The sequence below is a fragment of the Enterobacter sp. KB-221C9 genome (assembly GCF_041320715.1).
In the GTDB taxonomy this organism is placed as follows: Bacteria; Pseudomonadota; Gammaproteobacteria; order Enterobacterales; family Enterobacteriaceae; genus Enterobacter; species Enterobacter asburiae_D.
The window spans coordinates 115,343-172,040 of record NZ_JBGIWG010000010.1 but is presented as its reverse complement, the minus strand read 5'-3'; the positions used below and the strand labels follow the sequence as shown (position 1 = coordinate 172,040).

The window sequence follows — 56,698 nt, the reverse complement described above, 5'->3', positions numbered from 1 at the left end:
ATGAGCCGTGGTCGATACGATCGCCACTCATATTGGCATCGTGCCAGGCACCCTGGCCCATGGCGCTCACGCCGGGCATGATGCGCGGCGTCACTTTCGCTTCAATTCTCACCTCGCCGCGATGATTAAAGACGCGCACCGTATCGCCGCTCTTAATGCCGCGTTTTTCGGCATCGACAGGATTAAGCCAGACCTCCTGACGGCAGGCCGCTTTCAGCACGTCGACGTTACCGTAGCTCGAGTGGGTACGGGCTTTGAAGTGGAAACCGAACAGCTGCAGCGGGAACTGTGCGCGCTCGGGCGCATCCCATCCGTCAAAGGTTGATGCATAGACGGGCAGAGGGCTGATGGTCTCATCTTTTTCCAGATCCCAGGTGGACGCAATTTCCGCCAGCTTGCTGGAGTATATTTCAATCTTGCCCGATGGCGTTTTGAGCGGATTAGCTTCCGGGTTCTCGCGGAATTTTTTATAGGCTACAAAGTGTCCGTTCGGATCCTTGCGCTTATAAATGCCCATTTTTTTCAGCTCGTCATAGGACGGAAGCTTGGGGTCTTTTTCGAGCATTTTGGCATACAGGAACTGCAGCCACTCTTCCTGCGTGCGTCCTTCTGTGAATTTCTGATGGATATCCGGCCCGAGGCGTTTTGCCACTTCGCTCATGATCCAGTAGATAGGCTTACGCTCGAACTTCGGCGCGGTCACGGGCTGGAGGAAAATCAGGTAGCCCATATTGCCCGCATAATCGTTCGGAATGATGTCTTCCTGCTCGACGGTCATCAGGTCCGGCAGCACGATATCGGCGTACTTCGCTGACGAGGTCATGAAGTTATCGATGACGACAATCATTTCGCACTTGCTTTCATCCTGCAGGATATCGTGGGTTTTATTGATATCGGAGTGCTGGTTGATGATGGTATTACCCGCGTAGTTCCAGATGAACTTAATCGGCACGTCCAGCTTATCCTTGCCGCGCACGCCGTCGCGCAGGGCGGTCATCTCCGGCCCGCGGGCGATGGCGTCCGTCCAGCTGAAGCAGGAGATTTGCGTTTTGACCGGGTTATCCGGCAGAGGCATACGTTCAATGGTGATGGTGTAGGTTGACTCACGCGCACCGCTGTTACCGCCGTTAATCCCCACGTTTCCAGTCAGAATAGGCAGCATGGCGATGGCGCGGGACGTCAGCTCGCCGTTCGCCTGACGCTGTGGTCCCCAGCCCTGGCAGATGTAGGCCGGTTTTGCGGAGCCGATTTCGCGGGCAAGTTTGACGATACGATCCGCTGGAATGCCGGTAATGCGTGAGGCCCACTCCGGCGTTTTTGCCGTGTGGTCATCGCCCTGGCCGAGAATGTACGCTTTGTAGTGTGCGTTAGCGTGCGCGCCTTCCGGCAGCGTTTTTTCGTCGTAGCCAACGCAGTATTTATCGAGAAACGGCTGGTCGACCAGGTTTTCGTTGATTAATACCCAGGCAATACCCGCCACCAGTGCGGCATCGGTACCCGGACGGATCGGGATCCATTCATCTTCGCGTCCGGCTGCCGTATCGGTATAGCGCGGGTCGATAACGATCATGCGTGCGTTGGACCGCTCGCGAGCCTGCTCCAGATAATACGTAATCCCGCCGCCGCTCATGCGCGTTTCCGCCGGGTTATTGCCGAACATCACCACCAGCCTGGTGTTTTCAATATCCGAGGTGCTGTTCCCGTCGTTGCTGCCGTAGGTGTAGGGCATGGCGCAGGCGATTTGCGCCGTGCTGTAGGTGCCGTAGTGGCTCAGGAAACCGCCGTAGCAGTTCATCAGGCGCGCCACCAGCGAAGCGTAAGGGGAGGAGCGGGTGATATTGCCGCCGACAATGCCGGAGGAGTAGTTAATATATACTGCTTCGTTGCCGTATTTGGCCACCACGTCTTTCAGGCTGGCGGTGAGGGTGTTTAGCGCCTCATCCCATGTGATGCGTTCAAACTTGCCCTCACCGCGTTTGCCCACGCGTTTCATCGGGTAGTTCAGGCGATCAGGGTGGTTGATACGACGGCGAATTGAACGTCCGCGCAGGCAGGCGCGCACCTGATGGTTACTGTAAATATCCTCGCCGGTGTTATCCGTTTCGACCCAGTACACTTCATCGTCACGGACGTGCAGACGCAGCGCGCAGCGGCTGCCGCAGTTGACCGAGCAGGCGCCCCACACCACTTTATCTTCAGAGGGCTGGACGGCGTTCTTCACCGCGGCGGCGGCGCTTTTTAAACCAAAAGGAAGCGAGATCCCGCCAGCGGCAAGCGCCAGAGAACCTATAGCCGTAGATTTCACGAGAGTTCGACGGCTAATTCCGCCGTGATGTTCAGTATCGGACATGGCTCACCCCATCATTATAATTGCGTATTATTTTTCCCGAAATGATAACCGGGCTAATGATGGGGTGAGTGTTACTTATTTGGGGGTATTAGATCTTAATCCTCATCAAATCAAAGGGGATTGAGGGTAAATTACTGAGCTTCAGCAGCCCCGTTGCCCGTTCGGGTGTACAAAATTTTAAAGGTGTCGTTGGCGCAGTGGCCCACCACCTGCGTGCCCGCCTGATCGGCCTGGTCGTTTGGCACAATGCTCAGCGTAAAACCTGATTCAGGCACGCCGTTGTTGATAATCTTCTGCTGAATGTCGCTTTTCACGCGCTCGCAGGAATCCGGTGCCGCCAGCGCGGCCGTTGAGGCACTCATTAACAGCAGGGCGGTAATCCAGGGTAACCGTTTCATCTGTAGCTCCTTTTCTCTGTGTAGAGATTAATTTTAGCAGGCTTCGTGTAAACAACTGTATTTGCTAATATGATTGGGAATAATCTCCCTTTACGGTAATAAATGTGAAGAAATACGCAGCGATAACGCTACTGGCAGCAACACTGGTGGGGTGCGACAACAGCTCCGCGCCGCTGTCGTTTACGCCAGAGATGGCGAGTTTTTCCAACGAATTTGATTTTGACCCTCTGCGCGGCCCGGTCAAAGACTTTACCCAGACGCTGTTCAACGATAAGGGCGAAGTGTCCAAGCGGGTCACCGGCACCGTGTCGACGGAAGGGTGTTTTGATACGCTGGAGCTGCACGACCTGGAGGCCAACACCGGCGTGGCGCTGGTGCTGGATGCCAATTACTACCTTGATGCGGAAACCCAGCAGCGAAAAGTGAAGCTGCAGGGGAAATGCCAGCTGGCCGAACTGCCGTCAGCCGGGGTGACGTGGGATACCGACGACAACGGTTTTGTGGTGGCGGCGCACGGCAAAGAGATGGAGGTGAAGTATCGCTACGATGCGGATGGCTACCCGCTGGGCAAAACCACCGTCTCAGGGGATCAGCATCTGTCCGTCCAGTCGACGCCGTCTAAAGATGTTCGCAAAAGAATGGATTACTCGGCGGTGAGCATGCTGAATGACAAGCCGATGGGCAACGTCAGGCAGAGCTGCGACTACGACCGACACAACAACCCGGTGAGCTGCGATCTGACGATCACCGACGACAGCGTCAAACCTGCCGTTGAGCACAAGTACACCATCAAAAACACGATTGAATATTACTGAGAATAAAGTGCATTTTGTGAGTTTCGCCCGGCGGCGCTACGCTTGCACAGGCCTACAGGGAAACGTGCAAGGCATTGATACTCTTGCATAATGTAGGCCGGGTAAGCACAGCGCCACCCGGCCAGAAAGACAGCTCAATGGTTTATGACAAGGTTTATCATCAATCTCACTGCGCGGTAGGTTTCAGCAGGCTGGCGCCTGACGGCTTGTGCCCGGCCAAGTGCTGATGCTGGAAGATGCACATGCGAATGGTGTTGCGGTATTCACCGTTGATAAAGAACTCGTGAATCAGCTCGCCTTCCACCATAAAGCCCAGCTTGCGGTAGATATGGATCGCTTTCTCGTTCTCTTTGTCCACAATCAGATAGAGCTTGTAGAGATTCAGAACGTTGAATCCGTAATCCATTGCCAGCTTCGCTGCCCGTGAGGCAAGGCCTTTTCCCTGATGCTCAGGGGAAATAATGATCTGAAACTCCGCCCGACGGTGAACATGGTTGATTTCAACCAGCTCCACAAGTCCGGCTTTTTCGCCTTCACACTCCACCACAAAACGACGTTCACTCTGATCGTGAATGTGTTTATCGTAGAGATCGGACAGCTCAACAAAGGCCTCGTAGGGCTCTTCGAACCAGTAGCGCATCACGCTGGCGTTATTGTCGAGCTGGTGGACGAAGCGCAGGTCTTCACGCTCCAGCGGACGGAGCTTTATATCGCAGGGCGCCGACATTACGGGGCTACCGTGCGGCCAGTGCGGCGATCCAGGCAGCGCAGGGTGTTTGGCTCCCAGTAGGCATTGACGTTCGCACTTTGCTGACACTTATCGCGCGCGTCAAAAGCGACATCTTCTTTGTCCCACTCTTTTTCAGCACGTTTGTTGACCTTCTGACGAAGGCTGCGGGTGTCATTCCATTGTTCTTTGTCCATGGCGGCGTTCTGGCGGCTTTGCGCGCTGTCACCAGACTCAATAACGAGCTTGCTGGTTTCCGCTGTCGCAGAGGCGGCAAAGGCGAACGATGACAGCGCCAGCAGGGCTGTCAGACAAAGGCGTTTGCTTAATGTGGTCATAGCGTTTCCTTTTAAATGGGTGCAGATAATCAAGTTACCCCGTACAGATTCTACACCAAAGAGAAATGACGGCATACCCGCGGGGCAAGTATGGAAAAGTAAAGGGCATTATCAGGTATGATGTCTAAATAGATCCTCACCTGACGTTAACTATGCTCAAAACGACGCTGCTTTTTTTTGCTACCGCGCTCTGCGAAATCATCGGCTGCTTCCTGCCCTGGCTCTGGCTGAAGAAGGGGGGATCCGTATTGCTGCTCATCCCGGCAAGCGTCGCGCTGGCCCTGTTTGTCTGGCTGTTAACGCTGCATCCGGCTGCCAGCGGCCGCGTCTACGCTGCTTACGGAGGTGTCTATGTCTGTACCGCGCTGCTGTGGTTACGCGTAGTGGACGGCGTCAAACTCAGCGCGTACGACTGGGCCGGCGCGCTGGTTGCCCTGTGCGGTATGCTGATCATTGTGGCGGGATGGGGGCGCGCCTGAGCCCCCGGGTTTTGTGATCGCTAGCTGATTTTGTGATCATTATACTTGTATGGTAGTAGGGTTGATGGGTAAATTTCCAGCATCACAACGAACGATGTAAGGAAAGGAACTATGAAGATTGTCGCGGCTGACGTGTTTGTTACCTGCCCGGGGCGCAACTTTGTCACCCTTAAAATCACCACCGATGAGGGGATTGTCGGCCTCGGTGACGCTACGCTGAACGGACGCGAGCTCTCCGTGGCCTCGTACCTCAAGGATCACCTTTGCCCCCAGCTGATTGGCCGCGATGCGCACCGCATCGAAGACATCTGGCAGTTCTTCTATAAGGGCGCCTACTGGCGTCGCGGCCCGGTCACCATGTCGGCCATCTCCGCCGTGGACATGGCGCTGTGGGACATCAAAGCCAAAGCGGCCAACATGCCGCTCTACCAGCTGCTGGGCGGTGCATCCCGTGAAGGGGTGATGGTCTATTGCCACACCACCGGCCACACGATTGACGACGTGCTGGAAGACTACGCCCGTCATAAAGAGATGGGCTTTAAAGCGATCCGCGTGCAGTGCGGCGTGCCGGGCATGAAAACCACCTACGGCATGGCCAAAGGGAAGGGGCTGGCCTACGAGCCTGCGACCAAAGGCGACTGGCCGGAAGAGCAGCTGTGGTCCACCGAAAAATACCTCGACTTCACACCGAAGCTGTTCGACGCGGTGCGCAGTAAATTCGGCTTTAATGAACATCTCCTGCACGACATGCACCACCGCCTGACGCCTATCGAAGCGGCGCGCTTCGGCAAGAGCATTGAGGAATTCCGCATGTTCTGGATGGAAGACCCAACGCCTGCGGAAAACCAGGCTTGCTTCCGCCTGATCCGCCAGCATACCGTCACGCCAATTGCGGTGGGGGAAGTGTTTAACAGCATCTGGGACTGCAAGCAGCTCATCGAAGAGCAGCTCATCGACTATATTCGCACCACCATTACCCACGCGGGCGGGATCACCGGGATGCGTCGCATCGCGGACTTCGCCTCGCTCTACCAGGTGCGCACCGGCTCGCACGGCCCGTCGGATCTCTCGCCTGTCTGCCACGCCGCCGCGCTGCATTTCGACCTGTGGGTGCCGAACTTCGGTGTGCAGGAGTACATGGGTTATTCCGAACAGATGCTGGAAGTCTTCCCGCACAGCTGGCGCTTTGATAACGGCTATATGCATCCGGGCGACAAGCCGGGGCTGGGCATCGAGTTTGATGAAAAACTGGCGGCGAAATACCCCTACGATCCGGCCTATCTGCCGGTGGCCCGTCTTGAAGACGGCACGCTGTGGAACTGGTAAACGAGGAGCGAACGATGAAAAGCGTAGTGATTCAACAGCCGAACGAACTGGTGATTGAAGAGCGGCCACGCCCGGAGCCAGGCGCAGGCGAAGTCCGCGTCAAAATCACGCTGGCGGGGATCTGCGGTTCGGACAGCCACATCTATCGCGGCCATAATCCGTTTGCGAAGTACCCACGCACGATCGGCCACGAGTTCTTTGGCGCGATCGACGCCGTAGGCGAGGGCGTAGACAGTGCCCGTCTGGGCCAGCGCGTCTCGGTTGACCCGGTGATCAGCTGCGGACGCTGCTACCCGTGTTCCGTCGGAAAACCGAACGTCTGCACCTCGCTGGTGGTGCTGGGCGTACACCGCGACGGGGGCTTTAGCGAATATGCGACAGTGCCCGCTAAAAATGCCTGGCCTATCCCGGATGACATTCCTGATAAACACGCCGTCATGGTTGAGCCCTTCACCATCGCCGCCAACGTGACGGGGCAGGCCAACCCTACCGAGCAGGACGTTGCGCTGATTTACGGCGCGGGCCCGATGGGGCTGGTCACCGTGCAGGCGCTGAAAGGCGTCTATAAGGTGAAGCAGGTTATCGTGGTTGACCGCATCGATGAACGCCTGAAAATGGCCCAGCGCAGCGGCGCGGACTGGGTGTTGAATAACGGCGAGCAGTCGCTGCAGGCCGCGCTGGACGAAAAGGGCATCAAACCGACGTTAATCATTGATGCCGCCTGTCATCCGACGATTTTGCAGGAAGCGATAACTCTGGCCTCACCGGCGGCGCGCATCGTGCTGATGGGCTTCTCCAGCGAGCCGAGCCAGATTGTCCAGCAGGGCATCACCGGCAAAGAGCTGGCGATCTTCTCCTCGCGCCTCAATGCCAATAAATTCCCGGTCGTCATCGACTGGCTGAAGAAGGGGCTGATCGACCCGGAAAAACTGATCACCCATACCTTTGACTATCACCATGTAACAGACGCCATTGAACTGTTTGAGAAAGACCAGCGGCAGTGCTGCAAAGTCTTGCTCACGTTCGGCCAATAATCATTTACGCGGTTAAGAGCCTGCGCAGACAGGCTCTATGTGGTACGCATCTTACCTTTCAGAGATAGCCATTATGACGCAAGCACAACCTCAAAGAACCACCTCCGATCTGGTGAAAGCCGCCGTTTCCGGCTGGCTGGGCACCGCCCTGGAGTTTATGGACTTTCAGCTTTACTCGCTGGGAGCCGCCCTGGTCTTTCATGAGATCTTCTTCCCGGAACAGTCAGCCGCGATGGCGCTGATCCTTGCGATGGGGACCTACGGCGCAGGCTACATAGCACGTATTGTCGGCGCCTTTATCTTTGGTCGAATGGGCGACAGCATTGGTCGTAAGAAGGTGCTGTTTATCACCATCACCATGATGGGGATCTGCACCACGCTGATTGGCGTCCTGCCAACCTATGCGCAGATCGGGATTTTTGCCCCGGTTCTGCTGGTGACGCTGCGCATTATTCAGGGGCTCGGGGCAGGGGCGGAGATTTCTGGTGCCGGGACCATGCTGGCGGAGTACGCGCCGAAAGGGAAACGCGGCATCATCTCCTCGCTGGTAGCGATGGGCACTAACTGCGGAACGCTGAGCGCCACGGCGATCTGGGCGGTGATGTTCTTTGCCCTCGATCGTGAAGAGCTGATTGCCTGGGGCTGGCGCGTGCCGTTCCTCGCCAGCGTCGTGGTGATGATCTTCGCCATCTGGCTGCGTATGAACCTGAAAGAGAGCCCGGTCTTTGAGAAAGTGAACGATGCACAAACCGTGCAGCCGGACACGTCGCTCGGTTCAATGGTGAAAAGTAAATCCTTCTGGCTGGCGACCGGGCTGCGCTTTGGTCAGGCGGGCAACTCGGGCCTGATCCAGACGTTCCTTGCGGGATATCTGGTCCAGACGCTGCTGTTCGATAAAGCCATCCCTACCGATGCGCTGATGATAAGCTCCATTCTCGGGTTTATCTCCATTCCGCTGCTGGGCTGGCTTTCGGATAAAGTGGGACGCCGTCTGCCGTACATTATCCTCAATATCTCCGCCATTCTTCTCGCGTACCCGATGCTGTCGATTATCGTTGATAAGAGCTATGCGCCGGGGACAATCATGCTCTCTATCATCGTTATCCATAACTTCGCCGTGCTGGGGCTGTTTGCGCTGGAAAATATCACCATGGCGGAGATGTTTGGCTCGCGAAATCGCTTTACCCGTATGGCTATCTCGAAAGAGGCGGGCGGTCTGGTGGCGGTGGGCTTTGGTCCGGTACTGGCGGGGATTTTCTGCAATATGACCGGCTCCTGGTGGCCGATTGTCGCCATGCTGGTGGTCTATTCCGCGATTGGGCTGGTCTCGGCGATCCTGATGCCGGAAGTGCGCGACCGTGATTTGAGCGCGGCGCAAGACGCAGCGGAATCCGCGCCAGAAGAGAGTGTGGGTTACGGCGCGATCTCTTCGCGACGCTAATGGTTTATAGCTTTCGTGACTTATCACACAACTTTATGTTTATGTCACACCACATGAGCAAAAGTTAATATAAATCAAAATCTCTAACGGCAGTATCAGTATGGTTGATGGCAGTTATTTTTTTACCCCAACTGCCATTCTAGTTGGTGTAGTCAGCAGGCGCTGCCGCTTCAGAAGGCGCGGCAGCGATCCACAGCTTTCTAATTAACGAGTCTTAATCATGGAAAACACCTTATTACAGGCCAACGCGACGCTGCCTCAGTACGATCGCGACAGCCTTAAAGCACGCATTGTACATTTAGGCTTCGGCGCATTTCACCGCGCGCATCAGGCGGTGTATGCCGATATTCTCGCCGCTGAGCACGGCAGCGACTGGGGCTACTGTGAGGTTAACCTGATTGGCGGCGAGCAGCAGATTGCCGATCTGAACGCGCAGGATAATCTTTATACCGTGGCGGAGATGTCTGCCGATGCATGGACATCTCGCGTGGTTGGCGTGGTCAAAAAGGCCCTCCACGCGCAGGTTGACGGGCTGGAGACCGTTCTGGCAGCGATGTGTGAACCGCAGGTGGCGATCGTTTCGCTGACCATCACCGAGAAAGGCTACTGCCACTCGCCGGCGACGGGGCAGCTGATGCTCGATCACCCGTTTATCGTCGCCGACCTGCAAAATCCGCACCAGCCGAAATCTGCGCCGGGCGTGGTGGTGGAAGCGCTCGCGCGTCGCAAAGCGGCGGGTCTGCCTGCGTTTAGCGTGATGTCCTGCGACAACATGCCGGAGAACGGCCACGTGATGCGCAATGTGACCTGCGCTTACGCCCGTGCGGTAGACGGCGAGCTGGCGGACTGGATAGAAGCTAACGTTACGTTCCCGTCAACCATGGTGGACCGCATCGTGCCCGCGGTCACTCCCGATACGCTGGATAAAATCGAACAGCTGACCGGCGTGCGTGACCCGGCGGCAGTAGCCTGTGAACCGTTCCGCCAGTGGGTAATCGAAGACAACTTTGTGGCAGGACGTCCCGAGTGGGAAAAAGCCGGCGCCGAGCTGGTGTCAGACGTGATCCCGTTTGAAGAGATGAAGCTGCGCATGCTCAACGGCAGCCACTCGTTCCTGGCGTACCTGGGCTATCTGGCCGGATACCAGCATATCAACGACTGTATGGAAGATGAGCACTACCGCTTCGCCGCGCACGCGCTGATGCTTAACGAGCAGGCCCCCACGCTGAAAGTGAAGGGCGTTGATTTAGGCCGTTACGCCGATCTCCTGATTGCCCGCTACAGCAACCCGGCCCTGCGCCATCGGACATGGCAAATCGCGATGGACGGCAGCCAGAAGCTCCCGCAGCGTATGCTGGACTCCGTGCGCTGGCACCTGGTGCACCAGAAACCTTTCCCTCTGCTGGCGCTGGGTGTGGCAGGGTGGATGCGCTATGTCGGCGGCGTGGATGAGCAGGGTAACGCCATTGACGTGAGCGATCCTCAGCTGGCGGTGATTCAGGCGGCGGTGAAGGGAAGTGCGGAAGGGGAAAGTCGGGTTAACGCGCTGCTCGGCATTGAGGCCATCTTTGGTAAAGAGTTACCGCAGGAGCCGCGCTTTGTTGCTGCGGTGATGACCGCGTACCGGTCGCTGCTGCAACAGGGCGCGAAAGCAACCGTGGCGCAGTACGCATCCCAACGGTAATTCAGCACATGCCGCCGCGTGCGGCGGCATGTCTATGCACAGCTTAGTGCATTCCCAGGCGAATCAGCTCAATCGGCTCGAACTTACCTTCGCATCCTTCCACTTCAACCGTTTTGCTGCGGCGCACCTGTGCGGCGTCCAGCCCGTCGCTGTGGATCGCTTTAATCACGCCAGTTTTGCCTGTGCCGCTAATCATGACGCGGCTGCCGGTGGTGATTGCATTGCGGTTACGGTCGTATGTCATCATGGTATTTTCTCCTCTCTAACCTGTTCGTTACGGCGCTATTTCAGGTTTGCCGTTCACGGGGCATATAAATACGCCTGTACGCACTTCATGTTTTTGTTTTTGATCAAACTCACACTTTTTTCTTTATTTCGTCGGGCGCTGACGGTTCACGACGGTAATTTACAAAGCAGACCGTTATTTTCATTAACTGATAGTTTCGCCAGGGAAGCGTTGAGGGTTGGTTTATATTTCTGATGTCATTCTGGGTGCAGGAAATAACCCTTCATCGGAATAAGGAGTCAGGCTTATGTATAAGAGCATTTTGATGCCTGTAGACGTGTTTGAAATGGATTTGAGCGACAAAGCGGTTCGCCACGCGGCAAACCTGGCGAAGGCTGAGGGCGCGTCGATTACCCTGGTCAACATTCTGCCAGCCAGCAGCCGGTCTCTGCTGCGCGGGTTCAACGCCGATATTAAAAAGTTTGAAGAGTATATGACCGCAGAATCCGGCAAGAAAATGAACGAGTTAAAAAGACTGTTCGATATCGCCCCGGAGAATATTCACAGCATGGTGCGTTTTGGCAACGTCCGCGATGAAATTATCAAGCTGAGCAAGGAGGGGGAATATGATGCGATAGTCATCGGGTCGAAAAATCCGAGCATCTCCACTCATCTGCTGGGTTCAAACGCGGAATCTATTCTGCGCTACGCCACGATCCCGGTGTTAGTCGTTCGCTAATCACGCCGCCGCACCCCAAAGGGAGCGGCGAATATTACTCTTCGCTAAACCACTCGCTATTTTCCTGACGAATAAGCTGCACGGATTCGCTGATCTCCTGCAGATGCAGCGTCATCGCTTTTTCTACGCCGTCGGCATCGCGTTTTTCAAGCGCGCTGAAAATATCATGATGCTGTCGAAGCAGCATTTCCGGCGGGGAGACGTGATCGAGGCTCATGTAGCGCACGCGGTCAATGGTGGCCTTGATGTTCTCGATGGTGTCCCAGGCCAGCTGACAATCGGCAATCTGCGCCAGTTTCTGGTGGAATTCATCATCAAGCTGGAAGAAATCATTAAGCTGCTTGCGGTCAATGGCAATGCGCTGCTGGTGCAGGTTCTGCTCCAGCAGGTAACACTGGTTATCGTTGATAAGCGTTGCGGCACGGCGCGCCACTGCGCATTCAATGGCCTGACGAACGAAACAGCCGTTGCGTACCTGAGAGAGTGAAATTTTGTTCACGTAGCTGCCGCGCTGCGGGCGGATCTGTATCAGTCCGTTCTCGGCAAGCTTAATGAACGCTTCACGCACCGGCTGACGGGAAACGTCAAAACGCACGGAAACCTCTTTTTCTGAAAGCGGCGTTCCCGGTGGGATCAGGCAATGGACAATATCACGTCGCAAAATGCGATAGATTTGCTGGTTTACGGGCTGGGTGGGATTGAGTTGCGATTCAGCGGCCATGAGTTGTCATTTCTCAGAGTGTTAGCCTGAACATACTACCATTCTTTTAGGGCCCGAAACAGACCCGGCCCGCAGGCCGGGAAGGGCAGGTTTAGCCACGATGGACGCTAAGTCCGGCAAAACTCTGGCTGACTGGCATCATTTCAACGGTATTGATGTTGACGTGCTTTGGCAGCGTCGCCACCCACCAGACCGTTTCGGTTACATCTTCCGGCGTCAGCGCGTTAGCATTTTCGTAGGTTTTGCCCGCTTTCGCGTCATCGCCCTTGAAACGCACGTTGGAAAACTCGGTGCCGCCCACCAGGCCCGGCTCGATATCGGTGACGCGAATGGCGGTGCCGTGCAGATCGGTACGCAGGTTAAGGCTGAACTGGCGCACAAACGCTTTCGTCGCGCCATAGACGTTGCCGCCCGCGTAAGGCCAGCTGCCGGCGGTGGAACCGATATTGATAATGTGGCCGCGGTTGCGCTCGACCATGCCAGGCAGCACCGCGCGGGTCATATAGACCAGCCCTTTGTTGTTGGTGTCGATCATGTTTTCCCAGTCTTCTACGCTGGCTTTGTGCGCGGGCTCCATGCCCAGCGCCAGACCGGCATTGTTGACCAGCACGTCAATGGCGCGCCAGTCGGCGGGCAGGTTGGCAATCATCTCTTCAATGGCCGCGCGGTTACGCACGTCCAGCTGCGCGGTCAGGATGCTGTCGCCTAATTCGTCTTTCAGCTCCTGTAAACGCTCCTGGCGGCGACCGGTCGCAATAACCTTGTGCCCGTTGGCGACGAAGCGACGCGTGATGCTTTCACCAAAACCTGCCGTTGCCCCGGTAACTAAAATAATCATCTCACTGTTCCTCAACGCTTTTTGTGTTGTACTAACATAGCACGGCCGCAGAGGGTGCGTTAAGGCAACATTTGTATGACGGCGTTGCAGGGGATGGCGGCCTGGCCTACTCTGGGAGGATACCCGTACTCAGGAGCGAAAGATGACGGCCACGAATCCCTTTTTTGACATCAGCCTGTTGCCCTATCAGGCCCCCCATTTTGATGAAATCAACGACGGCCACTATCGCCCGGCCTTCGATGAAGCGCTTCGCCAGAAGCGGGCGGACATTGACGCCATTGTGTCTCAGGCCGCAGCGCCTGACTTCACTAACACCGTGCTGGCGCTGGAGAAAAGCGGCGCAATGCTCTCGCGCGTCAGCAGCGTCTTCTTCGCCATGACCTCCGCACACACCAATGCGTACCTGCAGGAGCTTGAGGAGCAGTTCTCCACCGAGCTTGCCGCGCTGGCGAACGATATCTGGCTGAATGACACGCTGTTCGCCCGCGTGGAGAGCGTCTGGCAGAACCGTGCCGCGCTGGACGCCGAATCCCGTCGGCTGGTCGAGGAGACTTACCAGCGGTTTATCCTGGCTGGGGCACGTCTCAATGAAACAGAAAAAGCCGAGCTGAAGGCGCTGAATACCGAGGCAGCTACCCTGACCAGCCAGTTTAACCAGCGTCTGCTGGCTGCCGATAAGACGGGCGGGCTGGTGGTGGATTACGCGCACCAGCTTGACGGGCTCAGCGCCAGCGAGATCGCCGACGCGGCGCAGGCTGCCGCAGAGCGAGGGCTAAACGATCGCTGGCTAATCCCGCTTCTGAACACGACCCAGCAGCCCGCGCTTTCCGCGCTGCGCAATCGCCAGACCCGCGAAAACCTGTTCAACGCAGGCTGGACGCGCACCCAGAAAGGGGATGAAAACGACACTCGCGAGCTGATCCTCCGCCTTACGGCGCTACGTGCGCGGCAGGCCCGCCTGCTGGGCTTTGAGGATTATGCCAGCTGGAGCACCGCCGACCAGATGGCGAAAAACCCGGACGCCGCGCTGGCTTTTATGCGCGGTATCGTGCCTGCCGCACGTGCCCGTGCAGAGCGCGAGCAGGCCGATATTCAGAAAGTCATCGACGACGAGCAGGGCGGTTTCACCGTGCAGGCCTGGGACTGGGCTTATTACGCCGAGCGCGTGCGTCAGGCGAAATATGCCCTCGATGAATCGCAAATCAAACCCTATTTTGCGCTCAATACCGTATTGCAGGATGGCGTCTTCTGGGCAGCCAGCCAGCTGTTTGGCATCCGCTTTGTGGAGCGCTTCGATATCCCGGTGTATCACCCGGACGTCAGGGTCTGGGAAATTTTCGACCACACCGGTGAGGGCATGGCGCTGTTTTACGGCGACTTCTTTGCCCGCGATTCCAAGCAGGGCGGAGCCTGGATGGGCAATTTCGTCGAGCAATCCTTCGAGTTTGCTGCCCGTCCGGTGATCTACAACGTCTGTAACTACCAAAAACCGGCGAACGGCGGCGTCGCGCTTCTCTCCTGGGATGATGTGATAACCCTGTTCCACGAGTTCGGCCATACGCTACACGGCCTGTTTGCCAGCCAGCGTTTCGCCACGCTCTCCGGCACCAACACGCCGCGTGATTTTGTTGAGTTCCCGTCACAAATTAACGAGCACTGGGCCAGCCACCCACAGGTGTTTACCCACTACGCCCGCCATTACGAAACCGGTGAACCGATGCCGGACGCGCTGCGGGAAAGCATGCTCAACGCGACCCATTTCAACAAGGGTTATGACATGACGGAACTGCTGGCTGCCGCGCTGCTGGACATGAACTGGCACGGCATCGGTGAGGCCGTTTCGAGCGTAGAGGATTTTGAAGCGGCAGCGCTGAAAAAAGAGGGGCTGGATCTGCCCGCCGTACCGCCGCGCTATCGCAGCAGCTATTTTGCCCATATTTTTGGCGGCGGCTACGCGGCGGGATATTACGCCTACCTGTGGACGCAAATGCTTGCTGACGATGGCTATCAGTGGTTTGTCGAACAGGGCGGCCTGACGCGTGAAAACGGGCAAAAATTCCGCGAGGCGATTTTGTCCCGTGGTAACAGCACGGATTTAGCAGAACTGTATCGCAGCTGGCGCGGGCACGATCCGAAGATTGAACCGATGCTGGAGAATCGCGGGTTGAGCGCATAAAGTGAGTTTCGCTGAAAGTTGAACCGGGCAACGCGCCCGGTTTTTTTATCTTCCCCGGGGCTATAGGAAGAGATGATTTGGATCAATGCGCGTTAAAGCTCCCTCTTTCACCTAACCCGAACCAGTACAAGTTATTCAAAAAGGAAGTGCAAAAAACTCAGATAAAAACATCAAAAAAAACACCATAAGAACATAAATGAAACACAACATTAACAATGTTGTAGGGCAAATACTTATTTTTTGACAAATTGTGCTGTTATTTTTTAATCAACTCCCATCATTAATTGATGAATAATCCTAATGGCCTGTGGATTATTCCTAATAAAATCACCCATCCTAACTGCCGGGCCTTAAGAATATTCTTAGCTAAAAGAGTCATTTACATATCTAAATGTTCTTCACATGCATTAGGAATTTACACGAATTCAATCGCAGACACATCTTGAAATTAAACGTTGTCACATCTTCGGGCTAGCCATAATATGACCATATCGCTGAGCAATGAGGTAAAAACAATATAGGGAAATCAAACAATATATGGCATTGCAAAAATATGAGAAAGTACAGTGCATGAGTTGTCATTTTCAATGTGAACTATATCCGCAAGCTACAATAAAAATGATGGGTTGCACAGAATCCAAATATTGCTTATGGCCCGACAAGAACATGTACTTGAAGTGTGGAACGCAGCTATTGCTAATGAATGCGCGTTACAAACTTCTGCATAATGGCCTTATTTTTGTTGATTTTTCTCGTTATAACATACGGTTGTTTACCAATAATAAGTGGATTGAGTATTTGGCCAAAACGGGTTTGCGTCTGGTTTTGATCGCTGACAGGCTCACGCAACCACTGGCGCTGTACTGGAAAAAGCGCAGCAAGCATATCGCGTCAGTTATTTACGCTAGCGATACTGAAAATGAAATTGAAAAGAAAATACAGCTGCATTTTTTAGGGCAAAGGGACAGACGGGTTTATCTGCCAACACTAAGCGAAAATGAAGTCCGGGTTTTTGAGTTGTTGGTTGAGGAAAAGTCAGTAAGGCAAATCGCTGATGAATTGTCTTTTCCGGAAAAGAAAGTCTACGCAACAAAACTCAGCTTGCAAAATAAGATGGGGGGAAGGGGGAAGTTAAATATTATTTTATCTTGATAGAAATAATTATTCGTCATTTAAGCAATAAATCCATAAATGGAACTAATTTAATTATTTACAGGAAATTAAAAATGAAAAAAATCGTATTAGCTGGTATTGCGGCGGCCGCTCTTGTATCTACCAGCGCGATGGCTGATATCACTGCTTCTGCCACTGCGAGTTGGGATGCCAGCGCAACCAAAGATACGGCCAGCGTTCTGGTTGTTACCCCGCTGAAGTCACTGACGTTCCAGTACGCGGAAGGGATCAAAGCCTTTAACAATCAAAAAGGCGCTTTTGATATCACCATCGAAGGCCAGTCTGGTGCGACTGACTTTACCCTGACTTCACAAATTGTCAGCAATACGCTGAGCAGAACAACAGATGCGTCCACGCTGGACGTGGGTGTGAACTGGAACGGCACGGCCCTGAGTAAAACAACGCCAGTAACGATGATCGATACCGCTAATAACATCTCAGCCGGTCTTGATGCGCTGGCGGTTAGCACTGCCTATGCCGGTAGCGACCGTGTGAGCACTCAGGGTCTTTTTGACTTCTCGATTGATTCCGCCACCTCTGATGGCAGCACCGCTGCTGAGTTCAGTGCGTTAACTGATGGTTACTGGAGCGGCGATGTTCGCGTTCAGTTTACCGCAGTCTGGACCGTTTAATTTACGTCTGGCCAATACCTATCAGGAATGACAAGGAGGCTTAGGCCTCCTTCTAAGGATGCACCATGAAGCTGAAACCACTATTAATCTCTCTCCTTTTACTGAGCGTTACGTCGCCATCTCAGGCGATTAATGTCGGAGAGGTAACCTCAATAATGGGTCCTGAAGCATCCAGTCTTGCAAAGGAAATTATTAACACCACCAATACCGCACGTTACGTCAGCGTCAATGTAGAGCGTCTGTCTTCTCCAATGGCTGGCGGCGTTATTATTCCTATGGAAGCCCGACCTGAATTATTGTCAACACCTGCGAGCCTTATTCTGCCCGGCAATTCGAAAGAGAATTTTCGTTTCTTTTATAACGGACCTCGGGATGATAAAGAACGTTATTATCGGCTGTCATGGACCGATGAGCCGGTGACGGAATTTGATGCCAGTAAAAAGAAGAAACAGGGAGAGGCTACCACCTCTGCTATTATTGGCACCATACTGGTGGTTGCACCCCGTGAAGAAAAATTCGACTACCATCGTAGTAATGACACCGTTACAAATACCGGGAATGCATCTTTCCGCGTCATTTCCTATGGGCCCTGCCGGGATAAAGCCAAAGACACAGGGCAAGGCTGTCGTGAACGTTATTATGTCATGCCCGGTGTGAGCGTCAAAATAAAGTACACCGACCTCACCAGTAAAAAAACACGAATTGGTATTTGGCATGGTGAGCAATATATAAATGTAGGCTGAGTGACATTATGGATAATATCGGTTACGTCAAGGGAACGTTATTTGCTGGATTATTGTTAACAATTAACCAGGGTTGGACAGCCAATACATCGACGCCAGTCAGAGTTAGCCACTATGTTATTTCTTCAGTGTTCGCTAATGCGTTATATCAGGGCATGGCTGTCCCTGTGTTTATTCGTTATGAGGGTGACGATAGTATGCAGCGCAGCCAGCAAAAGATAGCCGATGCAATCCTTACCATTAAGGATGATGAGTTCCGCTTAAACCAGATAACGCTGAACGATCTGCCAAAGCGTACAGAACTGTCACCACAAATAAAAACGCTGCTTGCGGGTTTACAGGACAAAAGCATAGGCGATGGTCAGCGCGTGATGATCAATAAAGATGCCTCCCTCTCGCTTGACACTCGCTCATTCTATCTTGAGCTAACGGTTAACCGTTCGGCTCTGCAGGCTGCCGTTTTGCCACGCACTAATATCCTCGGCGATTCCTCCGCGCAGGATCTGTCCAGCGTGCTGAATTACTCTATCGGGAGCTATTACAATAAGTACGAGAATACCGATAGTGCCAGTAGCTACCTTACGCTCGATAATACCTGGGCCCTGCGGGAGCATCACCTGAATGTAAACGGTTCTCTCTATGGCATTGGTACCGCAAACCAGCAGGCAGAACTGTATCGCACCATGTATGAACGAGATTATCAGGGACGCCGCCTGGCAATGGGGATGGTCGACACATGGAACCTGCAATCCATCGCCAGCATGAGCGCCCTGAATTCAAGCCGTATTTATGGCATGAGCTATGGCAACAAAAGCAGCACGCAAATTGAGGACAACACGCTGTCCCTGGTGCCTGTCACGGTATTCCTGCCCTCCGCAGGTGAGGTTCACGTTTACCGTGACGGTAAATTGCTCAGCATCCAAAATTTCTCGATGGGAAGCTACGAGCTGGACACGTCGCGCCTGCCGTTTGGCATCTATAACGTCGATATTAAGGTCATCGTTAACGGACGCATAGTCAGCAGCCGTACGGCTAATATCAACAAAACGTTCTCCCGTAAGTCCAGTATTACCGGCGATCTTTCATGGCAGATGTTCGGGGGCAGCCTCGAATATAACAAGATGGATTACCGTAATCACAATAACCTCAATTACGGACAGCAGAATACATGGATTGCCGGCATTGCCGCCGCAACCAACCAACCCTGGCTATCGGGTGTGAACCTTAAAACCACGCTGTACGGTTTTGACCAAAATGGCGTCAATGAGACGGAAGCTAATATTATTTTCAATAACGCATTTAGCTTCAACCAGCAGGCCCTGATTGGCACTGATAGCACCTGGCAAAGTATTTCCACGTTTAGTCTGAGCTTGCCGGAAGGGTATGGCAACGTGTGGGGATCGCGTCAGTATAGCGCTATCGGAAACGCGTTACCGCTTCAGAAGAATGACTACATTACCGTAGGGGCAACCGCTAACCTGCGGAAAATAGTCCCGTTTCTCGGCACGCTAACCGTTAGCCGGACCAACAACAAGTATACCCGTAACACGTATACCAATATCGATTACGACCAGTCATTGTTAGCAAACAGATATGCGACGGTGTCCCTGCGCGCCGGTATTCAAAATTATCAGTACGACAACGGTGAAAACCTGCGCGATAAGTACATTAATATTGACGTTTCTGTTCCCTTTGCCACCTGGTTCAGCACGGGCGTTTCGAGCCAGAACGGTAACATGCTGGCCAACGCCACGCTTCGAAAACGCTTTGACAATAGTGCCATTACTCAGGTCGGTGCCTCTGTATCAAAGCAGTTAAAGCAAAAAAACGATAACGCCAGCAGCTATCGTACCGATGACTATGCCACTAACGGTTTCGTCAGCTATGACACGAAATATAACGCTGGTACCGTCTCAGTCAGTCGCTCAGCGCAGCACAGTTCCAATTACAGTCTTAGCTCGCAAGGCAGCGTGGCCTGGACGCAAAATAAACTCTATGCCGGTAAAGGCAACCAGACTGCGGGTCTGGTTGTTAATACCGGTTTCAGTGAACAGGGAAGGGTGATGGCTAAGATCAATGGACAAAATTATCCGCTGACCGGGAAAAGTAATTTCATCAGTCTTCCACCTTACGCGGAATATAAGGTTGAGCTGATGAATGATAAAAATTCGGAAGACAGTGTTGATATTGTGAGCGGCCGTCGCAGCAATGTCGTGCTCTACCCTGGCAACGTTAGCGTGCTCAATCCGGAAATAAAGCAGCTCGTCACCGTCTTTGGTCGGGTGAAGGATAAACGTGGCGGTTATTACGCTAACGCCGATATTCACAATCACATTGGTAAAACGAGAACGGATGAACTCGGCGAGTTCGCCATGGACGTCGATAAACGGTATCCGGTGATCACACTCATGGATAAATTCGGGGGTATCTGCGAAGTAGATCTTGATCTGAAAGGAGCAAAAGGCGCCGTGTGGGTGGGGGAAATCCCTTGCGAAATCCAGCAACAGACAGCATCACTGACTGGAGAGGTTAAGCATGTTTATTAAAACTCGTCGCGTCATGCTGCTGATGTGCTGGCTGCTCGCATCGCCTGCACAGGCACTGACGGCAAGCAGTAGCGGCAGCGGCAGTAACACTTATATGTTTATTAACAATACAGTCGATCACGAATATTTCATCACGACAGGTTCATTATCCCCGCGATTCAGCGGCGCCAATGTCTGGACGAAATATAAGACTAATCAGCGCAGTTTAGGATATATGGGCAATTCAGGCTGGAGTTATCTCAACCGTTATTATGACCTGTGGATCGACAGCTCTCCGATTAACCAACCTTTTGTGGGACTCCGCTGTATGAGTACGGGGGCGAATTGTCCCGCCTCAGGATATATCTCTCCCGACGTCATTGATAAAGATGGTTTTTATCATGTCATGTCCGGCAGCAGCGTTGAGAATGGCAGCTATGGTGCGGGGACGCTAAGCCCGGCCGCCTATGAATATTTCCGCAACCAGCCCGTGGGGGCAACAGATACGTTTCAGCTGAATCTCTGCTACTTAAATTCCAATACTGACTACGATTTTGCCTCCGGTACGCGCTGTAAAGACCTCGCGAGCGGAGGCACGTGGCGCTATTACACGATGAGTTTCGAAAAGGTCGCTCATTTGACATTGAACAGTACGGGTTCAATGGCAGAAGTGTGGGTAGCAAGCGATGGTACCCCGAGTATTAACATGGGTTCAGATCTGTGCCAGATAGGCGTGGTATCAAACGTAACCGGGGTCATATGTAAGATGGTTTCTTACAACCTTCAGCAGACGAAAACGCTGACCACCTCGCTTGATTTTCGCATGGTCATTGATACTGCATTGTTGGGATTTTCGCCCGGAACATCAGACGTGAAATACAGTGGAGATGGTGCCAGCTGGACCAACTTCGGCACGGCCAGTACCTACACAAAAACGTTTACCACCTCTGGAGAGTACGTGTACGTCTTTCTGTCTAATGCCTTCTTTAAAAAGGTCCTGACAGCTGGCACGGATCTGACCAACAAGGATTCGCTTTTCACGTTCTATTTTGATAATTCAGTGACTCCGCAATCGGGTTATTATCAATTTACGCCTTCGACGCTGGTTAACATCGTCCCTCGTGAATATGGCATCAGCATTATGTCCAGCGACGGGAACTCAGATCCGCAAGCATCGGGTATGATCGGCAGCGAAGAGCCGATCTCCTTTGAGTATAAAGTCATGACGTCTGCTGCACGGCAGGCCGACAGCATTACTGCACAGGTGATTGGTGATTCCACAACCTTAAACGGCGTGCCTTACTGCCTGTTTACCTCAACAGATAATGACTTAAGAGTTCCTGTTCCGGCTTATCTTGAATGGACTTCTTCTGCCGGGGCAGTTGAGCGGGCCCGTAACAGCTGTAACGAGAATGCCGTCGATATGACAAACGCCGCGTGGACCCAGACTGCATGGAACGCCAATAACGATGATGGCTATTTTTTCTCCACGACATTACGACTTCTGTTTCCGATGGACGACTCACGCTCAAACCTTACGTTAGACGGTCGCGACTGGATGGGAACCGTTAGCGCAAGCGGTGAGCTAAAGGTGACGGCTAAATGGATCGGCGTAGATCGGTAGGTACGAAGATGAAAAATATTCTCTTAATCGCTTTAAGCATGCTTGGTTCTCCGGCCGCTTACGCCGTGTATTTTAATTCAATAATATATGATATGGACGACAGTAAAGATTTTATTGCTCGCTCTGTTATCAATGATACTAAGAAAACGAATTTATATACGCTATCGGCTTATAAAATCTCTCGCCCGGGTAACGGCCTGGAGCCTCCTGTAAATAATATAGCCAGGGATTTGGTCTGGTCCCCGTTAAAGTTCACCGTACAGCCAAACGGTCGCGAGTATTTTAAGCTCTATTATCGTGGGCCTAAAGATGATGTCGAGAGATACTACCGGGTGATCTTTAGGGAAACGCCGGTTACACTTTTTCCGTGGCGTGCTGAACAAAAGAAAATGGATTTCATACCGGTCGTTTCAATGAGTACTATTCTCATTGTCCGCCCTCGCAAAACTCATCTACGCTATGAGATAGATGAACAAAACGGCACAATAAAAAATACGGGCAACACATTTTTTAGAGTCATCCTACAGAAAGGGTGCAATGGTGATGATGAAAGTTCAACTCAGTTTTATATGCTGCCGGGCGAAATCTGGAAGGGTACTGAGGCAAAAAGTGGAAATAAGAAATTTATTGTCGCATTGGGTAAATACCATCACTTAGGTAGCGGCTGTTTTTCCAGTCAGCCTGGTTAGCCTTCTCAGCCAGTCGCATAGATAGCATGCATTAGACGCAGATCCCGCAGTCGATTCAGTCCTCCAAACTTCTTGCAGAGAGAAGACTGGAAGCGGTAAACGCTGCGGGCATCACACGACATGATGCGTGCAATATCCTGACTGGACTTCCCCCGGGCGAGCAGACGCAGTGTACCCATCTCTTGATCTGTCAGCGTTGGTGTGCGCCGGCAGTGAAGTCTCCGTCCCTGCATGACACGCTTAATTTTATTGATTACACTGGGCAAGCAGTTTTCGACCTCAACCACCGACCATGAAAACCCTGAATGGGCCATCCAGAAATTTGCCATGGGTAGCATACTTTTTTCGGATAATAAGATAATCTTTAGTCCAGAAGCTTGAAGTTTCTTTGCCCATTCCTCATCAATAAAAAACAAAATATTATCTAGTGAGAAATCAACCACGATGACGCCTTGAGGTAAATAGCAGGTTAATTCCGTAAAAACCAGCTCATGAATAGTGCGTTTAAAATACTGGTTTAAATCAGGCCAGATTGCAAACTGCCTCTTTGCACAAAAAATTTCCTGCGCTTTATTTTCTGAGTCGAGAGGGCAGTTAAAACTACACCCCATACAGTTAACGGCACTGATTTTTTTTAGCATTTTCTTTTATCCTTCTGTCCTGAAAATTTACACAGGAAGATAGTATATGTTTTTTAAACATACCGTAAACGTTACAGCGTCAAACGATTGTTTACTTTTGGTGTGAAAGAAATACATTTTTTTAATCTGTTGTGTATAAGTACACGTTGATTGACAAAACAGTCGCTCAGTGAATGTTATGCGATAAAGTGAACTACAATGACAAGGGTGATATGATATTATCGGCAGGCCTAGGTCTTATAGAAACCGATGCCGGGTGTAATGCCCGGCATCGATTTTATACTGCGTGACAGCTGAATGAAGAAAAAATCTTATTTCCGCCCATATTATCCATAATAAGATCGAGCAATTTTCGATATTCCTCACGGGTAATCACTTCAGCCCGAATTTCGGTTGTTCCTTCCGCCTGCGTCGTGGTGGAATAAATGCCTTTCACGCTAATCCTCAACTCTTTCGCCATGCTTACCACGCTCTGCCGCACCGCATCTTCATGCTCGTCATTGCAGGTAATTTTCAGGACATAGCATTTTTCGCCTTCATGGAGTGCGGGCAGTTGATTAATTCGCTGCGCGGCTTCGCGTAGCAATATGTTGGCACAGAGAATAATTAGGCTGGCCATGGCGGCATTCCAGAACTGACCTAATCCGCACAGCACGCCAATTCCGGCCGAGCACCACAGCGTTGCTGCGGTATTCAGGCCACGGATATTCATTCCTTCACGCATAATGACGCCAGCGCCAAGGAAACCTATTCCGGAGACGATCTGCGCTGCGATACGCCCCGGACTATCAGGAGATGTGGATACCGAACTCAAAATGAACACCGCCGCGCCCGTGGCAACCAGTGCATTGGTACGAAGCCCGGCCATACGCTGGCGCCACTGTCTTTCCGCGCCAATAATTGCGCCCAGCAGCATCGCTGCGAGCAGATGAGAGATATAAGGGAACATCAGCCTGTCGCCTGTTAACGTTATTAAATAATAAGCGTCAGTGCTTTGCTAAGCACATCATACGCCGTTTAATTGCTAAGCGTGTCAGGACGACGGTGGCGGAAAGAGTGAATGTGTAAACATGAACATCGCGATGCCCCACAAATTGAGCGTTTTTACTATTTCGGGATACAATCGCTTAAAGAGGATTGCTGCCCACCGTGAAGGCAAGCAGCGAGAAATTCGCGTCAGCTTACCTTCGTATCAAATATAAAATGGCTTTCCAACGAAGAGCTCCTGTATAAATTTAGTGCCAGTATAGTCAGGCGAAATGCTCAGTAAAGCGAAAAAGCAACGTCCGTTATGAATTGTTTAAGTTCGGGATGATTGTTTTTTAAGACGTCATCTGATTTTCAAAAATACCCGGAATACTCCATTTCCTTTTTTACAGGCGATAACAGGCAAAGGCAGGCAGTATGTCTCTTCGTTCGGTGCGCGCACCGGACCTGGGAAACAGACAGTACGCCGGGTGGGGCATAGCCGCCACCCGGCGTCACGCTTATGCCAGTTCGTTAGGGCACGCTTCGCCTTTTTCCAGCTGCTGCAGGTTACCCAGCGTGGTTTCCGAAATGCTGATCAGCGCTTCGGCAGTCAGAAACGCCTGATGCCCGGTAAAGAGCACGTTGTGACAGGCAGACAGGCGGCGGAACACGTCGTCCTGGATCACATCATTAGACTTGTCTTCAAAGAACAGATCGCGTTCGTTCTCATACACGTCCATCCCCAGCGCGCCAATTTTCTGGGTTTTCAGCGCTTCGATAGCGGCCTGAGAGTCAACCAGCCCGCCGCGGCTGGTGTTGATGATCATCACGCCGTCTTTCATCTGGTCAAACGCGGTCTGGTTAAGCAGGTGGTAGTTCTCCGGCGTCAGCGGGCAATGCAGGGAGATCACGTCAGACTGCGAGAACAGGGTCGGCAGGTCGACGTATTCCACGCCCAGATCCAGCGCAGCTGCGCTTGGGTACGGATCGAACGCCAGCAGACGCATGCCGAAGCCTTTCAGAATGCGCAGGGCAGCCACGCCAATTTTACCGGTGCCGATCACGCCCGCGGTTTTGCCGTACATGGTAAAGCCGGTCAGCCCCTCCAGCGAGAAGTTGGCGTCACGGGTACGCTGATAGGCGCGGTGAATACGACGGTTGAGCGACATCATCATGCCAATCGCATGTTCCGCCACCGCTTCCGGGGAGTACGCCGGCACGCGCACCACCTTCAGACCCAGCTCTTTCGCCGCGTCGAGGTCCACGTTATTAAAGCCCGCGCAGCGCAGGGCAATGTACTTCACACCCTGTTTTTTCAACTCTTCCAGCACCGGACGACTGCCATCGTCGTTAACAAAAATGCAGACGCCTTCACAGCCGTGCGCCGTTTTGGCGGTTTTTTCGGACAGCAGAAAGTCGAAAAATTCAAGCTCAAACCCGTAAGCCTCGTTAACATGTTGCAGATACTTTTTGTCGTACTGCTTTGTGCTATATACCGCGAGTTTCATAAGGCTTTCTCCAGTGATTTTGCATTCACGTTAGCATGATTAAAATTATCTTACAATTTCTAAAATATTATTGAATTCAATAAGTTCTATCAATTATTCTAGAGCATCTATCCTTAAAAATGGCATTCCCTTCAACTGACTGGCTAAACATGCGACAATGATCGGCACTGCCGGCTTAATTCTTTCGTTAAATCAGGATATTAACTGCCCATGAAGGGTAAATACAAAGCCGCTCTTGCGCTTTTACTGCTGTTCATATTGTTGCCGCTGACGCTGCTGATGACGCTCGCCCAGTGGGTACCGACGCTCGCCGGGATCTGGCTGCCCGTCGGGACGCGCATCGCATTCGAAGAAAGTCCGAAACTGACTCGCCACGCGCTGGTGATCCCCGATCTTCGCTATCTGGTTGAAGACTGCGAAATTGCCCGCATCGATAACGTGACGCTGTCACATCCGAGCCGCTGGAAACTGGATATCGGCGCGCTGGATCTTAACTCCGTCTGTCTGAGCAAAATTCCCCAGTCTGCGCCCTCAACGGTCGCCCCCAAAACGCTGGCGCAATGGCAGGCCGTGTTACCCAATACCTGGCTCACGATTCACCGTCTGACGCTGTCGCCCTGGCAGCAGTGGCAGGGCGAACTTCAGGCATCGCTGACCCCGTTCCGTCAGGAGATCGCCTATAAAGGCGAGCAGGTCAGCATTAAAGGCACGCTTCGCGGACAGACGCTCTCGGTCAGCCAGTTCGATGTACAGCTCCCGGACCAGCCGCAGCCGATTAAGCTGGTGGGCGAGTTCACGCTGCCGTTGGTACCTGACGGCGTGCCGGTGAAAGGCCACGCGGTCGCGACCTTTAACGTGCCACAGTTAACGTCTCTGGTCGATGCCGATCTGGACTGGGAAGACAATCAGGGGCAGCTGGTCGTAATGGCGCGGGACAACCCCGATCCGCTGCTCGATCTGCCGTGGCAGGTTACGGCGGAGCAGCTGAGCATCAGCGACGGGCGCTGGAACTGGGATCTTTCCGGTATGCCGCTGAGCGGGCGCGTTTCGCTTCGCGCGGACAACTGGCAGCAGGGGCTGGATAAAACCACCCTGACCGGACGACTGAACGTGCTGACCCACGGTGACGCGGGCAAAGGCAACGCGGTATTGAACATTGGGCCCGGCAGGCTAGGCATGGAAAACAGCGACATGCCCCTGACTCTCAGCGGCGAGGCGAAGCAAAACGATCTTATTCTTTACGCCAAATTGCCCGCAACGCTGACCGGCAGCCTGTATGAACCGCAGCTGGCCTTTGAGCCGGGTGCGCTGCTCCGCTCGCGCGGGCGCATCATTGACTCACTCGATATCGATGAAATCCGCTGGCCGCTGGCGGGCGTGAAGCTGACGCAGAAGGGCGTGGACGGCCGTTTACAGGCGATTCTGCGCGCCCATGAAAACAAGATGGGTGATTTTGAACTCCACCTGGACGGCCAGGCCAACGACTTTTTACCTGATAACGGCCTGTGGCAGTGGCGCTACTGGGGTAAAGGCGGTTTTACGCCGATGCATGCCCGCTGGGATGTCGCCGGGAAAGGCGAGTGGCGCGACAACCTTATTGAGCTGACGGCGCTCTCCACCGGTTTTGACAAGCTCCAGTACGGCACGATGGAGATCAGCAAGCCGCGTCTGGTGCTGGATCGGCCGGTGCGCTGGTTGCGTGACCCCGATAAACCGGCCTTCAGCGGCGCGCTGTCGCTCAACGCAGGGCAAACCCGTTTCTCTGGCGGCAGCGCGTTGCCGCCCTCGGTCCTGACCTTCAGCGTCGACGGCACCGACCCGACCCTTTTTCAATTTAAGGGCGACCTCCATGCGGAGAAAATTGGCCCGGTACAGGTGAACGGTCGCTGGGACGGCGTCCGTCTTCGCGGGCAGGCCTGGTGGCCGAAACAGTCCCTCACCGTATTCCAGCCGCTGATCCCGCCGGACTGGAAAATGACGCTGCGCGACGGGGAACTTTATGCACAGGTCGCCTTCTCGGCGGCGGCCGATCAGGGCTTTGAAGCGGGCGGGCACGGCGTGCTGAAATCCGGCAGCGCCTGGATGCCGGATAACCAGATTAACGGCGTTGATTTTGTACTGCCGTTCCGCTTTAGCGAGGGAACCTGGTCTCTCGGCACGCGCGGTCCGGTCACGTTGCGCATCGGTGAAGTGGAAAACCTGGTGACCGCGCGCAACATTACCGCCGATCTACAGGGGGATTATCCCTGGACGGAGGACAACCCGCTGCTGCTCACCAACGTGAAGGTGGAAACCCTCGGCGGGAAGATCACCATGCAGCAGCTGCGGATGCCACAGCACGATCCGGCCCTGCTGCGCGTGGACAATATCTCCTCCAGCGAGCTGATTAGCGCCGTCAACCCGAAGCAGTTTGCCATGTCAGGGCCTGTGAGCGGGGCGCTGCCGTTCTGGCTGGACAATGAAAAATGGATCATTAAAGATGGCTGGCTGACCAACCCGGGGCCCATGACGCTACGCATCGACAAAGATACGGCAGACGCCATCGTGAAGGATAATATGGTTGCGGGTGCCGCGATTAACTGGCTCCGCTATATGGAAATTTCGCGCTCGTGGACGAGAATCAATTTAGATAACCTGGGTGAATTAACCATGCAGGCGACCATCAAGGGGACCAGCCGGGTGGACGGCAAAAGCAGCTCCGTCAACCTGAACTATACCCATGACGAGAATGTCTTTACCCTCTGGCGCAGCCTGCGTTTTGGGGACAACCTGCAAACCTGGTTTGAGCAACATGCGGCGATACCTGCTCCCCGCAGTTCGACTGGCAAGGAAAGTGAGGAACAACAATGAAAAAGATGGCTGGTGTGCTCACCGTTGCCGTTGCCGCGCTACTGACCGGCTGTACGCCGCGTATTGAAGTCGCTGCACCAAAGGAGCCGATTACCATCAATATGAATGTCAAAATCGAACATGAGATCCATATTAAGGTCGATAAAGACGTTGAAACCCTGCTGAAATCGCGCAGCGATCTGTTCTGAGGATGCCATGAAACGATTAGCTCTGATTTTACTGGCGCTGGGGATGAACGTGCAAGCGGCTGCGCTGACCTTAAACGACGCCCGGGCGCAGGGGCGCGTGGGGGAAACCCTCAGCGGGTATCTTGCACCGATTCAACAGGATGCGGAAACGCTGGCGCTGGTCAATCGTATCAATGCGGCACGCACGGAAAACTATCAGAAGCTGGCTGACAGCAATAATTTGCCGGTCGATGAAGTGGCCAAAATGGCAGGTCAAAAGCTGGTTGCCCGCGCGCAGCCGGGCGAATACGTGAAGGGTATTAACGGAAAATGGCTCAAAAAATAGCTAGCGGTAGCGCCTGCGGTATTCACCCGGCGAGACGCCAAAACGCTGCTTAAACGCCGTTGAAAAATGGCTATGGTCGGTGAACCCCCAGCTGTAGCCAATGCCCGCCAGCTTTTCATCATCCCCGGCCGAGCGCAGTACCTGCGCGCACAGATCCAGGCGACGGTTTTTGATGTACTGCGCCACCACCAGCCCCTTCTCGGCAAACATGCGGTAGAGGCTGCGCACGGACATACCGCTCTCGGCGGCAATCCATTCCGGGCGCAGCGATTCAGACTGAATATGGTCGTCAATCAGCGCCACGACATGCAGGAACTGGCGTTCCTTGCGGGGCTGAATGATTTCACGCTGCTGGAAAGCCGGGCGCAGCAGGCAGATCATCGCTTCGAGCGCCGCTTCGCTCTCCCGGTCACTCAGGTCGGTATTGCTCATGCTCTCCATCAGCAGGCGATGGCTCAGCTGTACCGTGGGCAAGGTGCGGGAAAGGGCGGTCGCGCAGCTTATCTCCTGGAAACGACACTGCTGCTCAATAATCTGACGGGGAACCAGCAGCGAAATCTGGCGGGATTTTTCCCGCCAGTTGATCGAGCAGGGACGCGACGCGTCAATCAGCGTGATATCACCGGTTCTGAGTACCGCCCGACGCTCATCCTGTTCAATTTCCGCGCTGCCTTCAAGCTGGAACACGGTATAGAACCAGGCATCGTTACTCTGCGTAATCTCCTGACGGGAGCGGAACAGGTTGACGCCGCCTGCGGTCACGGTGCTGAGCTTCAGGCTGCGCGCATAGCTGGTCTCCAGCTCGCCGAAGAACTTCCCCTCGGTGGGCTGCGCGTTAAAACGCCCGCAAACCTGGTTAATTTGCGCCAGCCACTGCTGATATTGTTCCTGCTCGCTTGCACACGCCATCGTTTCTCTCACTGCACCGTCAACGTTTTCGCATTGTTGCATTTGTGTTGCATTTTGTCAGAGCTATGAGGCTGACTATAGGAAAGAACACTCACCGGTAACAGCGATATAAGCGGCAATTATCGCGATTTGCGGAGCCTGTCACAGGTGGCAAAGCGAATGTCACAGAGACGAAAGCGAGAATGCAAAACCCCACTTAGACTGGATGAACACCCTGCGAAGAATAACGAAGGAGTATCCTATGTCTGAATCACAGGTGGCCATTCAGCCTGCCGTACAACAATTTTTAGACCGACAGCATGGCCTGTGGATTGAAGGGCGTCAGGCCGCGTCGGACAGTGAAAAGCGGCTGAACGTCTTCAACCCGGCCACGGGCGAGGTCATTGCCTCGACTGCCGATGCCAGCGTCGATGACGTGGACCGTGCCGTCATGTCCGGCTGGCGGGCGTTTGTTGCCCGCAGCTGGGCCGGTAAACTCCCGGCGGAGCGCGAGCGGATCCTGCTTCATTTCGCCGATCTGGTCGAACAGCACAGCGAGGAGCTGGCCCAGCTTGAAACGCTGGAGCAGGGCAAATCCATTAACATTTCCCGCATGTTTGAAGTCGGCTGCACCCTGAACTGGATGCGCTATACCGCCGGGCTGACCACCAAAATTTCGGGTAAGACCCTCGACCTCTCCATCCCGCTGCCGCAGGGCGCCCGCTATCAGGCGTGGACGCGTAAGGAGCCGGTTGGCGTGGTGGCCGGTATTGTGCCCTGGAACTTCCCGCTGATGATCGGGATGTGGAAAGTGATGCCTGCGCTGGCCGCGGGATGCTCTATTGTCATCAAGCCGTCAGAGACCACGCCGCTGACCATGCTGCGCGTGGCGGAACTGGCCAGTGAAGCGGGCATTCCGGACGGGGTGTTCAACGTGGTAACCGGGAGCGGCGCGGTGTGCGGCGCAGCGCTGACCTCGCATCCGCATATTGCAAAGGTGAGCTTTACCGGCTCAACGGCGACGGGTAAGCAAATCGCCCGCGCGGCGGCGGATACGCTAACCGGGGTGACCCTGGAACTGGGTGGGAAAAACCCGGCTATCGTACTGAAAGACGCGGACCCGGCGTGGGTGATCGAAGGCCTGATGACCGGCAGCTTCCTGAACCAGGGGCAGGTGTGCGCGGCAAGCTCGCGCATCTACATTGAAGCGCCGCTGTTTGACACGCTGGTCAGCGGGTTTGAGCAGGCGGTGAAATCCCTGAGCGTCGGGCCGGGCATGTCGCCGGAGGCGTTTATCAACCCGCTGGTGTCGCGCGCGCACTGCGACAAGGTGCAGACCTTCCTTGATGAAGCGAAGTCGCGCAACGCGGAGCTGATCGTTGGTAACAGGGGGCCGGAAGGCAAAGGTTATTACGTTTCGCCTACGCTGGTGGTGAACCCGGATGCCTCACTGCGCCTGACGCGTGAAGAGGTGTTTGGCCCGGTGGTCAACGTGGTGCGCGTCGCCGACGGGGAAGAGGCGCTCCAGCTGGCAAACGACACCGAATATGGCCTGACGGCCAGCGTCTGGACGCAGAATATCAGCAAGGCGCTGGAGTACACCGACAGGCTGCAGGCGGGCACCGTCTGGGTGAACAGCCATACGCTGATCGACGCCAACCTGCCGTTCGGCGGCATGAAGCAGTCCGGCACCGGACGTGACTTTGGCCCGGACTGGCTGGACGGCTGGTGTGAAACCAAGTCGGTTTGCGTGCGTTATTAAAAAACAAGCCGGGTGGCGGCTACGCCTTACCCGGCCTACAACGACTCGCACCGTAGGCCGGGTAAGCGCAGCGCCACCCGGCATTATTTACAGCGACCACCGATCCCGTCCGGCCTCCTTCGACCGATACAGCGCCGCATCGGCGCGGGCGATGATCTCGGTGCCCGCTAACCCTTCCGCCATGCTCGCAATCCCCATGCTCACGGTGACATGGTCGCTAACGGTTGACGCGCTGTGCGGTATGGACTCCACGCGAAGGCCGTCCTGAATGCGTAGGGCCACCTTTTCAGCGATGTTTTCCGGGCAGTTAAACAGGATCACCACGAACTCCTCGCCGCCGTAGCGTGACACCACATCGTCAGGCGTCCGCACGGACTGCTTCAGCACCCGCGCCACGCGCGTCAGGCAGTCGTCACCCGCCTGGTGCCCGTAGGTGTCGTTGTAGCGTTTGAAATAGTCGATATCCAGCATAATCACCGAGAAGGTTTTTTTCTGCTCAACCGCATTCTCCAGCACCACTTCCATTTTTCGGCGATTGGCGGTTTTGGTTAACGGATCCTGATGCGCCAGCGCATCCAGTCTGGAGATCAGCAGCTGATTTTGCTGATTACGTCGCCAGGCCTCGTCAAACCAGCTCAACAGGATGAAACGCCCGCAGATCAGGATCAGCGTAAAGACGCTCCAGATAACAACGAAGTGAAGGTTGAGGCCATCGTTCCGTATCCAGCTTGCTATCGGCAGGGTGATCCAGAGCGGGAGCACAAAGGCGAGCAACCCTTCAGGATAAAAATAGAGCGCCGTTAAGCCGGCGAGTAATAAAATAACGCACAGCGGCCAGACGTGCGGGAGCAGCAGCTGGGTGATAAACCAGAAGCAGGAGACCGACCAGATGGCGCTACAAATAAACAACACCGCGCTGATACCGGCGATGCGCCGCCAGGCCATGAGGATAAGCGCAGCGGAGAGGATGATAATGCCGAGCATGGAGGCATCGACCATTCTCGTCAGCTGCGGCGAGTGGGGATAAAGGGGATCGCTGGTATTAAGCAGGACGTGTCGCAGCAGAATCATCACCGCGAAGCTGATGTTGACGAAGGCCAGCCACGGCAGGTTCATCGCCAGCCCGTGCATGACCATGGCATGGCGCGTTGGCCAGGTTGCCCGTTCAAGTGTCGGTTTTTTTCTTTTTTCCATTGACGCTTTTTACCCTGTCTGGCTAACACGTGAAGCAGGAAAGGGCGGACGAACCGCCCTTTGCGCGTACCGTTACGGTGTCACAATGTTAAACCAGAAATCAAACTTGTCCATATAGCTAAGCATGGCATCAAGTTTCGCGCTGTCGCCAGTAATTTTAATATTTCCGCTGTCCTGGGCCTGTTTCAGCGTAACCTCCTTGAGAATGATTTTATTCAGGGTGTCACGGTTAAGCGTCAGCCTCTTTTGCTTCAGCGTTCGCCGTGTGGTTCAGCACGCAGTTTTCCAGCTCGAGTTTGTACTTCCCGCCATCGCTGCCTAAATCAATGTTAAACACCGATTTAGCTTCACCGGCTTTCTGACCGTTGATATGAACAGCCAGATAGTCGAAGAACATCTCTGGCGTCATCGCGCGTACCGTATCCGGGCTTGCGGTATTCGGCGTTGGACCTTTCACCACGCCGTTACGCAACTCTTGCGCACCGGTCAGGTAGAAGTTACGCCACGGGCCAGACTCAGCCTGATAGCCAAGCTGTTCCAGCGCATCCGCTTCCAGGTTACGTGCCGCCTGGTTGTTGGGATCGGCAAAGACCACTTTGCTGACCACCTGCGCCACCCAGCGGTAGTTCCCCTGGTCGAAGTCGGTTTTCGCCTTGTTCAGGATGGCATCCGCGCCGCCCATATACTCAACGAATTTCTTCGCGGCTTCTTCAGGCGGCGGTTCATCCAGCGTCGCCGGGTTGCCGTCAAACCAGCCCAGATACAGCACATAGGTGGCTTTCACGTCATGGCTCACCGAACCGTAATAGCCGCGGTTAGCCCAGGTATGCGCCAGTGAATCCGGGAGCTTGAGGTGGTGGTCCCAAGACCGGCACCCACCTGGCCTTTGGCATCTGGCTTCAGCAGGTTGCCAAACATATAGCTGGCGCGGCGGCTCATCACGTTGCTTTAAAATAGAGATCCATCCCGACCTTCGCCGTTTCTGCCGACACCAGCGGGTCAACCACGGTAATACCTTCTTTCCCTTCAATGATGGTCATATTTGACAGATCAAGATTTCGGATCTGATATACGCCGTCGGTCACTTCAAACAGGCCGCTAATATTAATCAGCTGAGATTGACGCCATAAGCTGGGATTAACGGAGTCCGGCGCTTTATCGCCTTCTTTAATAAACGAATACTGCTGTGGATCCCAGATAACATTGCCTTGTTCCCCTTTGATAATTTCCTGAGGCTGAAAGTGGTTCAAGAAATGCAAGGGAAATAAACGAGGTAGAAATAACTATAATCGGGGAGAGGTATTCAGCAAGTAAATAGATGAAAAACCGGGCATTGCGCCCGGTGCGTTATTTATTTTTGTTCGTCTTTCTTTTTCCCGAGCGTTGGCGTCTCGTCGAAGAAGTTCCACGGTTTAAGCAGGGTATGCACCCATTCCGTCGGCATGATCGGCCACTCCTCCGCGCGGGCGACGTGGGTGGTGCCGGTGGTCATCCAGACCACGTCATCCTGGTCGTTCAGCGACTCGTTATCTTTGCTGTACTGCCCCAGACCCGTATCGTGGATGGAGCGGTTCGGGAATTTGCCTTCCGGATAGAGTTCATCCGGGTGGTAGCGGGTCACCCACAGCTGTTTGTCCATAAAGCTGAGTCGATGATAGATCCACTCGTCCGGGGCAAATTTCGCGCCGGTTGCCACCGGGTGCGTACCGCCCGCGTAAGGGATTATCTGGTACGAGACCGGGTTGCCCATGCGGTTCTCTTTGCGGGTGTTGCTCAGCAGCCGAATGGTGCCCGGGTCGAATTTCTGCGCCGCCTGCTGCTCGGTATCAATGTCGTACTGATTGATCTGCATGGTGCTGGTGCGCGGGCCACCGGCGGTATTCGGCTTCACTTCCGGATCCATGGCCACCAGCTTGTTGTTGATGCCGTCCACGTCCATATCAAGACGGAAGTTGTAGATGTGCTGGTGGGTGGTGCCCACGATGTTATGGTCGATCAGCGTGCCGTATTTGGTGTCGTCTTTCGCGGTGGCGTCGTGCATGGTTTTCGCCTGAACGCCTTTCACCGCTTCGATACCCGTCGCGCCGGCATCAATGCCGATGGTGCCATTTTCATGGAACACCCAGTCGAAGATGTAATCGTAGTTGCCCACGGTACTCACCCAGCGCACCACCAGCTCGCGGCGCTCGGTGCTGACGTTTGGCTGGCCCATCTCCTGATGTTTGTACTCCGGCCCTGCGTAGCGTTCGAAAATGGCGATCGCGCGCGGGATCTCCATCGGCGCGCCGGTGTAATCCGGGATGGTTTCATTGAGCATCACGGCGTTGGACGGCACGTCTTTACCGCGCACCAGCGGCGAGGTCAGGGTGCCCATGCCGTAGTCGCCGGAGTCGAGATAGGCTTTAAAGTACCAGCCCACGTCCGGATCGCCGTAAGGGACGATCATGCCGCCGAGCGACCCCTGATACATAATCTGGCGCTTTTTGCCGTTGTCGTTATACGTGACGGTTGAAATCATCGGGCCGACGCGGGAGTCCAGGCTCAGGTGGAAATCCCAGTTCTGCCAGTGCACCATATCCCCGGTGATGGTGTAGTTCTTGCCTTCCGGCTCGACGATCTCCAGGGGTTTCTTCGCCGTTTCTACCCGGTCGCGGCCGTCATACGGGCGTGGGGTGAGCGGAACCGGGATGACCGGGCCTTCTTCGATCTTCTGAATTTTCTTCTGCTCAAGATCGACAACCGCGACCAGGTTCTCAATCGGGTGCGCCCAGTAGTTGCCGTCGCCGACATCCAGATAGCTCACCACCTTCAGCAGGCGATCTTCCTGCTTCAGGCCGTCTTTACCGTCGAAATAGCCCACGGTCAGCGGCGTGGTAATCACTTTTTTCGGGTCGGTGATGCCGTGTTTTTTAAGCACCTCGGCGAACTCGGTGCTCTCGTTGATAATCTGCTGCACCGCGGTGAAATCATCCAGCAGCACCATGCCGTGCGCGTCTTTCACCGGTTCCCAGCGCAGGATTTTTTTATCCTTCAGGTCCACCACGCTTTCGATAACGTGCTTTCCATCGAGCATGACAATCTTCGCCTGGCGAGGGGCATCCACAGCCGTACCGTTGAGCACAAAGTCCCACACTTTGGCTTTCTCAGGCTCTGCAAGGGCAATCTGGGTAAAGCGGGTATTCGGCTTAAAATCCGCAGAGGCTTTCACAATCTCTACGGCCTGCTTAATTTCGTCCGCCGTTAGCGCATTTAACGGGTGAGGGCGTTTTTCAACCTGGAAGGTCTGGTCAAGGCCGGACTGGAAAACATCGTTGATGAAGGTATCGGAAATAAAGGCTTTCTTGCCTTTCATCACCACCGGCACCTCGAGCTTGAGGGTTTTACCGTTGACGATGGCGGTTTTTGCGCCCGGTTTGACCTTCACAAAGGCACCGTCTTTCGCAATGGTGAACATCTGTGCGTAATCATCCCACTGAACGTCCGCGCCAAAGTCCTGCAGCGTTTTGTCCATCGGGACCATATGCGCCTCGCTGCCGTGGGCGAAAACAGGGGATTGCCAGGCGCAACACAGCGCAACGGCCATGGCCAGCGCCGTTCTACGGGCAGAAAAAGAAGAATTGCTTCCCATCGTAGACCTCATCTTGTTGTGTTTATACCCGTCATACTTCAAGTTGCAGGTGCGTTGGCTGCACTCACTCACCCCAGTCACGTACTTATGTACGCTCCCGGGGATTCGTTCCCTTGCCGCCTTCCTGCAACTCGAATTATTTAGGGTTTATTGTGTTGTGACAGCCTTATCCTGACAGGCCCATGAGAAAAGCGTTTGCCTGCATCTGCCAGGTTATTTGTCAGTCTTGCCAGGTTAAAAAAAGAGCGGGGCGGTGTCACACCCCGGCTGGTCATCGTAGGCCGGGTAAGCATCGCGCCACCCGGCAGGAAAGGCGGTGAAGGGAAGGTGTCAGAAATCACCCTGCTGGCGCGCCACCAGCGTCAGAATGGAGTAGAGCGCCACGGCCTGCTGGTGCTGGTTGAAGATCTCAACCGCCCATTCCACCACGCCGGTCGGTTTTTCCTCGGCGGTGCGCTGCTTCTTCAGCGTTTTACGCTTGCAGGTCAGACGCACCTGTATGGTATCGCCCGGCTTGACCGGTTCGATAAAGCGCAGATTTTCCATGCCGTAGTTGGCAATGACTGGCCCGACGCCCGCATCAACAAACAGTCCCGCTGCGGCGGAGATCAGGAAGTAGCCGTGCACCACGCGCTCGCCAAAGATCGACTCTGCCGCGCCGATCTTGTCCATATGAGCATAGAAGTGGTCGCCGCTCAGGCAGGCAAAGTTCACAATGTCTGCTTCCGTGAGGGTGCGGCGCGGCGTCAGCAGGCTGTCGCCCGGCTGTAGCTCCTCAAAGTATTTGCGGAACGGATGCACGCGATCTTCCTGCACCGTTGCGCCACGCACCCACTGTTTGCCAATGGCCGCCAGCATCGTCGGACTGCCCTGAATCGCGGTGCGCTGCAGGTAGTGCTTCACCGCGCGCAGGCCGCCCAGCTCTTCGCCGCCGCCCGCGCGGCCCGGGCCGCCGTGCACCAGCTGAGGAAGCGGGGAGCCGTGGCCGGTAGACTCTTTTGATGATTCCTCGTTAAGGATCTGAATTCGCCCGTGGGCGCGCGCCGCACCGGCAATAAACTGGCGGGCAATGGCCAGGTCTGCGGTGACCAGCGTGCCCGCCAGGCTGCCGCCGCCCGCGCGGGCAAGCTGCATCGCGTGGCGTGCATTGCGATACGGCATCAGCGTCGCAACCGGGCCGAAGGCTTCGGTCGCGTGGACGGCCGGGGTTTCATCCGGCTGCGGGCAGAACAGCAGGGTCGGCGGGAAGAACGCGCCCGCGGCCTGCAAATCCGCTTTGCCGCCCAGACGGATCTGGCAGCCTGCGGCGATCAGCTGCTCCACTTTCTCCTGAACGTCCGCGCGCTGTTCGGCGTTGACCAGCGCGCCCATCTTCACTCCTTCCTGCGCCGGGTCGCCTACCACCACCTTTTCCAGGCGGGCAATTAGCGCCTGGCTCACGGCGTCAATCTGGTTTTGCGGGACGATAATGCGGCGAATGGCCGTACATTTTTGCCCGGCCTTAGCGGTCATCTCGCGGACTACTTCCCGGACGAACAGGGCAAATTCCGGCTGTTCCGGCGTGACGTCTTCCCCCAGCACGCAGCAGTTCAGAGAGTCGGCTTCCATGGTGAACGGAATCGAATTTGCCACAATATTCGGGTGCACGCGCAGGCTTTGCCCTGTACTGGCGGAGCCGGTAAAGGTCACCACGTCCTGGCTGTCGAGCTGGTCGAGCAGATCGCCCGCACCGCCGCAGATCAGGCTGATGGCGCCGTCCGGCACCAGTCCGCTGTCCACGATGGATTTCACCATCGCCTGCGTCACCTGTGCGGTAGCGGTAGCGGGTTTAATGATGGCGGGCATCCCGGCAAGCCAGGTCGGCGCCAGCTTTTCCAGCATCCCCCAGCAGGGGAAGTTAAAGGCGTTGATGTGCACCGCCACCCCGGATTTGGAGGTCAGGACGTGGCGCGCCGCAAAGCCGCCTTCTTTCGACAGCGGGATTAACTCATCTTCCGGCCACAGCGTGTCATCCGGCAGCTCGCGGCTGCCCAGGCTGGCGTAAGTGAAGAGGGTGCCGATGCCGCCTTCAATATCCACCCAGCTGTCCGCCTTCGTCGCGCCCGTCTGGGCTGACAGGGCATAAAACGTCTCTTTCTCGCTAAGCAGGTGCTTTGCCACCGCCTTCAGCATGGCCGCACGTTCGATAAAGGTCATCTCGTGAAGCGCTTCGCCGCCGCGCTCAATCGCATAGCGACGGGCGGCCGTCATGTCCAGCCCTTCGCTGGTCACGCTCCACAGCGCTTCGCCACTGATGGCGTGATGAATAGTGCGTTCGCGGCCCCGGCCAGACTGCCAGGTACCGGACACGAAGCTGGCTAACTGCTGCATCGCTTATCTCCAAATGTTACGTAATTTACTCATTAATAGTTTAATCATGAATCATAAAAATCAAGCTGAGTTTTAATGAATTGTTAACATTGTGATCCGGTCTGATGAATTGCAGCGCGCAAAGCGACTGCTCAGAGGGCGTGAAGTAAAAGCCTTGCGAGCAACATCACAAAACCAGGAAACAATTCTTGGGGTTGTATTTAACCTTTGTGTAACTTTTAAAAAACAAAGTGATTCAACATTACGCTTTAATTTGCAAACTAACGAATCATAAAGGTGATGACGTGACGCAAGAACAACGGTTTGAGCAGCGCATAGCGCAGGAGACGGCGATTGAGCCTCAGGACTGGATGCCTGACGCCTACCGTAAGACGTTGATCCGCCAGATTGGCCAGCATGCGCACTCCGAAATTGTCGGCATGCTGCCGGAGGGGAACTGGATCGCCCGCGCTCCGACGCTGCGCCGAAAAGCGATCCTGCTGGCGAAAGTGCAGGACGAAGCCGGGCACGGGCTCTACCTCTACAGCGCGGCGGAAACGCTGGGCTGCGCGCGGGAAGACATCTACCAGAAGATGCTCGACGGCAGGATGAAATACTCCTCCATCTTCAACTATCCGACCCTGAGCTGGGCCGATATCGGCGTGATCGGCTGGCTGGTGGACGGCGCCGCTATCGTCAACCAGGTGGCGCTGTGCCGGACTTCCTACGGTCCGTATGCCCGCGCGATGGTGAAAATCTGTAAAGAAGAGAGTTTCCACCAGCGCCAGGGCTTTGAGGCCTGCATGGCGCTAGCGCAGGGCAGCGAGGCCCAGCGCCAGATGCTGCAGGACGCCATCAACCGCTTCTGGTGGCCTGCGCTGATGATGTTCGGGCCGAACGACGACAACTCGCCGAACAGCGCCCGCAGCCTGGCCTGGAAAATCAAACGTTTCGGCAATGACGAACTTCGCCAGCGCTTTGTGGACAACACCGTCCCGCAGGTGGAAATGCTGGGCATGACGGTGCCGGATCCCGATCTGCATTTGGATGAAGAGAGCGGCCATTACCGCTTCGGCGAGATCGACTGGCAGGAGTTTGACGAGGTCATTAACGGGCGCGGCATCTGCAACCACGAACGCCTGGCCGCCAAACGCAAAGCCTGGGACGAAGGGGCGTGGGTGCGGGAAGCCGCACTGGCGCACGCGGAAAAACAACACGCCCGCAAAGTGGCTTAAGAGGAATCACGATGAGCAATGTCTACTGGCCGCTGTACGAAGTGTTCGTACGCAGCAAACAGGGGTTATCCCACCGTCACGTGGGCAGTCTGCATGCCGCCGACGATCGCATGGCGCTGGAAAATGCGCGCGACGCCTACACCCGCCGCAGCGAAGGGTGTTCTATCTGGGTGGTTAAGGCGAGCGAGATTGTCGCCTCCCAGCCGGAAGAGAGCGGTGAGTTCTTCGACCCGGCGGAAAGCAAGGTTTACCGCCATCCGACGTTTTACACCATCCCCGACGGCATCGAGCATATGTGAGGCAAAGAATGAATTCAGTGACTGCCTATGCCCTGCGTCTGGGCGACAACGGTCTGGTGCTCTCCCAGCGTCTGGGCGCCTGGTGCGGCCACGCGCCGGAGCTGGAAATTGACCTCGCGCTCGCCAATATCGGTCTCGACCTGCTGGGCCAGGCGCGCAACTTCCTGACCTATGCCGCGGAGCGGGAAGGCCAGGGCGATGAAGACACGCTGGCCTTTGGCCGCGACGAGCGTCAGTTCCGCAACGTCCTGCTGGTGGAGCAGCCGAACGGCAGCTTCGCCGACACGATTGCCCGCCAGTACCTGATGGATGCCTGGAACGTGGCGCTGTACGAACGCCTGACCCACAGCAGCGACGGCCAGCTTGCCGCCATCGCCGCCAAAGCAATTAAAGAGGCGCGCTACCACCTGCGCTTCAGCCGCGGCTGGCTGGTGCGTTTGGGCGACGGGACCGAAACGTCCGCGCAAAAGATGCAGCAGGCCATCGACGGCCTGTGGCGTTTTACGGCGGAGCTGTTTGAAGCCGATGAGGTCGAGCTGGCGCTGATTGATGCCGGCGTGGCGGTTGACCCGCGCGTCCTGCGCCAGCCGTGGGAAAGCGAAGTATTTGCCGGTCTCAAGGACGCCAATCTGACGGTGCCCGCAGAGGTGGCGTATCGCACCGGGGGCAAGAGGGGGCTGCATACCGAACATCTGGGCCCGATGCTGGCGGAAATGCAGTATCTCCAGCGCGCCTATCCCGGTCAGCAGTGGTAAAGGAGAACGCTATGCAACGCCTCGTCGACATCGCGCCTGCGCAAATTCCGCAGATCTGGGCGCTGTTAAGCCAGATCCCCGATCCGGAAGTGCCGGTATTAACCATCACCGATTTAGGCATGGTGCGCAGCGTGAAGGCGCAGGGGGAAGGCTGGGTCATTGGCTTCACGCCCACCTACTCGGGCTGTCCGGCAACGGAACACCTGCTGGGGGCAATCCGCGACGCGATGACCAAACGCGGCTTTACCCCGGTGCACATTGTGCTCCAGCTGGAACCCGCCTGGACCACGGACTGGATGACCGCCGACGCGCGCGAGCGCCTGCGGGCGTACGGCATCAGTCCGCCCGTGGGGCATAGCTGTCACGCGCACGCACCTTTGGAGGTGAGCTGCCCGCGCTGCGCCAGCACCGACACCTCGCTTATCAGTGAATTTGGTTCGACGGCCTGCAAAGCGCTCTACCGCTGCAATACCTGCCGCGAGCCCTTCGACTATTTCAAATGTATTTGAGGCTGCCATGACAACGTTTCATTCATTAACAGTGGCAAAAGTGGAACCCGAAACCCGCGACGCGGTGACCATCACGTTCGCGGTGCCGCAGGCGCTGCAGGACGCCTACCGCTTCCGCCCCGGCCAGCACCTGACGTTAAAAACGAAGCTTGACGGGGACGAGCTGCGCCGCTGCTACTCCATCTGCCGGAGTACCGCCCCTGGCGAGATCAGCGTGGCGGTCAAAGCCATCGACGGCGGCCGCTTTTCCCGCTATGCCCGCGATGAGATCAAAGCGGGTATGGCCCTGGAGGTGATGGTTCCCCAGGGGCAGTTTGGCTACCAGCCTCAGGCAGAACGTGAAGGCCACTATCTGTCGATTGCGGCAGGCTCCGGGATCACCCCGATGCTGGCGATTATCTCCGCTACGTTTGCGACCGAACCGAACAGCCATTTCACCCTGATCTACGGCAACCGCAGCAGCCAGAGCATGATGTTCCGCCGGGCGCTGGCGGACCTGAAGGACAAATACCCGCAGCGGCTGCAGCTGGTCTCCATCTTCAGCCAGGAGCGGCTGGACAGCGATCTGCTCTTTGGCCGCATCAACGGGGAAAAGCTGCAGGCGCTGGCGAAAACCCTGATCAACTTCCGCCAGTACGACGAGGCGTTTATCTGCGGCCCGTCGGCGATGATGGACGACGCCGAAGCCGCGCTGAAGGCGCTGGGGATGCCGGACAAAGCGATTCACCTTGAGCGCTTTAACACCCCGGGGATCTCCGTTAAACGCGCGGTGCACGTACAGGCGGAAGGGCAGAAAGTGACCGTCCGCCAGGACGGGCGCGACCGTGAAATCACCCTGACGGCGGACGACGAAAGCATCCTGGATGCCGCCCTGCGTCAGGGGGCGGATCTCCCGTATGCCTGCAAGGGCGGCGTGTGCGCCACCTGTAAATGCAAAGTGCTGCGCGGGAAGGTGGACATGGCGACCAACTACAGCCTGGAGCCGGACGAGCTGGCCGCCGGGTATGTGCTGAGCTGCCAGTCGCTGCCGTTAACCGCCGACGTGATTGTCGACTTCGACGCGAAGGGGATGGCATGAGCGAACTGATTGTTACCCGCCATGGCCGCGTGCTGCAGCTGACGCTCAACCGTCCGGCGGCACTAAACGCCCTCAACAATGCGCTGTTGGCGGAGCTTGCTGAGCAGCTTGAGGCCGCCGCCGTGGATGCCGACATTGCCGTCTGCGTGATTTACGGCAGCGAGCGCTGCTTTGCCGCCGGGGCCGATCTCAACGAAATGGCGGAGAAAGACCTGCCCGCCACCCTGAACGATATCCGCCCGCAGCTGTGGGCGCGCATTAACGCGTTTACCAAACCGCTGATCGCCGCCGTGAACGGCTTCGCGCTGGGCGCGGGCTGCGAGCTGGCGCTGCTGTGCGACGTGGTCATTGCTGGCGATAACGCCCGCTTTGGTCTGCCGGAAATCACGCTGGGCATTATGCCCGGCGCGGGCGGCACCCAGCGTCTGATCCGCAGCGTCGGTAAATCCCTTGCCAGCAAGATGGTGCTGACCGGCGAGAGTATTTCCGCGCAGCAGGCGCTGAGCGCGGGGTTGGTCAGCGATGTTTTCCCGGCAGCGCTGACGCTGGAGTATGCCCTGAAGCAGGCGGCGCTGATGGCGCGCCACTCTCCGCTGGCGCTGCAGGCGGCGAAACAGGCGCTGCGCCAGTCTCAGGAGGTGCCGCTCCAGGCCGGGCTCGCGCAGGAGCGCCAGCTGTTTACGCTGCTTTCTGCCACCGAAGACCGCCGGGAAGGCATCGACGCCTTCTTACAAAAACGCACCCCCGACTTTAAAGGACGCTAATTGTGGAATTTATTCTCAGTCATGTTGAGCAGGGCGTAATGACCATTACGCTGAACCGTCCGGAGCGTCTGAACAGCTTTAACGACGTGATGCACCAGCAGCTTGCCGAGTGCCTGAAACAGGCCGAGCGCGATGACACCGTTCGCTGTCTGCTGATCACCGGGGCAGGACGCGGCTTTTGTGCCGGTCAGGATCTGAACGACCGCAACGTCGACCCCAGCGGCCCGGTGCCGGATCTGGGGATGTCCGTTGAAACCTTCTATAACCCGCTGGTGCGCCGCCTGGCAAAGCTGCCGAAACCGGTCATTTGTGCCGTTAACGGCGTGGCGGCCGGCGCGGGGGCCACGCTGGCGCTGGGGTGTGACATGGTCATTGCCGCCCGTTCGGCCAACTTTGTGATGGCCTTCAGCAAGCTCGGCCTGGTGCCGGACTGCGGCGGCACCTGGCTGCTGCCGCGCGTGGCCGGACGCGCCCGCGCCATGGGGCTGGCGCTGCTCGGCGACAAGCTCAGCGCCGAACAGGCGCAGGCCTGGGGAATGATCTGGCAGGTGGTGGATGACGAACAGCTCTCCGCTACGGCGCAGCAGATGGCGCTGCATTTTGCCTCTCAGCCGACCTTCGGGCTGGGTCTGATCAAGCAGGCCATCAATGCCGCGGAAACCAACACCCTGGACGCCCAGCTCGATCTGGAGCGCGACTATCAGCGTCTTGCCGGACGCAGCGACGATTACCGCGAGGGCGTCAGCGCCTTCCTGGCGAAGCGCGCGCCGAACTTTACGGGGAAATAAGATGCTGAACATACGCACTGTCGCCGTGATTGGCAGCGGCACGATGGGCGCAGGCATTGCCGAAGTCGCCGCCAGCCACGGTCATCAGGTTCTGATCTACGACATCTCCAGCGATGCGATATCGCGCGCCATCGACGGGATCCGCCAGCGTCTGGCCTCCCGGGTGACGCGCGGAAAACTCTCCGCCGATGCCGGGAGCCAGATCCTCGCCCGGCTGGTTCCGGTCACGGATATCGAGGCGCTCTCCGCGGCCGATCTGGTCATTGAAGCGGCCTCCGAGCGTCTGGAGGTGAAAAAGGCGCTGTTTGCACGGCTGGCTGAGATCTGCCCGCCACAGACGGTGCTGACCAGCAATACCTCTTCCATCTCCGTCACGGCGATTGCGGCGGACATCCACCACCCGGAGCGGGTCGCAGGGCTGCATTTCTTTAACCCGGCGCCGGTCATGAAGCTGGTGGAGGTGGTCAGCGGGCTGGCGACCTCTCCGGAAGTGGCAGACGCGCTGTGCGAGCTGGCGCTGAACTGGGGCAAACAGCCCGTTCGCTGCCAGTCAACGCCGGGGTTCATCGTTAACCGCGTCGCCCGTCCGTTCTATTCCGAAGCCTGGCGCGCGCTGGAAGAGCAGGTCGCGCCGCCGGAGGTGATTGATGCCGCCCTGCGCGAAGGCGGCGGTTTCCCGATGGGGCCGCTGGAGCTGACCGACATGATTGGTCAGGACGTGAATTTCGCGGTCACCTGCTCGGTATTTAACGCCTTCTGGCAGGAGCGTCGTTTTCTGCCTTCGCTGGTGCAGCAGGAGCTGGTGCTGGCAGGAAGGCTGGGCAAAAAGAGCGGGAAGGGCGTCTACGACTGGCAGGGTGACAAACCCGAGGTGCGGTGGGTGCCAGCCGTGAACGACAGCTACAGCCCGATGCGCGTGGAAAAGAGACGTGACGGCGTCACCGAAGTTGATGATGTATATCTGATTGAAACGCAGGGGGAAACCGCACAGGCTCTGGCGCTGCGGCTCAACGGCGCGGTGGTGGTAGTGGACCGCATTGAGCGCGATGTGGCGGTGATTGCAGCGGCCGCCAGCAACCCGCACACCGCGACGCAAAAGGTCATCCGCTACCTGCAGCAGCAGGGTAACCGGGTGGTGCAAATTGCCGATTATCCCGGCCTGCTGGTCTGGCGCACGCTGGCGATGATTGCCAACGAAGCGCTGGATGCCCTGCAAAAAGGGGTCGCCAGCGAGAAGGACATTGATACCGCCATGCGCCTCGGCGTGAACTACCCGAGCGGGCCGATCGCCTGGGGCGAGCGTCTGGGCTGGCAGCGGCTGCTGACGCTGCTGGAGAACCTGCAGCGTCATTACGGCGAAGAGCGCTATCGCCCCTGTTCACTGCTGCGCCAGCGCGCGCTTCTGGAGAGTAGCTATGAGTCATAACGCCTGGCATAACGCCCGCGCGATGTACGAACGGGACGCCTGCGCGCAGGCGATGGGGATGGACATTGTCGACATGGATGAAGGCTACGCGGTGGTGACCATGACCATCACCCCGCAGATGCTTAACGGCCACAAAACCTGCCACGGCGGACAGCTTTTTTCGCTGGCGGACACCGCCTTTGCCTACGCCTGCAACAGCCAGGGGCTGGCGGCGGTAGCCTCTGGCTGCTCGATTGATTTTCTGCGTCCGGGCTTTGCCGGGGACACGCTCACCGCCACCGCGCGGGTGATGCATCAGGGCAAGCTGACCGGCGTGTACGACATTGAAATCCAGAACCAACAACAGAAAACCGTCGCCCTTTTTCGCGGAAAATCTCACCGCATCGGCGGCAGCGTGACAGGAGAGGCAGATGCGTGACGCATTTATTTGTGATGGCGTTCGAACCCCGGTGGGGCGCTACGGCGGCGCGCTTGCCGCAGTCCGAACCGACGATCTCGGTGCCGTGCCGCTGCGCGCGCTGCTGGCCCGCTATCCGCAGCTCGACCTCGAGCGGATCGATGATGTGATCTTCGGCTGCGCCAACCAGGCGGGGGAAGATAACCGCAACGTCGCGCGCATGTCGTCCCTGCTCGCCGGGCTGCCGCAGACGGTGTCCGGAACCACCATTAACCGCCTGTGCGGGTCGGGGCTGGACGCGATTGGTTTTGCGGCGCGCGCCATTAAGGCGGGCGATGGCGACCTGCTGATCGCGGGCGGCGTGGAGTCGATGTCCCGCGCGCCGTTTGTGATGGGCAAAGCCACCGCCGCGTTTCAGCGTCAGGCGGAGATCTTTGATACCACCATCGGCTGGCGATTTGTGAATCCGCTCATGCATCAGCAATTCGGAACTGACAGTATGCCGGAAACGGCAGAGAATGTAGCTGAATTGTTAAATATCAGCCGTGCCGATCAGGACGCGTTCGCGCTGCGCAGCCAGCAGCGTACCGCGCAGGCGCAGCAGAACGGCATTCTGGCGCAGGAGATTGTGCCGGTGCTGGTGCCGGGCAAAAAAGGGGCGGTCGCTGAGTTCAGCGTGGATGAACACCCGCGCGCGGACACTACGCTTGAGCAGCTTGCCGGTCTGAAAACGCCGTTCCGTAAAAACGGGGTGGTTACGGCGGGAAATGCCTCCGGCGTCAACGACGGCGCTGCGGCGCTGATCGTCGCCAGCGAGAAGATGGCGCTGGCGCAGGGGTTAGTCCCGCGCACGCGGATCGTGGCGATGGCGACGGCAGGCGTGGAGCCTCGTCTGATGGGGCTTGGCCCGGTACCCGCCACCCGTAAGGTGCTGGAGCGAGCCGGACTCAGTATTAACGATATGGACGTGATCGAGCTTAACGAAGCTTTCGCCTCGCAGGCGCTGGGCGTGCTGCGTCAGCTGGGCCTGCCGGATGATGCCGCGCACGTCAACCCGAACGGTGGCGCGATTGCGCTGGGCCACCCGCTGGGAATGAGCGGTGCCAGACTGGCGCTGGCCGCGAGCAACGAACTGCACCGACGCGGCGGGCGCTACGCGCTGTGTACGATGTGCATCGGTGTGGGTCAGGGCATTGCCATGATCCTTGAGCGTGTTTGAGCATAAAAACAATGTGAGTACCCTACAATGACAAATACAACAAAGCTTGATCCGATTGAAACGGCCTCCCTTGACGAGTTACAGGCGCTGCAGACCGAGCGTCTGAAATGGACGCTGCATCACGCCTACAACAACGTGCCGATGTACAAACGCAAGTTTGACGCCGCGGGCGTTCACCCTGACGATTTCAAAGAGCTGGCGGATATCCGCAAATTCCCGTGCACCACCAAGCAGGACCTGCGGGATAACTATCCGTTCGATACCTTTGCCGTGCCGATGGAGCAGGTGGTGCGCATTCACGCCTCATCCGGCACCACCGGCAAACCGACCGTTGTCGGCTACACGCAGGGCGACATCGACAACTGGGCCAATCTGGTGGCCCGCTCCCTGCGCGCGGCGGGCGGCAGCGCGAAGGACAAAATTCACGTGGCGTATGGCTATGGCCTGTTTACCGGTGGGCTGGGCGCGCACTACGGCGCCGAGCGTTTAGGCGCGACGGTGATCCCGATGTCCGGCGGTCAGACGGAGAAACAGGCGCAGCTGATCCGCGATTTCCAGCCGGACATGATCATGGTAACGCCGTCCTACTGCCTCAACCTGATTGAAGAGCTGGAGCGCCAGATGGGCGGCGATGCCAGCGGCTGTTCCCTGCGCGTGGGCGTCTTCGGCGCCGAGCCGTGGACGCAGGCCATGCGGCGCGAAATTGAAAAACGCTTAGGCATTACGGCGCTGGATATCTATGGCCTCTCCGAGGTGATGGGGCCGGGCGTGGCGATGGAGTGTATCGAAACCGTCGACGGCCCAACCATCTGGGAAGATCACTTCTACCCGGAGATCGTCAACCCGAACGACGGCACGCCGCTGGATGACGGTCAGCAGGGCGAACTGCTGTTCACCACGCTGACCAAAGAGGCGCTGCCGGTGATCCGCTACCGCACCCGCGACCTGACGCGCCTGCTCCCGGCAACCGCGCGCAGCATGCGTCGTATGGACCGGATCAGCGGCCGCAGTGACGATATGCTGATCATCCGCGGCGTAAACGTCTTCCCGTCGCAGCTTGAAGAGGAGATCGTGAAGTTCGAACACCTTTCTCCGCACTACCAGCTGGAGGTAAACCGTCGCGGGCATCTTGATTCACTTTCCGTGAAGGTGGAGCTGAAAGAGAGCAGCTTAACCCTGACGCACGAGCAGCGCTGTCAGGTGTGCCACCAGCTGCGCCACCGCATTAAGTCGATGGTGGGGATTTCCACCGACGTGACGATTGTGAACTGCGGCAGCATTCCGCGCTCCGAGGGGAAAGCCTGCCGGGTGTTTGATTTACGTAAAGTTGCGGCCAACGGCTAAAACACCTTACCCCTCATCCTAACCTTCTCCCCAGAGGGGAGAAGGGACTGCTCGGTGCGGCTTTTTCCCCTCTCCCCTCTGGGGAGAGGGTCAGGGTTAGGGTGAGGGGGAAACCCCAGAATCGTATGCTATGATTCATCCATGACAAAAATAACAACAGAATGAATCACATGAATAAACTCGACGCCTTCATCCAGCACGCGGTCAGCTCCGTTCCCGTCAGCGGTACCTCGCTTATCTCCTCGCTATACGGTGACGCGCTTTCCCATCGCGGCGGTGAGATTTGGCTCGGCAGCCTGGCCGCCCTGCTGGAAGGCATGGGGTTTGGCGAGCGCTTCGTGCGCACCGCGCTGTTTCGCCTCAACAAAGAGGGCTGGCTGGACGTTTCCCGCATCGGGCGTCGCAGCTTTTACCGCCTGAGCGATAAGGGGCTGCGCCTGACGCGCCGTGCGGAGAATAAGATCTACCGCGCGGAACTGCCCGCCTGGGATGGCAAATGGTTATTGCTGCTCTCAGAAGGGCTGGATAAAACCACCCTTGCCGACGTCAAAAAACAGCTGATCTGGCAGGGGTTTGGCACGCTGGCACCGAGCCTGATGGCCTCGCCGTCGCAGCATCTGGCGGACGTGCAGTCCCTGCTTCACGATGCCGGGGTGGCGGAAAACGTGATTTTCTTTGAAGCCCATTCGCCGCTGGCGCTCTCCCGCGCCGCGCTGCGTTCGCGGGTGGAAGAGTGCTGGCAGTTAACCGAGCAAAATGCGATGTACGAGTCGTTTATCAATTCGTTCCGCCCGCTGCTGCCGCTGCTGAAAGAGGCCGCGCCGGAGGAGCTGACGCCGGAACGCTGTTTCCAGATCCAACTGCTGCTGATTCATTTTTATCGTCGCGTGGTGCTGAAAGACCCGCTGCTGCCGGAAGAGTTGCTGCCCGCGCACTGGGCGGGGCAAAGCGCCCGACAGCTCTGCATTAATATCTATCAGCGTGTCGCGCCGGGGGCGCTGGCGTTTGTCAGCGAGAAGGGCGAAACCTCCGTGGGCGAACTGCCCGTGCCCGGCACGCTCTACTATCAACGCTTTGGTGGTCTTACAAGCGCATAAGGAGTGAAGATGCCAGTTTATCAAATTGACGGTCTGACGCCGGTCGTGCCTGACGAGAGCTATGTTCACCCGACGGCGGTGCTGATTGGGGACGTGATTCTGGGCAAAGGCGTTTATGTTGGTCCTAACGCCAGCCTGCGCGGCGATTTTGGCCGTATCGTGGTGAAAGACGGTGCCAACATTCAGGATAACTGCGTGATGCACGGCTTCCCGGAGCAGGACACGGTGGTGGAAGAGGACGGGCATATCGGCCACAGCGCCATTCTCCACGGCTGCGTGATCCGCCGCAACGCGCTGGTGGGCATGAACGCGGTGGTGATGGACGGCGCGGTCATCGGTGAAAACAGCATCGTCGGCGCGGCGGCGTTCGTGAAGGCGAAAGCGGAGATGCCCGCCAACCATTTGATCATCGGCAGCCCGGCCAAAGCGATTCGCGCGCTGAGCGAGCAGGAGCTGGCATGGAAGCAGCAGGGCACGCGGGAGTATCAGGTGCTGGTGGAGCGCTGCAAGCTCACTATGCACCAGGTGGAGCCGCTGCGCGAGGTTGAGCCTGAACGGAAACGGCTGACGTTTGATGAGAATTTAAGGCCGAAGTCGGCGGTGTAGAGCTCTGACCGTCTTTTTTCGCCATATCCATCAATAGCGCGATGCCAATGTAATTACTCCAGTTAAAGGTATTTTGCAGCACCACCACCGCATTGCCTTTTTCTTTGTCATAGCCGATAAAGCTGGAGTAACCGCCGATATAGCCGACCTGATAGGTGATTTTTTCCAGCCCGATAAAGTCGGTGGTCCAGGCAATACCCTGAACCCCGTCGGGGCGTTGAATATCGGTATTTCTCACTTCGGCAAAGACGCTGTCCAGCAAGGGGCTGTGGGTCGTCGATACGTGATAGCGGGCATAGGATGCCAGATCTTCGGCGTTACTGTATAAGCTCGCTGCCGCCACCATGTTATTGGAAAATTGCCAGTCCGGGGTGAGCTGCCCGCGCGGGATAAATTTCGGCTGATCGCCCGCGTGGCCAAGCGCCCGATGCGGGTATCCTTTTAGCTGCTGCGGAATAAAGCTGCTGTTAGCCATTTGTAGCGGATGGAAAATATAGCGCGAGGCTAAACTCTGGATATCTTCCCCGGTTTTGTGTTTCAGGATATAGCCGATCAGGGCGTAGCCGGTATTGGAGTATTGCGGCGCTTTATTCTTTGGCGCTCGCCAGTCGGCGAGGTAGCGCAGCACGTTATCGCTATCCAGCTCAGCGTAGAAATTATCGCCCGTGCTTAAGTAGCCGATGAATTTTCCGAGCATCGGAACATCCATATTCTGACGCGGCAGGCCGGAGGTGTGGGTTACCAGTTCAAGCAGGGTGATTTTTTGGGCATCCGCGCTAAGCGGCGTCCCTGGGGGAAGCAATGTCGCCAGGCTATCGTTCCAGTTCAGTTGCCCTTCATTGACCAGACAAGCCACCACCTCCGCCGTGATCCCTTTGCTGAGCGAGCCGAGCGCAAACAGGGTGTCGGGCCTGACCGGATAGCGATTGACCGCATCGGTTACGCCCCAGGTGTAAAACTGCGGTGAGCCGTGATTATGGATCACCGCGACCGTCATCCCGGGAACGGATTTTTGCGCCATGTAGTGACGTACCACGCTGTCAATGTCGCCATCCAGCGAATCATGAGTGAGAAGTTCCTGAGTACCTTCCGGGGAGGACATTTGGGAGAGCGTGCCACAACCGCTGAGGAGTGGGAGAGTAAGCAGAAGCCAGTGAATTTTTTTTGTTATGTTCTGCATACCTGATAGCGAGTGTGGTGGTCATTGACGCGCCAGGAATGTATCACAAATAGCCTGCTTGAATGTAAACTTTCTACACGGTGGCGGCCCGGTTGATGGTCACCGCGACTTTTCGGCCTGCTTTGAGGATTTCAGTATGACTCGCTTTTATCAACTTACCGCCACCCGTCTGGACGGGCAGCTTATCTCTATGGCCGACTATGCGGGAAAGGTGGTTTTGGTCGTTAATACCGCCAGCCAGTGCGGCTTCACGCCACAGTACGGTGGCCTTGAAGCGCTGTATAAGAAATACGCTGCTCAAGGGTTAGTGGTGCTGGGCTTCCCCTGTAACCAGTTCGGTAAACAGGAACCCGGCGGCGCCGACGAAATCTCGAAAACCTGTTATATCAACTACGGCGTGAGCTTCCCGATGTTCGAGAAGGTCGAGGTTAACGGTAGCGCAGCGCACCCGCTGTTTCGTTATCTGAAAAACGAATTGCCCGGCGTGCTGGGTGGGCGGATCAAGTGGAACTTTACTAAGTTCCTGATCGGCCGCGACGGTAAACCACTCAAGCGTTTTGCGCCGATGACCACGCCAGAGAAAATGGACCCTGCAATTCTTGCGGCACTGGAAAGGTAAGGTCCCGGCTATTCAACCTTTCTCCTTTAGACGCTGCCGAAAACCCATTCGACTGCGTGTTCCAACAGAAACATCATTATGATGGAATAATGATGTTTCTGAGGGACCTTAAGCCCGTAAGGGGCGTGGCCAATTTTTACATTCGACTGCGTTTCGCCTGGATTAGAAGCGGTATTGCAGACCCGCTGTAATGGTATAGTTATGGTTAGAAATACCTGCCGCATCCCCACCAATAGAGCCTGAGTCACCAGTATTGGTATCAATAATCTGCGTACCGCCTTTACCTTCTTCATAACTGCTATAGGTAAATTCAGCAAAAACTTTGGCGTGCGGAGTGACGTAATACCCGGCATCAACAGACGCACCGTAATAGCGGGAGTCTGTTGTCTTCTCGCGGAAAGTCAGATCGCGCATGTAGTGTTCGTCGTTATCATGTGCACGGACCCAGTCACTGAATTTGAACAGGGCATTAAATTCAAAGTCATTAAAACGGTACTGCCCTGCAAGGCCGATGTAGGGCATGGAAAAACGCTGGCTATAACCAATACCGCGTTCGCCTGCCGGGAAGTTCCCCTGATAGGCGCCGTTATCATAATTATAAGTACCACCGGTTGCGGTCCAACTGAAGCGCGTTTCCTGATAACCTGCGGTTACGCCCGCTTTATAATTATCGCCCTGGAAGATCCACCCTTTTAGGTTGAGATCGTATTCATTGGCGTAGTTAACGTTCGTGGCAGGATGGCTTGAATGGTCTGTCCAGGAGGATTGTTTTGCGTTCATCCAGTCATAGTCATCCATATGACCTGAACCTGATGCCATGGACGTCCAGCCTCGCGCGTTTAATGTCAAAAAGGAGTAAGCATCCCAGGAAATATCGCCTTTAAGAATGGCGACATTTTTTATTTTCCAGTCCAGTTGGCTAATTTTTCTTCCTGTGACTTCATCATAAACCATTTCATGGGATTTTCCGCTTAGCATCCCGGCAGAGGCTGAAACCGTTAAACTTTCCGGTGAAAAATCCGGTGTGAAGGGTGCTGATCCTGCATATACTGCTCCTGAAAACGCGGCCATCATCATTCCCGCAACGATATTTCTTGTCATTTTTATTTCCCTAAATAAAATTAATAAATGAGTTGCGGGGAAATTTTAAAAGCCATAAAAATGAGAATCAACTGCTAGTTTTGGTAATTTATTATTATTTGACATAAGGAGCGATATTTAATTTTGGGCAGCCTGAAAGAGGCTGCCTCTGATATATAAATAATTACTGTCTTGGTGCGTAATAACAGTCGGCTGCGGATAATACGTCGTTATTCACTGTGTATACGCGTATGTAACCGGCGTCACAAACTAATTCCCTTTACCCCCGCAGCCACGGCGTAATCGTCAGTCCGGTAAGCAAGCCTTCCGGGCTGAGCAGGCGAGTGACGGTTTGCCCCCACGGTTCCATACGGTTAGCTACCAGCAGCCGATAGCCTTTTTCACTCAGAACGCGGGTGGCCGAGTCGAGATCCTGCACCTCGTACTCAACCCATCCCTGCGGTATCGGGTGCTCAACCGGCCACATTTCTTCTCCAAAGCAGGACGTAGCCGCCTGTGCGAGCGGCCAGACGGCAAAATGCTTCACGCCTTCCAGCTGGCCCTCTTCAGCGAGCAGATAATCGGTATTCCCCTCCATCGGCTTCAGCGGAAGGCCGAGCGTCTGGACATAAAACGCGGTGCTGGACTCCGTATCCCGCGAAATGGGCCCGAACCCGGCGACAAATAAGACATCAATTTCCGGTAAGGTCTGCGACATATCCACTCCTGAATAAGGTGAAGTTCACCCTGAATTTATCTTACGACCGGCTGAAATACGACTCTCAATTCTGGTATCGCATTCATCGTGCCTGCACGTCCACGACGGGCTTAAAATTCAGCGCGATGACGATCAGCAGCACGACTCCCGCACTCATGATCAGCCATGCGCTGGTCAGCGAGACTGAACTGTCGCGAACGATCCCCGCAATTAACGGCATAAGCGCGGCGAGCATGTATCCACCTCCCTGAACTTTAGACAGTAACTTCCCGGCCTGCGCGGGCGTTCGCGCATGATCGAACGTGACGATGAGCGACAGCGGGAAGAGGGCGCCGATCCCGGTACCAAGCAGCAGCGTGGATAACACCGGCGTTGTACCCGGCGAAAAGACCAGACACAGTAATCCCGCCAGCAGCAGCAACAGTACGGCGATCAGCGGCACGCGACGGTCGGGGAATTTACCGATCAGCGCGGAGACGGCAAACCCTGCGACAACCTCGGTTAACGTCAGCCAGGCCAGCATGTAGCCGCTGCTGCGTGCGGACCATCCCGCCTGAATATAGAGCGGGGGCAGCCAGGCCAATACCAGCGTGTAGGCTCCCGTTCCTACGCCGAAAAAGATCAACAGTAGGGCTGTACGTGAGGAGGGGAGCGTAACGTCTTCGCGTGCTGTTTTTTCCCCTTGAGGATGCTTAACCAGGGTTAACCACAGTATCAGCGCCAGCAGCGCTAGCCCTCCAGCCATTGCCAGCGCGGGCTTCAGCGTGAGCCATGAAAACAACGGCTCGGCGCTGGCGGCGGCGACTGCCGCACCGGCCATAATGCCCGTACTAAATAGCGACATTACCGTGCTGGCCGTCTGCGTATATTCCTTTTTAATCAGGGCCGGCATTAACGCCTGGATCGTGCCTATGCTGGCCCCGCCCAGTAACGCGGTGCCCATAAGACTCTGCGGTGAGGCGCTAAAACCGCGTAATAAGCAGGCCACAAGCAGGATGAAGAGCCCGAACATAATTCCCCGTACGGCGCCGACTCTGGCTAAAAGCCAGGGCCCACATAAGGCGGCCAGCCCCATCATCGCGACCGGCAGGGTGGTCAGCAGGCTGAATTGCGTAGCGGTCAGCCCCGCTTCGCGCTGCAGCACGGAAAACAACGGTCCGACAGAAGCCAGAATAGGGCGCAGGTTCAGCCCGACGATAAAAGCGATAACGGCGAAGAGTAAAGGCGACGTGCGTTTCAACAGGAGATCCTTTTCGGTTGTGAGTGGCCCGGGCAAATTGCCGCGAGCATTTATCTTAACGTTAAGATAAAATCTGTTTTTGCGTAAGATGTACCGCACAACAGGATAAATACCCACGCCATCAGGGGTGAAAATGAAAGACCATGTAGACTTCGTTGTTGACCAGTGGAGCCGTGCCATGCCGGAGCTGGACGCCTCGTCGATGAAAATTTTTGGCCGAATGCTCCGGCTGATGAAGCATCTGGGAAAAAAACGGGCGCAGGCCATGGCGCCGTTTGGCTTTCGCGAGGGCGAGTTTGACGTGCTCGCCACGCTGCGCCGCGCCGGTGAGCCGTACTGCCTTTCCCCCACGCAGCTGTATAAATCGCTGCTGATCACCTCAGGGGCGATGACGAACCGGCTCAGCCATCTCGAACAGCAAGGGCTTATCAGGCGAATTGCCGATCCGGATGATAAGCGCAGCACGCTCGTAAGCCTGACACCGCACGGGCAGGAGCGTATCGAACAGGCGCTGGTCGTGCATACGCAAACGCAAAATGCGCTGCTTTGCAGCTTGTCTGACGCGCAGCGCGCGCAGCTTGAGTCCCTGCTCAGGGAGCTGCTGCTGACGTTTCCGCCCGAGGACCTGGGCGATAGGTCACCGAGTGCCGATAATACAAACACTGCATAGTTAAACCTCACAGAAAGGGGACGTATGTCTTTACCGCCACTGTATGCGCTTCGCGCTTTTGAAGTTGCCGCGCGGCTTAACTCCTTCAGCAAAGCGGCTGAAGCACTGAATATCACGCCTGGCGCGGTCAGCAGGCATGTCCGGACGCTTGAAATGTGGTTCGACTGTGAGCTCTTTAAGCGTCAAGGGCCAAGAGTGGAGGTCAGCGATGCCGGACGCGTTCTGGCCGGACATTTGAGCGAAAGTTTCACCAGCATCGAGTGGGCCTGTCGCGCATTTAAAAGTGAAAACCACCTTCTGCGCCTCAAAGCCCCCAGCTCCCTGACGATGCGGTGGCTTCTTGACGTTCTGAAAATCTTTCGTGATAACCATGCAAAACCTCAAGTTGAGATAGCCAGCGTCTGGATGGACATTGATTCCGTTGACTTCAGCCGTGAGCCCTACGATTGTGCGATCCTGCTCGGCAACGGCTATTTCGGAGACTCAACAGAGAGCAGGCTGCTTTTCAGCGAATGGCTCATTCCCGTTTGTACCCCGTCTTTGCTTGATTCTGCCCGGCATCGGCTTGCGCAGTGCGATCTGATTCACCCCTCGCCGGACAGACGGGACTGGAAGCGCTGGCTGAAAAGAACGGGGTTATTCCCCGGACTCGACGTGAGCCGAGGGATAGTATTCGACACCCTGGAACAGGGAA

The 56,698-nt window shown here is 56.0% G+C and carries 52 protein-coding genes and 1 pseudogene (2 of these 53 cut by a window edge); 34 read left to right on the top strand and 19 right to left on the bottom strand.

All coding sequences use genetic code 11. The features are described from left to right. Together ynfE and AB8846_RS16185 are read right to left on the bottom strand one after the other, a co-directional pair. On the bottom strand, window positions 1-2,350 hold the 5' portion of the coding sequence (ynfE, locus tag AB8846_RS16190; RefSeq protein ID WP_370733159.1) for a selenate/tellurate reductase subunit YnfE. It extends 89 nt beyond the left edge of the window; only the first 2,350 of its 2,439 coding nucleotides appear in the window; its start codon is at window positions 2,348-2,350; the stop codon falls past the left edge of the window. A gap of 131 nt (window positions 2,351-2,481) precedes the next feature. Next, complete coding sequence (locus tag AB8846_RS16185; protein WP_029739394.1) at window positions 2,482-2,748, bottom strand: DUF1161 domain-containing protein; 267 nt, start codon at window positions 2,746-2,748, stop codon at window positions 2,482-2,484. Window positions 2,749-2,852: 104 nt separating this feature from the next. On the opposite strand from AB8846_RS16185, the gene AB8846_RS16180 reads away from it, so the two are divergent. Continuing rightward, a complete protein-coding gene (locus AB8846_RS16180; RefSeq protein ID WP_331412402.1) occupies window positions 2,853-3,563 on the top strand; it encodes a YnfC family lipoprotein in 711 nt (236 codons plus the stop codon). A gap of 166 nt (window positions 3,564-3,729) precedes the next feature. On the opposite strand, the gene speG is transcribed toward AB8846_RS16180, so the two are convergent. Both speG and AB8846_RS16170 read right to left on the bottom strand, forming a co-directional pair. Then, window positions 3,730-4,290 (bottom strand): spermidine N1-acetyltransferase, encoded by a 561-nt coding sequence (gene speG / locus AB8846_RS16175; RefSeq protein WP_047348678.1) that lies wholly within the window; start codon window positions 4,288-4,290, stop codon window positions 3,730-3,732. Continuing rightward, window positions 4,290-4,628: a DUF1283 family protein gene (locus AB8846_RS16170; protein WP_063145673.1), complete on the bottom strand. Its 339-nt coding sequence runs from the start codon at window positions 4,626-4,628 to the stop codon at window positions 4,290-4,292. Before AB8846_RS16170 ends, speG begins: the two co-directional genes overlap by 1 nt. A 152-nt stretch (window positions 4,629-4,780) precedes the next feature. On the opposite strand from AB8846_RS16170, the gene AB8846_RS16165 reads away from it, so the two are divergent. The 5 genes from AB8846_RS16165 (at window position 4,781) to AB8846_RS16145 (ending at window position 10,592) form a co-directional block, all read left to right on the top strand. Next, a complete protein-coding gene (locus AB8846_RS16165; protein WP_032657499.1) occupies window positions 4,781-5,107 on the top strand; it encodes a YnfA family protein in 327 nt (108 codons plus the stop codon). Between the two features lie 111 nt (window positions 5,108-5,218). Beyond that, window positions 5,219-6,433, top strand: coding sequence for a D-mannonate dehydratase ManD (gene manD, locus AB8846_RS16160; RefSeq protein ID WP_063145672.1), 1,215 nt, complete (start codon window positions 5,219-5,221; stop codon window positions 6,431-6,433). Between the two features lie 14 nt (window positions 6,434-6,447). Next, a complete protein-coding gene (locus AB8846_RS16155) occupies window positions 6,448-7,467 on the top strand; it encodes a Zn-dependent oxidoreductase (protein WP_370733158.1) in 1,020 nt (339 codons plus the stop codon). A gap of 73 nt (window positions 7,468-7,540) precedes the next feature. Beyond that, window positions 7,541-8,908, top strand: coding sequence for an MFS transporter (locus tag AB8846_RS16150; protein WP_370733157.1), 1,368 nt, complete (start codon window positions 7,541-7,543; stop codon window positions 8,906-8,908). 220 nt (window positions 8,909-9,128) lie between these two features. Then, the gene (locus AB8846_RS16145) at window positions 9,129-10,592 is read left to right on the top strand and encodes a mannitol dehydrogenase family protein (protein WP_370733156.1); all 1,464 of its coding nucleotides are present in this window, start codon (window positions 9,129-9,131) and stop codon (window positions 10,590-10,592) included. Window positions 10,593-10,635: 43 nt separating this feature from the next. Here the strand turns inward: AB8846_RS16145 and ydfZ are convergent, their stop codons facing one another. After that, complete coding sequence (gene ydfZ, locus AB8846_RS16140; RefSeq protein WP_014883679.1) at window positions 10,636-10,839, bottom strand: putative selenium delivery protein YdfZ; 204 nt, start codon at window positions 10,837-10,839, stop codon at window positions 10,636-10,638. Between the two features lie 286 nt (window positions 10,840-11,125). Here ydfZ and AB8846_RS16135 point away from each other — a divergent pair, with 286 nt between their 5' ends. After that, the gene (locus AB8846_RS16135) at window positions 11,126-11,557 is read left to right on the top strand and encodes a universal stress protein (RefSeq protein WP_023335546.1); all 432 of its coding nucleotides are present in this window, start codon (window positions 11,126-11,128) and stop codon (window positions 11,555-11,557) included. A gap of 34 nt (window positions 11,558-11,591) precedes the next feature. Here AB8846_RS16135 and AB8846_RS16130 read toward each other — a convergent pair whose 3' ends face one another. Beyond that, entirely contained in the window at window positions 11,592-12,278 is a 687-nt protein-coding gene (locus tag AB8846_RS16130; protein WP_063145668.1) for a GntR family transcriptional regulator, read from the bottom strand. Window positions 12,279-12,369: 91 nt separating this feature from the next. Continuing rightward, window positions 12,370-13,116: a bifunctional NADP-dependent 3-hydroxy acid dehydrogenase/3-hydroxypropionate dehydrogenase YdfG gene (gene ydfG / locus AB8846_RS16125; protein WP_370733155.1), complete on the bottom strand. Its 747-nt coding sequence runs from the start codon at window positions 13,114-13,116 to the stop codon at window positions 12,370-12,372. Window positions 13,117-13,258: 142 nt separating this feature from the next. On the opposite strand from ydfG, the gene dcp reads away from it, so the two are divergent. The 7 genes from dcp (at window position 13,259) to AB8846_RS16090 (ending at window position 22,678) form a co-directional block, all read left to right on the top strand. After that, window positions 13,259-15,292 (top strand): peptidyl-dipeptidase Dcp, encoded by a 2,034-nt coding sequence (gene dcp, locus AB8846_RS16120; RefSeq protein ID WP_370733154.1) that lies wholly within the window; start codon window positions 13,259-13,261, stop codon window positions 15,290-15,292. A gap of 699 nt (window positions 15,293-15,991) precedes the next feature. Beyond that, window positions 15,992-16,444 carry a LuxR C-terminal-related transcriptional regulator gene (locus AB8846_RS16115; protein WP_370733153.1) on the top strand — a complete coding sequence of 151 codons (453 nt, stop codon included), beginning with the start codon at window positions 15,992-15,994 and terminating at the stop codon, window positions 16,442-16,444. Window positions 16,445-16,518: 74 nt separating this feature from the next. Next, a complete protein-coding gene (locus AB8846_RS16110; protein ID WP_062934372.1) occupies window positions 16,519-17,097 on the top strand; it encodes a common pilus major fimbrillin subunit EcpA in 579 nt (192 codons plus the stop codon). 65 nt (window positions 17,098-17,162) lie between these two features. Beyond that, complete coding sequence (locus tag AB8846_RS16105) at window positions 17,163-17,840, top strand: hypothetical protein (RefSeq protein WP_370733152.1); 678 nt, start codon at window positions 17,163-17,165, stop codon at window positions 17,838-17,840. An 8-nt stretch (window positions 17,841-17,848) separates the two neighbouring features. Beyond that, the gene (locus AB8846_RS16100) at window positions 17,849-20,386 is read left to right on the top strand and encodes a TcfC E-set like domain-containing protein (RefSeq protein ID WP_370733151.1); all 2,538 of its coding nucleotides are present in this window, start codon (window positions 17,849-17,851) and stop codon (window positions 20,384-20,386) included. After that, entirely contained in the window at window positions 20,376-21,989 is a 1,614-nt protein-coding gene (locus tag AB8846_RS16095) for a fimbrial protein (RefSeq protein ID WP_370733150.1), read from the top strand. Before AB8846_RS16100 ends, AB8846_RS16095 begins: the two co-directional genes overlap by 11 nt. Before the next feature lie 8 nt (window positions 21,990-21,997). Next, window positions 21,998-22,678 carry a molecular chaperone gene (locus AB8846_RS16090; RefSeq protein ID WP_370733149.1) on the top strand — a complete coding sequence of 227 codons (681 nt, stop codon included), beginning with the start codon at window positions 21,998-22,000 and terminating at the stop codon, window positions 22,676-22,678. 5 nt (window positions 22,679-22,683) lie between these two features. Here AB8846_RS16090 and AB8846_RS16085 read toward each other — a convergent pair whose 3' ends face one another. The 3 genes from AB8846_RS16085 to AB8846_RS16075 form a co-directional block, all read right to left on the bottom strand. After that, window positions 22,684-23,319, bottom strand: coding sequence for a helix-turn-helix transcriptional regulator (locus tag AB8846_RS16085; RefSeq protein WP_370733148.1), 636 nt, complete (start codon window positions 23,317-23,319; stop codon window positions 22,684-22,686). Window positions 23,320-23,596: 277 nt separating this feature from the next. Next, window positions 23,597-24,268: an MgtC family protein gene (locus AB8846_RS16080; protein ID WP_370733147.1), complete on the bottom strand. Its 672-nt coding sequence runs from the start codon at window positions 24,266-24,268 to the stop codon at window positions 23,597-23,599. Window positions 24,269-24,806: 538 nt separating this feature from the next. Beyond that, window positions 24,807-25,796 (bottom strand): 2-hydroxyacid dehydrogenase, encoded by a 990-nt coding sequence (locus AB8846_RS16075; RefSeq protein ID WP_370733146.1) that lies wholly within the window; start codon window positions 25,794-25,796, stop codon window positions 24,807-24,809. A 210-nt stretch (window positions 25,797-26,006) separates the two neighbouring features. Here AB8846_RS16075 and AB8846_RS16070 point away from each other — a divergent pair, with 210 nt between their 5' ends. The 3 genes from AB8846_RS16070 to AB8846_RS16060 are packed head-to-tail and all read left to right on the top strand — an operon-like array spanning window position 26,007 to window position 29,159. Next, window positions 26,007-28,646: a YdbH family protein gene (locus tag AB8846_RS16070; protein WP_370733145.1), complete on the top strand. Its 2,640-nt coding sequence runs from the start codon at window positions 26,007-26,009 to the stop codon at window positions 28,644-28,646. Then, window positions 28,643-28,834: a YnbE family lipoprotein gene (locus tag AB8846_RS16065; protein ID WP_014169918.1), complete on the top strand. Its 192-nt coding sequence runs from the start codon at window positions 28,643-28,645 to the stop codon at window positions 28,832-28,834. Before AB8846_RS16070 ends, AB8846_RS16065 begins: the two co-directional genes overlap by 4 nt. A 7-nt stretch (window positions 28,835-28,841) precedes the next feature. Beyond that, complete coding sequence (locus AB8846_RS16060) at window positions 28,842-29,159, top strand: YdbL family protein (protein ID WP_028017556.1); 318 nt, start codon at window positions 28,842-28,844, stop codon at window positions 29,157-29,159. Here AB8846_RS16060 and feaR read toward each other — a convergent pair whose 3' ends face one another. Further along, window positions 29,160-30,068, bottom strand: coding sequence for a transcriptional regulator FeaR (gene feaR, locus AB8846_RS16055; RefSeq protein ID WP_370733178.1), 909 nt, complete (start codon window positions 30,066-30,068; stop codon window positions 29,160-29,162). It abuts the gene before it with no gap. A gap of 241 nt (window positions 30,069-30,309) precedes the next feature. Between feaR and AB8846_RS16050 the strand changes: the two genes are divergently transcribed. Further along, the gene (locus AB8846_RS16050; protein ID WP_063145786.1) at window positions 30,310-31,809 is read left to right on the top strand and encodes an aldehyde dehydrogenase family protein; all 1,500 of its coding nucleotides are present in this window, start codon (window positions 30,310-30,312) and stop codon (window positions 31,807-31,809) included. An 87-nt stretch (window positions 31,810-31,896) separates the two neighbouring features. Here AB8846_RS16050 and AB8846_RS16045 read toward each other — a convergent pair whose 3' ends face one another. From AB8846_RS16045 to paaZ, 4 genes and pseudogenes are all read right to left on the bottom strand, one after another. Next, window positions 31,897-33,003 (bottom strand): membrane-associated sensor domain-containing protein, encoded by a 1,107-nt coding sequence (locus tag AB8846_RS16045; RefSeq protein WP_370733144.1) that lies wholly within the window; start codon window positions 33,001-33,003, stop codon window positions 31,897-31,899. 72 nt (window positions 33,004-33,075) lie between these two features. After that, window positions 33,076-34,262 (bottom strand): annotated as a pseudogene (locus tag AB8846_RS16040) (alkyl/aryl-sulfatase). A gap of 92 nt (window positions 34,263-34,354) precedes the next feature. Further along, entirely contained in the window at window positions 34,355-36,631 is a 2,277-nt protein-coding gene (tynA, locus tag AB8846_RS16035; protein WP_331412391.1) for a primary-amine oxidase, read from the bottom strand. Between the two features lie 330 nt (window positions 36,632-36,961). Beyond that, window positions 36,962-39,001 carry a phenylacetic acid degradation bifunctional protein PaaZ gene (gene paaZ, locus AB8846_RS16030; RefSeq protein ID WP_370733143.1) on the bottom strand — a complete coding sequence of 680 codons (2,040 nt, stop codon included), beginning with the start codon at window positions 38,999-39,001 and terminating at the stop codon, window positions 36,962-36,964. 284 nt (window positions 39,002-39,285) lie between these two features. Between paaZ and paaA the strand changes: the two genes are divergently transcribed. The 13 genes from paaA to paaY all read left to right on the top strand — a co-directional run bounded on the left by paaA (window position 39,286) and on the right by paaY (window position 50,497). Then, window positions 39,286-40,215, top strand: a complete 930-nt coding sequence (gene paaA / locus AB8846_RS16025; RefSeq protein WP_370733142.1) for a 1,2-phenylacetyl-CoA epoxidase subunit PaaA — start codon at window positions 39,286-39,288, stop codon at window positions 40,213-40,215. An 11-nt stretch (window positions 40,216-40,226) separates the two neighbouring features. Further along, window positions 40,227-40,514: a 1,2-phenylacetyl-CoA epoxidase subunit PaaB gene (paaB, locus tag AB8846_RS16020; protein ID WP_003857353.1), complete on the top strand. Its 288-nt coding sequence runs from the start codon at window positions 40,227-40,229 to the stop codon at window positions 40,512-40,514. Window positions 40,515-40,522: 8 nt separating this feature from the next. Then, complete coding sequence (paaC, locus tag AB8846_RS16015) at window positions 40,523-41,269, top strand: 1,2-phenylacetyl-CoA epoxidase subunit PaaC (protein WP_370733141.1); 747 nt, start codon at window positions 40,523-40,525, stop codon at window positions 41,267-41,269. 11 nt (window positions 41,270-41,280) lie between these two features. Further along, window positions 41,281-41,778 carry a 1,2-phenylacetyl-CoA epoxidase subunit PaaD gene (paaD, locus tag AB8846_RS16010; protein WP_370733140.1) on the top strand — a complete coding sequence of 166 codons (498 nt, stop codon included), beginning with the start codon at window positions 41,281-41,283 and terminating at the stop codon, window positions 41,776-41,778. Window positions 41,779-41,785: 7 nt separating this feature from the next. Next, the gene (paaE, locus tag AB8846_RS16005; protein ID WP_370733139.1) at window positions 41,786-42,856 is read left to right on the top strand and encodes a 1,2-phenylacetyl-CoA epoxidase subunit PaaE; all 1,071 of its coding nucleotides are present in this window, start codon (window positions 41,786-41,788) and stop codon (window positions 42,854-42,856) included. Then, window positions 42,853-43,620 (top strand): 2,3-dehydroadipyl-CoA hydratase PaaF, encoded by a 768-nt coding sequence (paaF, locus tag AB8846_RS16000; RefSeq protein WP_370733138.1) that lies wholly within the window; start codon window positions 42,853-42,855, stop codon window positions 43,618-43,620. Before paaE ends, paaF begins: the two co-directional genes overlap by 4 nt. Then, window positions 43,620-44,408: a 2-(1,2-epoxy-1,2-dihydrophenyl)acetyl-CoA isomerase PaaG gene (gene paaG / locus AB8846_RS15995; protein WP_370733177.1), complete on the top strand. Its 789-nt coding sequence runs from the start codon at window positions 43,620-43,622 to the stop codon at window positions 44,406-44,408. The genes paaF and paaG overlap by 1 nt, the downstream gene beginning before the upstream one ends. Before the next feature lies 1 nt (window position 44,409). Then, the gene (gene paaH, locus AB8846_RS15990; protein ID WP_370733137.1) at window positions 44,410-45,834 is read left to right on the top strand and encodes a 3-hydroxyacyl-CoA dehydrogenase PaaH; all 1,425 of its coding nucleotides are present in this window, start codon (window positions 44,410-44,412) and stop codon (window positions 45,832-45,834) included. Further along, complete coding sequence (gene paaI / locus AB8846_RS15985) at window positions 45,824-46,252, top strand: hydroxyphenylacetyl-CoA thioesterase PaaI (RefSeq protein WP_045399003.1); 429 nt, start codon at window positions 45,824-45,826, stop codon at window positions 46,250-46,252. Before paaH ends, paaI begins: the two co-directional genes overlap by 11 nt. Next, the gene (pcaF, locus tag AB8846_RS15980) at window positions 46,245-47,450 is read left to right on the top strand and encodes a 3-oxoadipyl-CoA thiolase (RefSeq protein ID WP_331412385.1); all 1,206 of its coding nucleotides are present in this window, start codon (window positions 46,245-46,247) and stop codon (window positions 47,448-47,450) included. Before paaI ends, pcaF begins: the two co-directional genes overlap by 8 nt. A 27-nt stretch (window positions 47,451-47,477) precedes the next feature. Further along, on the top strand, window positions 47,478-48,794 hold the full coding sequence (gene paaK / locus AB8846_RS15975; protein ID WP_047647866.1) for a phenylacetate--CoA ligase PaaK: 1,317 nt from the start codon (window positions 47,478-47,480) through the stop codon (window positions 48,792-48,794). Between the two features lie 161 nt (window positions 48,795-48,955). Next, entirely contained in the window at window positions 48,956-49,891 is a 936-nt protein-coding gene (gene paaX, locus AB8846_RS15970; RefSeq protein ID WP_021241337.1) for a phenylacetic acid degradation operon negative regulatory protein PaaX, read from the top strand. 9 nt (window positions 49,892-49,900) lie between these two features. Next, a complete protein-coding gene (gene paaY, locus AB8846_RS15965) occupies window positions 49,901-50,497 on the top strand; it encodes a phenylacetic acid degradation protein PaaY (protein ID WP_032651188.1) in 597 nt (198 codons plus the stop codon). On the opposite strand, the gene AB8846_RS15960 is transcribed toward paaY, so the two are convergent. Continuing rightward, on the bottom strand, window positions 50,406-51,677 hold the full coding sequence (locus tag AB8846_RS15960; RefSeq protein ID WP_370733136.1) for a serine hydrolase domain-containing protein: 1,272 nt from the start codon (window positions 51,675-51,677) through the stop codon (window positions 50,406-50,408). The genes paaY and AB8846_RS15960 overlap by 92 nt on opposite strands. Before the next feature lie 136 nt (window positions 51,678-51,813). Here AB8846_RS15960 and AB8846_RS15955 point away from each other — a divergent pair, with 136 nt between their 5' ends. Continuing rightward, window positions 51,814-52,296 carry a glutathione peroxidase gene (locus tag AB8846_RS15955; protein ID WP_370733135.1) on the top strand — a complete coding sequence of 161 codons (483 nt, stop codon included), beginning with the start codon at window positions 51,814-51,816 and terminating at the stop codon, window positions 52,294-52,296. A 162-nt stretch (window positions 52,297-52,458) separates the two neighbouring features. Here AB8846_RS15955 and AB8846_RS15950 read toward each other — a convergent pair whose 3' ends face one another. From AB8846_RS15950 to AB8846_RS15940, 3 genes are all read right to left on the bottom strand, one after another. Beyond that, complete coding sequence (locus AB8846_RS15950; protein ID WP_370733134.1) at window positions 52,459-53,397, bottom strand: omptin family outer membrane protease; 939 nt, start codon at window positions 53,395-53,397, stop codon at window positions 52,459-52,461. 259 nt (window positions 53,398-53,656) lie between these two features. Further along, window positions 53,657-54,094, bottom strand: coding sequence for a VOC family protein (locus tag AB8846_RS15945; RefSeq protein ID WP_063145631.1), 438 nt, complete (start codon window positions 54,092-54,094; stop codon window positions 53,657-53,659). A gap of 82 nt (window positions 54,095-54,176) precedes the next feature. After that, window positions 54,177-55,334 (bottom strand): MFS transporter, encoded by a 1,158-nt coding sequence (locus tag AB8846_RS15940; protein ID WP_370733133.1) that lies wholly within the window; start codon window positions 55,332-55,334, stop codon window positions 54,177-54,179. A gap of 133 nt (window positions 55,335-55,467) precedes the next feature. On the opposite strand from AB8846_RS15940, the gene AB8846_RS15935 reads away from it, so the two are divergent. Continuing rightward, window positions 55,468-56,004 carry a MarR family winged helix-turn-helix transcriptional regulator gene (locus AB8846_RS15935; protein ID WP_370733132.1) on the top strand — a complete coding sequence of 179 codons (537 nt, stop codon included), beginning with the start codon at window positions 55,468-55,470 and terminating at the stop codon, window positions 56,002-56,004. Window positions 56,005-56,028: 24 nt separating this feature from the next. Then, window positions 56,029-56,698: the 5' portion of a LysR substrate-binding domain-containing protein gene (locus AB8846_RS15930; RefSeq protein ID WP_370733131.1), read on the top strand. The gene runs 254 nt beyond the window's last position; 670 of the gene's 924 nt are visible here — the first part of the coding sequence; its start codon is at window positions 56,029-56,031; its stop codon lies off the right edge, out of view.

What these genes read in the sequence shown, in the direction of transcription:
- feaR (WP_370733178.1), bottom strand. Translation starts at nt 30,068, where the DNA reads ATGGCGTGTGCAAGCGAGCAGGAACAATATCAGCAGTGGCTGGCGCAA.
- AB8846_RS16145 (WP_370733156.1), top strand. Translation starts at nt 9,129, where the DNA reads ATGGAAAACACCTTATTACAGGCCAACGCGACGCTGCCTCAGTACGAT.
- AB8846_RS16070 (WP_370733145.1), top strand. Translation starts at nt 26,007, where the DNA reads ATGAAGGGTAAATACAAAGCCGCTCTTGCGCTTTTACTGCTGTTCATA.
- AB8846_RS16045 (WP_370733144.1), bottom strand. Translation starts at nt 33,003, where the DNA reads ATGGAAAAAAGAAAAAAACCGACACTTGAACGGGCAACCTGGCCAACG.
- AB8846_RS15960 (WP_370733136.1), bottom strand. Translation starts at nt 51,677, where the DNA reads ATGCAGAACATAACAAAAAAAATTCACTGGCTTCTGCTTACTCTCCCA.
- paaY (WP_032651188.1), top strand. Translation starts at nt 49,901, where the DNA reads ATGCCAGTTTATCAAATTGACGGTCTGACGCCGGTCGTGCCTGACGAG.
- AB8846_RS16150 (WP_370733157.1), top strand. Translation starts at nt 7,541, where the DNA reads ATGACGCAAGCACAACCTCAAAGAACCACCTCCGATCTGGTGAAAGCC.
- AB8846_RS16135 (WP_023335546.1), top strand. Translation starts at nt 11,126, where the DNA reads ATGTATAAGAGCATTTTGATGCCTGTAGACGTGTTTGAAATGGATTTG.
- paaI (WP_045399003.1), top strand. Translation starts at nt 45,824, where the DNA reads ATGAGTCATAACGCCTGGCATAACGCCCGCGCGATGTACGAACGGGAC.
- paaH (WP_370733137.1), top strand. Translation starts at nt 44,410, where the DNA reads ATGCTGAACATACGCACTGTCGCCGTGATTGGCAGCGGCACGATGGGC.
- AB8846_RS16185 (WP_029739394.1), bottom strand. Translation starts at nt 2,748, where the DNA reads ATGAAACGGTTACCCTGGATTACCGCCCTGCTGTTAATGAGTGCCTCA.
- AB8846_RS16080 (WP_370733147.1), bottom strand. Translation starts at nt 24,268, where the DNA reads ATGTTCCCTTATATCTCTCATCTGCTCGCAGCGATGCTGCTGGGCGCA.
- paaK (WP_047647866.1), top strand. Translation starts at nt 47,478, where the DNA reads ATGACAAATACAACAAAGCTTGATCCGATTGAAACGGCCTCCCTTGAC.
- paaF (WP_370733138.1), top strand. Translation starts at nt 42,853, where the DNA reads ATGAGCGAACTGATTGTTACCCGCCATGGCCGCGTGCTGCAGCTGACG.
- AB8846_RS16090 (WP_370733149.1), top strand. Translation starts at nt 21,998, where the DNA reads ATGAAAAATATTCTCTTAATCGCTTTAAGCATGCTTGGTTCTCCGGCC.
- ydfZ (WP_014883679.1), bottom strand. Translation starts at nt 10,839, where the DNA reads ATGATGACATACGACCGTAACCGCAATGCAATCACCACCGGCAGCCGC.
- AB8846_RS16115 (WP_370733153.1), top strand. Translation starts at nt 15,992, where the DNA reads ATGAATGCGCGTTACAAACTTCTGCATAATGGCCTTATTTTTGTTGAT.
- AB8846_RS15935 (WP_370733132.1), top strand. Translation starts at nt 55,468, where the DNA reads ATGAAAGACCATGTAGACTTCGTTGTTGACCAGTGGAGCCGTGCCATG.
- AB8846_RS16130 (WP_063145668.1), bottom strand. Translation starts at nt 12,278, where the DNA reads ATGGCCGCTGAATCGCAACTCAATCCCACCCAGCCCGTAAACCAGCAA.
- AB8846_RS16060 (WP_028017556.1), top strand. Translation starts at nt 28,842, where the DNA reads ATGAAACGATTAGCTCTGATTTTACTGGCGCTGGGGATGAACGTGCAA.
- paaZ (WP_370733143.1), bottom strand. Translation starts at nt 39,001, where the DNA reads ATGCAGCAGTTAGCCAGCTTCGTGTCCGGTACCTGGCAGTCTGGCCGG.
- AB8846_RS15945 (WP_063145631.1), bottom strand. Translation starts at nt 54,094, where the DNA reads ATGTCGCAGACCTTACCGGAAATTGATGTCTTATTTGTCGCCGGGTTC.
- AB8846_RS15955 (WP_370733135.1), top strand. Translation starts at nt 51,814, where the DNA reads ATGACTCGCTTTTATCAACTTACCGCCACCCGTCTGGACGGGCAGCTT.
- AB8846_RS16105 (WP_370733152.1), top strand. Translation starts at nt 17,163, where the DNA reads ATGAAGCTGAAACCACTATTAATCTCTCTCCTTTTACTGAGCGTTACG.
- ydfG (WP_370733155.1), bottom strand. Translation starts at nt 13,116, where the DNA reads ATGATTATTTTAGTTACCGGGGCAACGGCAGGTTTTGGTGAAAGCATC.
- AB8846_RS16085 (WP_370733148.1), bottom strand. Translation starts at nt 23,319, where the DNA reads ATGCTAAAAAAAATCAGTGCCGTTAACTGTATGGGGTGTAGTTTTAAC.
- AB8846_RS16065 (WP_014169918.1), top strand. Translation starts at nt 28,643, where the DNA reads ATGAAAAAGATGGCTGGTGTGCTCACCGTTGCCGTTGCCGCGCTACTG.
- paaD (WP_370733140.1), top strand. Translation starts at nt 41,281, where the DNA reads ATGCAACGCCTCGTCGACATCGCGCCTGCGCAAATTCCGCAGATCTGG.
- AB8846_RS16170 (WP_063145673.1), bottom strand. Translation starts at nt 4,628, where the DNA reads ATGACCACATTAAGCAAACGCCTTTGTCTGACAGCCCTGCTGGCGCTG.
- AB8846_RS16155 (WP_370733158.1), top strand. Translation starts at nt 6,448, where the DNA reads ATGAAAAGCGTAGTGATTCAACAGCCGAACGAACTGGTGATTGAAGAG.
- AB8846_RS16100 (WP_370733151.1), top strand. Translation starts at nt 17,849, where the DNA reads ATGGATAATATCGGTTACGTCAAGGGAACGTTATTTGCTGGATTATTG.
- paaE (WP_370733139.1), top strand. Translation starts at nt 41,786, where the DNA reads ATGACAACGTTTCATTCATTAACAGTGGCAAAAGTGGAACCCGAAACC.
- AB8846_RS16075 (WP_370733146.1), bottom strand. Translation starts at nt 25,796, where the DNA reads ATGAAACTCGCGGTATATAGCACAAAGCAGTACGACAAAAAGTATCTG.
- AB8846_RS16165 (WP_032657499.1), top strand. Translation starts at nt 4,781, where the DNA reads ATGCTCAAAACGACGCTGCTTTTTTTTGCTACCGCGCTCTGCGAAATC.
- paaX (WP_021241337.1), top strand. Translation starts at nt 48,956, where the DNA reads ATGAATCACATGAATAAACTCGACGCCTTCATCCAGCACGCGGTCAGC.
- manD (WP_063145672.1), top strand. Translation starts at nt 5,219, where the DNA reads ATGAAGATTGTCGCGGCTGACGTGTTTGTTACCTGCCCGGGGCGCAAC.
- paaC (WP_370733141.1), top strand. Translation starts at nt 40,523, where the DNA reads ATGAATTCAGTGACTGCCTATGCCCTGCGTCTGGGCGACAACGGTCTG.
- tynA (WP_331412391.1), bottom strand. Translation starts at nt 36,631, where the DNA reads ATGGGAAGCAATTCTTCTTTTTCTGCCCGTAGAACGGCGCTGGCCATG.
- AB8846_RS15950 (WP_370733134.1), bottom strand. Translation starts at nt 53,397, where the DNA reads ATGACAAGAAATATCGTTGCGGGAATGATGATGGCCGCGTTTTCAGGA.
- AB8846_RS16110 (WP_062934372.1), top strand. Translation starts at nt 16,519, where the DNA reads ATGAAAAAAATCGTATTAGCTGGTATTGCGGCGGCCGCTCTTGTATCT.
- dcp (WP_370733154.1), top strand. Translation starts at nt 13,259, where the DNA reads ATGACGGCCACGAATCCCTTTTTTGACATCAGCCTGTTGCCCTATCAG.
- pcaF (WP_331412385.1), top strand. Translation starts at nt 46,245, where the DNA reads ATGCGTGACGCATTTATTTGTGATGGCGTTCGAACCCCGGTGGGGCGC.
- AB8846_RS16095 (WP_370733150.1), top strand. Translation starts at nt 20,376, where the DNA reads ATGTTTATTAAAACTCGTCGCGTCATGCTGCTGATGTGCTGGCTGCTC.
- speG (WP_047348678.1), bottom strand. Translation starts at nt 4,290, where the DNA reads ATGTCGGCGCCCTGCGATATAAAGCTCCGTCCGCTGGAGCGTGAAGAC.
- paaB (WP_003857353.1), top strand. Translation starts at nt 40,227, where the DNA reads ATGAGCAATGTCTACTGGCCGCTGTACGAAGTGTTCGTACGCAGCAAA.
- AB8846_RS16050 (WP_063145786.1), top strand. Translation starts at nt 30,310, where the DNA reads ATGTCTGAATCACAGGTGGCCATTCAGCCTGCCGTACAACAATTTTTA.